This window comes from Amycolatopsis mediterranei, from assembly GCF_026017845.1.
Classification (GTDB): domain Bacteria; phylum Actinomycetota; class Actinomycetes; order Mycobacteriales; family Pseudonocardiaceae; genus Amycolatopsis; species Amycolatopsis mediterranei.
Genome location: NZ_CP100416.1, coordinates 10312367 through 10367399, shown reverse-complemented (window position 1 = coordinate 10367399; position 55033 = coordinate 10312367). Strand labels below are relative to the sequence as shown.

The 55033-nt window shown below is 70.7% G+C and carries 60 protein-coding genes (2 of these 60 cut by a window edge); 34 read left to right on the top strand and 26 right to left on the bottom strand.

From position 1 onward, the window contains the following. Positions 1 to 139 carry the beginning of a (Fe-S)-binding protein gene (locus ISP_RS46975; protein ID WP_013230881.1) on the bottom strand. Its footprint begins 2075 nt before the window's first position, so 139 of the gene's 2214 nt are visible here — the first part of the coding sequence; the start codon lies at positions 137 to 139; the stop codon falls past the left edge of the window. Positions 140 to 295: 156 nt separating this feature from the next. Here ISP_RS46975 and ISP_RS46970 point away from each other — a divergent pair, with 156 nt between their 5' ends. Continuing rightward, positions 296 to 856, top strand: coding sequence for a TetR/AcrR family transcriptional regulator (locus ISP_RS46970; protein WP_034284392.1), 561 nt, complete (start codon positions 296 to 298; stop codon positions 854 to 856). A 21-nt stretch (positions 857 to 877) separates the two neighbouring features. Continuing rightward, complete coding sequence (locus ISP_RS46965) at positions 878 to 1327, top strand: GNAT family N-acetyltransferase (protein WP_013230879.1); 450 nt, start codon at positions 878 to 880, stop codon at positions 1325 to 1327. Here ISP_RS46965 and ISP_RS46960 read toward each other — a convergent pair. From ISP_RS46960 to ISP_RS46950, 3 genes are all read right to left on the bottom strand, one after another. Beyond that, complete coding sequence (locus ISP_RS46960) at positions 1311 to 1469, bottom strand: DUF397 domain-containing protein (RefSeq protein WP_013230878.1); 159 nt, start codon at positions 1467 to 1469, stop codon at positions 1311 to 1313. The two genes, ISP_RS46965 and ISP_RS46960, sit on opposite strands and share 17 nt — an antisense overlap. 1 nt (position 1470) lies before the next feature. Beyond that, positions 1471 to 2310 carry a helix-turn-helix domain-containing protein gene (locus ISP_RS46955; protein ID WP_013230877.1) on the bottom strand — a complete coding sequence of 280 codons (840 nt, stop codon included), beginning with the start codon at positions 2308 to 2310 and terminating at the stop codon, positions 1471 to 1473. 80 nt (positions 2311 to 2390) lie between these two features. Further along, on the bottom strand, positions 2391 to 2924 hold the full coding sequence (locus ISP_RS46950) for a YbhB/YbcL family Raf kinase inhibitor-like protein (RefSeq protein WP_013230876.1): 534 nt from the start codon (positions 2922 to 2924) through the stop codon (positions 2391 to 2393). A 174-nt stretch (positions 2925 to 3098) separates the two neighbouring features. On the opposite strand from ISP_RS46950, the gene ISP_RS46945 reads away from it, so the two are divergent. The 5 genes from ISP_RS46945 to ISP_RS46925 all read left to right on the top strand — a co-directional run bounded on the left by ISP_RS46945 (position 3099) and on the right by ISP_RS46925 (position 8783). Beyond that, positions 3099 to 3869 carry a DUF4097 family beta strand repeat-containing protein gene (locus tag ISP_RS46945; protein WP_013230875.1) on the top strand — a complete coding sequence of 257 codons (771 nt, stop codon included), beginning with the start codon at positions 3099 to 3101 and terminating at the stop codon, positions 3867 to 3869. Positions 3870 to 4561: 692 nt separating this feature from the next. Then, positions 4562 to 6436 (top strand): molecular chaperone DnaK, encoded by a 1875-nt coding sequence (dnaK, locus tag ISP_RS46940; protein WP_013230874.1) that lies wholly within the window; start codon positions 4562 to 4564, stop codon positions 6434 to 6436. Continuing rightward, positions 6433 to 7140 (top strand): nucleotide exchange factor GrpE, encoded by a 708-nt coding sequence (grpE, locus tag ISP_RS46935; RefSeq protein ID WP_013230873.1) that lies wholly within the window; start codon positions 6433 to 6435, stop codon positions 7138 to 7140. The genes dnaK and grpE overlap by 4 nt, the downstream gene beginning before the upstream one ends. Before the next feature lie 36 nt (positions 7141 to 7176). Beyond that, on the top strand, positions 7177 to 8352 hold the full coding sequence (gene dnaJ / locus ISP_RS46930) for a molecular chaperone DnaJ (RefSeq protein WP_013230872.1): 1176 nt from the start codon (positions 7177 to 7179) through the stop codon (positions 8350 to 8352). Between the two features lie 5 nt (positions 8353 to 8357). Further along, the gene (locus tag ISP_RS46925; RefSeq protein WP_014467870.1) at positions 8358 to 8783 is read left to right on the top strand and encodes a heat shock protein transcriptional repressor HspR; all 426 of its coding nucleotides are present in this window, start codon (positions 8358 to 8360) and stop codon (positions 8781 to 8783) included. Between the two features lie 182 nt (positions 8784 to 8965). Here ISP_RS46925 and ISP_RS46920 read toward each other — a convergent pair whose 3' ends face one another. The 5 genes from ISP_RS46920 to ISP_RS46900 form a co-directional block, all read right to left on the bottom strand. Then, the gene (locus tag ISP_RS46920) at positions 8966 to 9490 is read right to left on the bottom strand and encodes a DUF305 domain-containing protein (protein ID WP_230468656.1); all 525 of its coding nucleotides are present in this window, start codon (positions 9488 to 9490) and stop codon (positions 8966 to 8968) included. Beyond that, the gene (locus ISP_RS46915) at positions 9487 to 10236 is read right to left on the bottom strand and encodes a lytic polysaccharide monooxygenase (protein ID WP_013230869.1); all 750 of its coding nucleotides are present in this window, start codon (positions 10234 to 10236) and stop codon (positions 9487 to 9489) included. The genes ISP_RS46920 and ISP_RS46915 overlap by 4 nt, the downstream gene beginning before the upstream one ends. 146 nt (positions 10237 to 10382) lie before the next feature. After that, complete coding sequence (locus tag ISP_RS46910) at positions 10383 to 11099, bottom strand: dienelactone hydrolase family protein (RefSeq protein ID WP_013230868.1); 717 nt, start codon at positions 11097 to 11099, stop codon at positions 10383 to 10385. A 74-nt stretch (positions 11100 to 11173) separates the two neighbouring features. Next, the gene (locus tag ISP_RS46905) at positions 11174 to 12277 is read right to left on the bottom strand and encodes a globin domain-containing protein (protein ID WP_013230867.1); all 1104 of its coding nucleotides are present in this window, start codon (positions 12275 to 12277) and stop codon (positions 11174 to 11176) included. A 356-nt stretch (positions 12278 to 12633) separates the two neighbouring features. Continuing rightward, the gene (locus ISP_RS46900) at positions 12634 to 13809 is read right to left on the bottom strand and encodes a globin domain-containing protein (RefSeq protein ID WP_176742063.1); all 1176 of its coding nucleotides are present in this window, start codon (positions 13807 to 13809) and stop codon (positions 12634 to 12636) included. 322 nt (positions 13810 to 14131) lie between these two features. Here ISP_RS46900 and ISP_RS46895 point away from each other — a divergent pair, with 322 nt between their 5' ends. The 4 genes from ISP_RS46895 to ISP_RS46880 all read left to right on the top strand — a co-directional run bounded on the left by ISP_RS46895 (position 14132) and on the right by ISP_RS46880 (position 19609). Beyond that, positions 14132 to 14617, top strand: coding sequence for a MarR family winged helix-turn-helix transcriptional regulator (locus tag ISP_RS46895; protein WP_013230865.1), 486 nt, complete (start codon positions 14132 to 14134; stop codon positions 14615 to 14617). Between the two features lie 100 nt (positions 14618 to 14717). After that, the gene (locus ISP_RS46890; RefSeq protein ID WP_013230864.1) at positions 14718 to 15905 is read left to right on the top strand and encodes an MDR family MFS transporter; all 1188 of its coding nucleotides are present in this window, start codon (positions 14718 to 14720) and stop codon (positions 15903 to 15905) included. A gap of 98 nt (positions 15906 to 16003) precedes the next feature. Further along, positions 16004 to 18601 (top strand): ATP-dependent chaperone ClpB, encoded by a 2598-nt coding sequence (clpB, locus tag ISP_RS46885; RefSeq protein WP_013230863.1) that lies wholly within the window; start codon positions 16004 to 16006, stop codon positions 18599 to 18601. 162 nt (positions 18602 to 18763) lie between these two features. After that, the gene (locus tag ISP_RS46880; protein ID WP_013230862.1) at positions 18764 to 19609 is read left to right on the top strand and encodes a type III secretion system chaperone family protein; all 846 of its coding nucleotides are present in this window, start codon (positions 18764 to 18766) and stop codon (positions 19607 to 19609) included. On the opposite strand, the gene ISP_RS46875 is transcribed toward ISP_RS46880, so the two are convergent. Then, positions 19606 to 20559, bottom strand: a complete 954-nt coding sequence (locus ISP_RS46875; protein WP_013230861.1) for a hypothetical protein — start codon at positions 20557 to 20559, stop codon at positions 19606 to 19608. The genes ISP_RS46880 and ISP_RS46875 overlap by 4 nt on opposite strands. A 69-nt stretch (positions 20560 to 20628) precedes the next feature. Between ISP_RS46875 and ISP_RS46870 the strand changes: the two genes are divergently transcribed. From ISP_RS46870 to ISP_RS46830, 9 genes are all read left to right on the top strand, one after another. Continuing rightward, positions 20629 to 21396 carry an SDR family NAD(P)-dependent oxidoreductase gene (locus ISP_RS46870; RefSeq protein ID WP_034284395.1) on the top strand — a complete coding sequence of 256 codons (768 nt, stop codon included), beginning with the start codon at positions 20629 to 20631 and terminating at the stop codon, positions 21394 to 21396. A gap of 75 nt (positions 21397 to 21471) precedes the next feature. Continuing rightward, positions 21472 to 22233: an ABC transporter ATP-binding protein gene (locus ISP_RS46865; RefSeq protein ID WP_034284384.1), complete on the top strand. Its 762-nt coding sequence runs from the start codon at positions 21472 to 21474 to the stop codon at positions 22231 to 22233. Continuing rightward, on the top strand, positions 22233 to 24680 hold the full coding sequence (locus ISP_RS46860; RefSeq protein ID WP_013230858.1) for an FtsX-like permease family protein: 2448 nt from the start codon (positions 22233 to 22235) through the stop codon (positions 24678 to 24680). Before ISP_RS46865 ends, ISP_RS46860 begins: the two co-directional genes overlap by 1 nt. Positions 24681 to 24707: 27 nt before the next feature. Further along, positions 24708 to 25271, top strand: coding sequence for an orotate phosphoribosyltransferase (pyrE, locus tag ISP_RS46855; protein WP_013230857.1), 564 nt, complete (start codon positions 24708 to 24710; stop codon positions 25269 to 25271). Positions 25272 to 25376: 105 nt separating this feature from the next. Further along, positions 25377 to 25928: an RNA polymerase sigma factor gene (locus tag ISP_RS46850; protein WP_013230856.1), complete on the top strand. Its 552-nt coding sequence runs from the start codon at positions 25377 to 25379 to the stop codon at positions 25926 to 25928. After that, positions 25919 to 26503, top strand: coding sequence for a hypothetical protein (locus ISP_RS46845; protein ID WP_013230855.1), 585 nt, complete (start codon positions 25919 to 25921; stop codon positions 26501 to 26503). The genes ISP_RS46850 and ISP_RS46845 overlap by 10 nt, the downstream gene beginning before the upstream one ends. Then, positions 26500 to 26871: an Asp23/Gls24 family envelope stress response protein gene (locus tag ISP_RS46840; RefSeq protein WP_013230854.1), complete on the top strand. Its 372-nt coding sequence runs from the start codon at positions 26500 to 26502 to the stop codon at positions 26869 to 26871. Before ISP_RS46845 ends, ISP_RS46840 begins: the two co-directional genes overlap by 4 nt. After that, entirely contained in the window at positions 26868 to 27200 is a 333-nt protein-coding gene (locus tag ISP_RS46835; RefSeq protein WP_013230853.1) for a hypothetical protein, read from the top strand. The genes ISP_RS46840 and ISP_RS46835 overlap by 4 nt, the downstream gene beginning before the upstream one ends. A gap of 313 nt (positions 27201 to 27513) precedes the next feature. Further along, complete coding sequence (locus tag ISP_RS46830) at positions 27514 to 27909, top strand: DUF2784 domain-containing protein (protein ID WP_013230852.1); 396 nt, start codon at positions 27514 to 27516, stop codon at positions 27907 to 27909. 11 nt (positions 27910 to 27920) lie between these two features. On the opposite strand, the gene ISP_RS46825 is transcribed toward ISP_RS46830, so the two are convergent. After that, on the bottom strand, positions 27921 to 28907 hold the full coding sequence (locus ISP_RS46825) for a cellulase family glycosylhydrolase (protein WP_013230851.1): 987 nt from the start codon (positions 28905 to 28907) through the stop codon (positions 27921 to 27923). 158 nt (positions 28908 to 29065) lie between these two features. After that, entirely contained in the window at positions 29066 to 31210 is a 2145-nt protein-coding gene (locus ISP_RS46820; RefSeq protein ID WP_014467867.1) for a molybdopterin-dependent oxidoreductase, read from the bottom strand. 51 nt (positions 31211 to 31261) lie between these two features. On the opposite strand from ISP_RS46820, the gene ISP_RS46815 reads away from it, so the two are divergent. After that, positions 31262 to 32266 carry a glycoside hydrolase family 76 protein gene (locus ISP_RS46815; protein ID WP_013230849.1) on the top strand — a complete coding sequence of 335 codons (1005 nt, stop codon included), beginning with the start codon at positions 31262 to 31264 and terminating at the stop codon, positions 32264 to 32266. Between the two features lies 1 nt (position 32267). On the opposite strand, the gene ISP_RS46810 is transcribed toward ISP_RS46815, so the two are convergent. Both ISP_RS46810 and ISP_RS46805 read right to left on the bottom strand, forming a co-directional pair. Then, positions 32268 to 33134: a LacI family DNA-binding transcriptional regulator gene (locus tag ISP_RS46810; RefSeq protein WP_013230848.1), complete on the bottom strand. Its 867-nt coding sequence runs from the start codon at positions 33132 to 33134 to the stop codon at positions 32268 to 32270. Between the two features lie 69 nt (positions 33135 to 33203). After that, the gene (locus ISP_RS46805; RefSeq protein ID WP_013230847.1) at positions 33204 to 34241 is read right to left on the bottom strand and encodes a LacI family DNA-binding transcriptional regulator; all 1038 of its coding nucleotides are present in this window, start codon (positions 34239 to 34241) and stop codon (positions 33204 to 33206) included. 108 nt (positions 34242 to 34349) lie between these two features. On the opposite strand from ISP_RS46805, the gene ISP_RS46800 reads away from it, so the two are divergent. The 8 genes from ISP_RS46800 to ISP_RS46765 all read left to right on the top strand — a co-directional run bounded on the left by ISP_RS46800 (position 34350) and on the right by ISP_RS46765 (position 41045). Continuing rightward, positions 34350 to 35366 carry a substrate-binding domain-containing protein gene (locus tag ISP_RS46800; RefSeq protein ID WP_013230846.1) on the top strand — a complete coding sequence of 339 codons (1017 nt, stop codon included), beginning with the start codon at positions 34350 to 34352 and terminating at the stop codon, positions 35364 to 35366. Positions 35367 to 35395: 29 nt separating this feature from the next. Continuing rightward, positions 35396 to 36373 carry an ABC transporter permease gene (locus ISP_RS46795; protein ID WP_013230845.1) on the top strand — a complete coding sequence of 326 codons (978 nt, stop codon included), beginning with the start codon at positions 35396 to 35398 and terminating at the stop codon, positions 36371 to 36373. Continuing rightward, positions 36370 to 37179, top strand: a complete 810-nt coding sequence (locus ISP_RS46790) for an ATP-binding cassette domain-containing protein (protein WP_013230844.1) — start codon at positions 36370 to 36372, stop codon at positions 37177 to 37179. Before ISP_RS46795 ends, ISP_RS46790 begins: the two co-directional genes overlap by 4 nt. Positions 37180 to 37181: 2 nt before the next feature. Beyond that, a complete protein-coding gene (locus ISP_RS46785; RefSeq protein ID WP_013230843.1) occupies positions 37182 to 38009 on the top strand; it encodes a PfkB family carbohydrate kinase in 828 nt (275 codons plus the stop codon). Next, entirely contained in the window at positions 38006 to 38641 is a 636-nt protein-coding gene (locus ISP_RS46780; RefSeq protein WP_013230842.1) for a nucleoside/nucleotide kinase family protein, read from the top strand. The genes ISP_RS46785 and ISP_RS46780 overlap by 4 nt, the downstream gene beginning before the upstream one ends. After that, positions 38638 to 39378 (top strand): SDR family oxidoreductase, encoded by a 741-nt coding sequence (locus ISP_RS46775; RefSeq protein WP_013230841.1) that lies wholly within the window; start codon positions 38638 to 38640, stop codon positions 39376 to 39378. Before ISP_RS46780 ends, ISP_RS46775 begins: the two co-directional genes overlap by 4 nt. Positions 39379 to 39449: 71 nt before the next feature. Further along, a complete protein-coding gene (locus ISP_RS46770) occupies positions 39450 to 40451 on the top strand; it encodes an isopenicillin N synthase family dioxygenase (RefSeq protein ID WP_013230840.1) in 1002 nt (333 codons plus the stop codon). A gap of 180 nt (positions 40452 to 40631) precedes the next feature. Further along, complete coding sequence (locus ISP_RS46765) at positions 40632 to 41045, top strand: VOC family protein (protein ID WP_013230839.1); 414 nt, start codon at positions 40632 to 40634, stop codon at positions 41043 to 41045. A gap of 129 nt (positions 41046 to 41174) precedes the next feature. On the opposite strand, the gene ISP_RS46760 is transcribed toward ISP_RS46765, so the two are convergent. The 4 genes from ISP_RS46760 to ISP_RS46745 all read right to left on the bottom strand — a co-directional run bounded on the left by ISP_RS46760 (position 41175) and on the right by ISP_RS46745 (position 45916). After that, complete coding sequence (locus ISP_RS46760; protein WP_013230838.1) at positions 41175 to 41849, bottom strand: DedA family protein; 675 nt, start codon at positions 41847 to 41849, stop codon at positions 41175 to 41177. A gap of 130 nt (positions 41850 to 41979) precedes the next feature. Beyond that, positions 41980 to 42801: a YceI family protein gene (locus tag ISP_RS46755; protein ID WP_013230837.1), complete on the bottom strand. Its 822-nt coding sequence runs from the start codon at positions 42799 to 42801 to the stop codon at positions 41980 to 41982. Further along, complete coding sequence (locus ISP_RS46750) at positions 42798 to 45389, bottom strand: MFS transporter (RefSeq protein ID WP_013230836.1); 2592 nt, start codon at positions 45387 to 45389, stop codon at positions 42798 to 42800. The genes ISP_RS46755 and ISP_RS46750 overlap by 4 nt, the downstream gene beginning before the upstream one ends. Next, complete coding sequence (locus ISP_RS46745; protein ID WP_013230835.1) at positions 45386 to 45916, bottom strand: MarR family winged helix-turn-helix transcriptional regulator; 531 nt, start codon at positions 45914 to 45916, stop codon at positions 45386 to 45388. The genes ISP_RS46750 and ISP_RS46745 overlap by 4 nt, the downstream gene beginning before the upstream one ends. 186 nt (positions 45917 to 46102) lie before the next feature. On the opposite strand from ISP_RS46745, the gene ISP_RS46740 reads away from it, so the two are divergent. The 4 genes from ISP_RS46740 (at position 46103) to ISP_RS46725 (ending at position 48714) form a co-directional block, all read left to right on the top strand. Further along, the gene (locus ISP_RS46740; RefSeq protein WP_013230834.1) at positions 46103 to 46528 is read left to right on the top strand and encodes a PPOX class F420-dependent oxidoreductase; all 426 of its coding nucleotides are present in this window, start codon (positions 46103 to 46105) and stop codon (positions 46526 to 46528) included. 73 nt (positions 46529 to 46601) lie between these two features. Beyond that, on the top strand, positions 46602 to 47993 hold the full coding sequence (locus ISP_RS46735; protein ID WP_014467865.1) for an FAD-binding oxidoreductase: 1392 nt from the start codon (positions 46602 to 46604) through the stop codon (positions 47991 to 47993). Positions 47994 to 48025: 32 nt separating this feature from the next. Further along, on the top strand, positions 48026 to 48298 hold the full coding sequence (locus tag ISP_RS46730; RefSeq protein ID WP_014467864.1) for a type II toxin-antitoxin system Phd/YefM family antitoxin: 273 nt from the start codon (positions 48026 to 48028) through the stop codon (positions 48296 to 48298). Continuing rightward, entirely contained in the window at positions 48298 to 48714 is a 417-nt protein-coding gene (locus ISP_RS46725; protein WP_013230831.1) for a type II toxin-antitoxin system VapC family toxin, read from the top strand. Before ISP_RS46730 ends, ISP_RS46725 begins: the two co-directional genes overlap by 1 nt. On the opposite strand, the gene ISP_RS46720 is transcribed toward ISP_RS46725, so the two are convergent. From ISP_RS46720 to ISP_RS46705, 4 genes are all read right to left on the bottom strand, one after another. Next, the gene (locus tag ISP_RS46720) at positions 48704 to 49405 is read right to left on the bottom strand and encodes a DedA family protein (RefSeq protein ID WP_013230830.1); all 702 of its coding nucleotides are present in this window, start codon (positions 49403 to 49405) and stop codon (positions 48704 to 48706) included. The two genes, ISP_RS46725 and ISP_RS46720, sit on opposite strands and share 11 nt — an antisense overlap. A gap of 44 nt (positions 49406 to 49449) precedes the next feature. Then, positions 49450 to 49899, bottom strand: coding sequence for a hypothetical protein (locus tag ISP_RS46715; RefSeq protein ID WP_013230829.1), 450 nt, complete (start codon positions 49897 to 49899; stop codon positions 49450 to 49452). 23 nt (positions 49900 to 49922) lie between these two features. Further along, on the bottom strand, positions 49923 to 51074 hold the full coding sequence (gene nagA / locus ISP_RS46710; RefSeq protein WP_013230828.1) for an N-acetylglucosamine-6-phosphate deacetylase: 1152 nt from the start codon (positions 51072 to 51074) through the stop codon (positions 49923 to 49925). A 91-nt stretch (positions 51075 to 51165) separates the two neighbouring features. Continuing rightward, complete coding sequence (locus ISP_RS46705; RefSeq protein ID WP_034284396.1) at positions 51166 to 51738, bottom strand: RNA polymerase sigma factor; 573 nt, start codon at positions 51736 to 51738, stop codon at positions 51166 to 51168. A 200-nt stretch (positions 51739 to 51938) separates the two neighbouring features. Between ISP_RS46705 and ISP_RS46700 the strand changes: the two genes are divergently transcribed. Next, on the top strand, positions 51939 to 52217 hold the full coding sequence (locus tag ISP_RS46700; protein WP_013230826.1) for a YciI family protein: 279 nt from the start codon (positions 51939 to 51941) through the stop codon (positions 52215 to 52217). Here the strand turns inward: ISP_RS46700 and ISP_RS46695 are convergent. The 4 genes in view from ISP_RS46695 to ISP_RS46680 are tightly spaced (each overlapping or abutting the next) and all read right to left on the bottom strand, a layout consistent with a single transcriptional unit that may run on beyond the window. Next, positions 52212 to 52508, bottom strand: coding sequence for a 2Fe-2S iron-sulfur cluster-binding protein (locus tag ISP_RS46695; protein WP_013230825.1), 297 nt, complete (start codon positions 52506 to 52508; stop codon positions 52212 to 52214). The genes ISP_RS46700 and ISP_RS46695 overlap by 6 nt on opposite strands. Next, positions 52505 to 53203, bottom strand: coding sequence for a ferredoxin reductase (locus ISP_RS46690; protein WP_013230824.1), 699 nt, complete (start codon positions 53201 to 53203; stop codon positions 52505 to 52507). The genes ISP_RS46695 and ISP_RS46690 overlap by 4 nt, the downstream gene beginning before the upstream one ends. After that, a complete protein-coding gene (locus ISP_RS46685; protein WP_013230823.1) occupies positions 53200 to 53721 on the bottom strand; it encodes a metal-dependent hydrolase in 522 nt (173 codons plus the stop codon). Before ISP_RS46685 ends, ISP_RS46690 begins: the two co-directional genes overlap by 4 nt. Then, positions 53718 to 55033, bottom strand: partial view of a flavin-containing monooxygenase gene (locus ISP_RS46680; protein WP_013230822.1) — the 3' portion only. Its footprint extends 157 nt past the window's final position; only the last 1316 of its 1473 coding nucleotides appear in the window; the start codon falls outside the window, past its right edge; the stop codon is at positions 53718 to 53720. The genes ISP_RS46685 and ISP_RS46680 overlap by 4 nt, the downstream gene beginning before the upstream one ends.

The following is a 55033-nucleotide window of genomic DNA, read 5'->3' as shown; positions in this document are numbered from 1 at the left end:
ACGGCCCGTTGCGCGTCGAGTCGGGCTGGCCGAGGCGGATCACCCGTACGAACCGGGCGATGGTCGCGGCGAACATGCCCCAGGCGACGAGGCCGAGCACGACGGAGATTCCGCCGAGCGTCAGTTGCAGAGCGCCCATCGTTCGGGTGCCTTTCGTCCGGGAAAAACTGTGGTGGTGCCGGGAGACTAACCGTCCTTACTGATGAGTAACCCGTTGAGTGGCCGTAAGTCCCACCGATGTGGTGTACGTCGCTCTTTGTTTCGGGACGATCGTTCAGGTAGTTTTCACCCCATGGTGAAGCTCCAAGTCGACGGCCGTAAGGCGCGCGGCGAGAAGCGGCGCACCGAACTCATCGCGGCCACGCTGCGGATCATCGAGCGCGACGGCGTGGCGGGCGTCACCCACCGGACGGTCGCGGCCGAGGCCGGCGTGCCGACGACGTCCACCACCTACCACTTCTCGTCGCTGGACGACCTCCTGATCGCGACGCTCATCTCGTGCGCCCGCGACATGGCGACCGAGGTCTATTGGATGATCGACCGGGCGCGGTCTCGCGGGTCTCGCGGTGCCGAGGAGGTCGCGGTCCTGCTCGCCGAGGCGCTGGGGCCACGGCGTGGACGCACGATGGCGGAGTACGAGCTGTACCTGCTGGCCGCGCGGAAGCCGGAGCTGCGGCCGGCCGCGCGGCGCTGGCTGGACGTCCTGACGTCGATGGTCCGCCACGACGACGAAGTGGCGTTCCGGGTCTTCCTCGCGGGCATCGACGGGCTGCTCATCCAGGGCCTGATCGACGACGGGCCGCCGTCGGCGGAGGAACTGCGCCCGGTGGTGGACTACCTGCTGAAACCGCGTTGACGGCTGTCCTAGTTTCGGATCATGCGGACCTTCGGTGAATACGAACTCGACGACGACCGCGCGCGGCTGGACCTCGACGTGGTGTGGAAGTTCCTCTCCACCGAGGCGTACTGGGGCCGCTGGCGCACGCGTGAGCAGGTCGAAGCCGCGATCGACGGCTCGTGGCGGGTGGTCGGCGCCTACCGCGGCAGTGGGCAGGTCGGGTTCGCCCGCGCCTTCTCCGACGGCGTCTCGTCCGCTTACCTCGCCGACGTCTTCGTCGTCGACTCCGCGCGCGGCAGCGGTCTCGGCAAGGAGATCGTGCGGGAGATGATCGACAACGGTCCCGGCGCGCAGTTCCGCTGGATGCTCCACACCGCCGACGCGCACGGGCTGTACCGGCAGTTCGGCTTCGCCGAGCACACCCGGGGCCACTACCTCGAGCGCGAAGGACCGAACTCGGCGAACTTCGTCGCTAACGCAGGTCGGTGAGGAGGGCGTCCCACGATCGGGTGGTGATTTCGAGGGTTCCGCCCGGGCGGTCCTTCGTGTCGCGGATCCGCACCACCTGAGCGAGCGCCACTTCGACGCAATCGGCCTCTTGGCCGCTGTAGGTCGACTTCCGCCAGGTCACGTCAGGCCTCCAGTTCGGCGATCACCCCCTCGATGAACGCGCGGGATTCGTCCACGTCCAAGGCGAGGGATGTCACGGTCTTCGCGGCCGACTTGTAGTCCGCCACCTGATCCTCATCGTAGAGGTAGGCGCTCCCGCGATGCTGGTCCAAGAAGACGATGGAGGGCAGGTCCGAGTACTCGAGTACGGCGAAGGAACCGTTGAGGCCAGGGTGGAAATCGCCACCGGACGGCACGACCCGCACCGCAAACCGGCGCGGGAGGCCGGCGAGGTAGCGGAGCTGATCGGTCAGGATCTCCGTCCCACCGACCTGCTGCCGGAGCGCGACTTCGCCGAGCAGGAACGAGCATTCCGGCGCGCGGTGCTCGCGCATGGCCGCCTGCCGGACCATGCGCACCCGCAGCCGCTGCTCGACCAGCTGCGCGGGAGAGCCGCCGTAGGAGAGGATCGCCCGCGCGTAATCCGGCGTCTGCAGCAGGCCGTGCACGAGCATCGGCTGCCAGCTGAAGATCGCCGCCGCGGTGCGCTCATACTCGGCCAGCGTCGTGAGGATCGCGGGCGCGTCCGGCATCTCCTTCTCGGCCCAGTTCGGCTCGCGTGCGGTGCGGGCCAGCTCGAACAGCCGGTCGCGCTCCTCGCCGAGCACCCGCAGCTGCCCGAGCAGGAGCGCGACCTCCTCGATCCGGGGCACCCGCAGGCCGAGCTCCCAGTTGGACAGCTCGGCCGCGTGCACGCCGGTGGCGCGGGCCAGCTCGCGCAGCCCGTACCCGCGCGCCTTCCGCGCTTTCCGCAGTCCGAACCCCAGCGCTCTCGACCGGGGTGTCGCTATCGGTGGTGGCATGACCGCAGTGTGTCAACGGGGTCCGACAAAAACGGGCCCGGCACCGTTGCCGCTCCGCAACAGAGCCGGGCCCGGGAAACTCAGCCCTTGTTCTCGTAGACCGGCGTGATCACCGCGCGGGCCAGCGTGTGCCCGAACATGTTGAAGCCGAGGAACGCGGGCGTGGCGTCCTCCGGGACGTCCAGCTTGTCCAGATCGAGGGCGTGCACCGCGAAGTAGTAGCGGTGCGGGCCGTGCCCGGGCGGGGGCGCCGCGCCGAGGAACTGCTTGACCCCGCCGTCGCCCTTCAGCGTGACCGCGCCTTCCGGCAGGCCCGAGCCGTCTCCCGCGCCGGACGCCAGCTCCGTCACCGAAGCCGGGACGTTGAACACCGCCCAGTGCCAGAACCCGCTGCCGGTCGGGGCGTCCGGGTCGTAGCAGGTGATCGCGAAGCTCTTCGTCTCCGCCGGGAAGCCTTCCCACGCCAGGTGCGGCGAACGGTCCTCGCCGCCGGCGCCGAAGATGCCGGACAAGTGGGGCGTGGCCAGGGTTTCGCCGTCGGCGACGTCGTTGCTGCGGAGGGTGAAGGACGGCACGTCGGGCAGGGATTCGTACGGGCCGGGTGCTTGCGGCATGGATCCTCCTGATCATGGAACTGGAGACTTCGCCAGGTTAGGCCCCGAGTGCCGCTCCTGCGTCTCAGGGCGGGATCTCAGGGTCTTTCGGGGGGTTACCCCCATGTACGGCCCGAGCACCCCGTCCTAACGTTTCTCACGCAGAGGAAACAAACACTGAGGGGACCAACGACCATGGCGCGCCCGCTTCTGGCTCTGGGAGGCATCGTCCTGATCGGCGTCGGCCTGGCGACCGCGTTCGGGTGGGGCTGGGGTTCGGACTTCGGGAACACGGGGACCGTTTCGCAGACCATCCGCAGCGTGAAGCTGGAAGGCGACGCGGGATCGGTGAAGATCCGCACCGGCTCGGGGCCGTCGACGGTGCACGAAGAGGTCAACTACCGCTGGCGGAGCAAGCCGACCGGCCCCTTCTACCGCGTCGACGGCGACCAGCTGGTGCTCGGCGACTGCGGCGCGAACTGCTCGGTGGACTTCGAGGTCGTCGTGCCGCGCGGCGTGCCCGTCACGGGGACCGTCGACTCCGGGGGGCTGGACATCGCCGGGGTGTCGAGTGTGGACGTGAACGCCGATTCCGGCCACGCCCGCGTCGAGGACGTCTCCGGCGCGGTGAAGCTGCGGCTGGACAGCGGCTCGATCGAGCTGCGGAACGTCGGCGAGGTCCAGCTGCGGAGCGACTCCGGCAGCATCACCGGCCGCGACGTGCGCGGCCCCGTCGACGTGACGGCCTCCAGCGGCAGCGTCGACTTCACGCTGGCCCAGGCGAACGACGTGAAGGTGCAGGCCGACAGCGGCAGCATCGAGCTGGCCGTGCCGGGCGGGCCGTACCGCGTCGAGGGCAACAGCGACAGCGGGCACCGCGAGTTCGGCGTCCCGACCGACCGGTCCGCCCAGCACGTGCTGGATCTGACGACCGAAAGCGGCAGCGTCTCGGTCCGCGCGGCCTGACCTTTCTCATATCTCTGGCTTTTCTTACTACGGGGGCATTTTCCGATGGGCAGGATCGAACGACGCGTCCTCGTGGCCGCGCTGCTGGGAGCCATCGCGACGTTCGGCGTCGTGGGCTTCGCGCGCGGGGAATCCGCGGAGACACCGGCGCAGGGGGTGCCGGTCTCCGCGGATTCCCACTATCGAGTGACTTCTTGGGTCGGTACTCCGGCAGAAGTCCTTGTGCAGCAAGGAAAACCGGATTTCTTATTCTCCTCCTGGTCCGGCCGCCGCTCCTGAACTGTCGGGGGTCGCTGTTAGGAAGGAAGCACGCCGAAGGCCGGCGTGCAGGGGAGGGACAGATCATGGACGTGCGCCAGGTGGCCGAGGTGGCGTAGCTGGTGAGCGGGGTCGTCCCCGATCGCGGGGCGGTCTGCCGGTGAGTCCGCTTCGGCCCTGGTCGCGGGCCGGTTCCGGTGAGCCGGACCGACGGGTGAGCGGCGTCACAGCCGATCTCGGCACGATCGGGTGCCGGACCCGGGAACAAGAACCCGGACCGCCTCGTTAGGCTGGGTGCAGAGGTTGAGCGCAGTCGACTCAAGTCCGGGTTGACGGAGTGCGCGAAGGCCGGATAAAACTTGCCAGGGACTCGCTCAAGGCGAGGACGAACGTGCAGGTCACGAACATAGCAGCCGTAAACAGGAGGAAGCACCATGGCGCGAGCGGTCGGCATCGACCTCGGCACGACCAACTCGGTCGTCGCCGTCCTTGAGGGCGGCGAGCCGACGGTCATCGCCAACTCGGAAGGCTCCCGTACCACCCCTTCGATCGTCGCCTTCGCCAAGAACGGCGAAGTGCTGACCGGCCAGCCGGCGAAGAACCAGGCCGTCACGAACGTCGACCGGACGATCCGGTCCGTGAAGCGGCACATCGGCACCGACTGGAAGACCGAGATCGACGGGAAGAACTACACCTCCCAGGAAATCAGCGCGCGCGTGCTGATGAAGCTGAAGCGCGACGCCGAGGCGTACCTGGGCGAGACGATCACCGACGCGGTCATCACCGTCCCGGCGTACTTCGAGGACGCCCAGCGGCAGGCCACGAAGGAAGCCGGCCAGATCGCCGGCCTGAACGTGCTCCGCATCGTCAACGAGCCGACCGCCGCCGCGCTGGCGTACGGCCTGGACAAGGGCGAGAAGGAACAGACCATCCTGGTCTTCGACCTCGGTGGTGGCACCTTCGACGTCTCGCTGCTGGAGATCGGCGAGGGCGTCGTCGAGGTCCGCGCCACCTCCGGTGACAACCACCTCGGTGGTGACGACTGGGACGAGCGCATCGTCAAGTGGCTGGTCGACAAGTTCAAGGCCACGAACGGCATCGACCTGACCAAGGACAAGATGGCGCTGCAGCGCATCCGCGAGGCGGCGGAGAAGGCGAAGATCGAGCTGTCCAGCTCGAACTCGGCCAGCATCAACCTGCCGTACATCACCGTGGACGCGGACAAGAACCCGCTGTTCCTCGACGAGACGCTCTCGCGCGCCGAGTTCCAGAAGATCACCGCGGACCTGCTCGAGCGCACCCGGAACCCGTTCAACAACGTGATCCGCGACGCGGGCATCGCCGTCGGCGACATCGACCACGTCGTGCTCGTCGGTGGTTCCACCCGCATGCCGGCCGTGTCGGACCTGGTCAAGGAGCTGACCGGCGGCCGCGAGCCGAACAAGGGCGTGAACCCGGACGAGGTCGTCGCGGTCGGCGCGGCGCTGCAGGCCGGTGTGCTGAAGGGCGAGGTCAAGGACGTCCTGCTGCTGGACGTCACGCCGCTGTCGCTCGGCATCGAGACCAAGGGTGGCGTCTTCACCAAGCTCATCGAGCGCAACACCACGATCCCGACCAAGCGCTCGGAGATCTTCTCCACCGCGGACGACAACCAGCCGTCGGTGCAGATCCAGGTGTTCCAGGGTGAGCGCGAGATCGCCGCGCACAACAAGAAGCTCGGCATGTTCGAGCTGACCGGTCTCCCGCCGGCCCCGCGTGGCGTGCCGCAGATCGAGGTCACCTTCGACATCGACGCCAACGGCATCGTGCACGTGACCGCGAAGGACCTGGGCACGAACAAGGAACAGTCGATGACGATCACCGGTGGCTCCGCGCTGCCGAAGGACGACATCGAGCGCATGGTCAAGGACGCCGAGGCCCACGCCGAGGAAGACAAGAAGCGCCGCGAGGAAGCGGAGACCCGCAACCAGGCGGAGACGCTGGTCTACCAGACCGAGAAGTTCGTCAAGGACAACGACGACAAGCTGCCCGAGGACCTCAAGGGCAAGGTCAAGTCCGCGATCGACGAGGCCAACGAGTCGCTGAAGGGCACGGACTCGACCAAGATCCGCGAGGCGATCGAGAAGCTGAACACCGCTTCGCAGGAGCTGGGCACCGCCCTGTACGCCAACGCGAACGCCGACGCGGCGGCCGGTGCGGCCGGTGGCGCGGGTGCGGGTGCGGCAGGCGACGCCGGTGCGGCCGGCGGCCAGGCCAAGGCCGATGACGTGGTGGACGCCGAGATCGTCGAAGAGGACGAGAAGAAGTGACCCACAGCTACGACGAATCCGAGAACCAGGGCCGAGGCCCCGAGGAGCCGGTGGTCGTGCGGGACCGGCGTCGGGTGGATCCCCAGACCGGGCAGGTCCGCCCGCCCGGTCCGGCCCACGCCGCGCCGGAGCCGGAGGAAGCGCCCGTGGAGCACGCGGGCCCCTCGCTCGGCGACACGATCATGGACGACGCGGTGTCGGTCGTCTCCGACGTGGAGAAGGAGCTGTCCGAGCGCACCGCCGACCTCCAGCGCCTGCAGGCCGAATACGCCAACTACCGCAAGCGGGTCGAGCGTGACCGCGAGGCGGTCGTGATCGGCGCGAAGGCGACGGTGGTGAACGACCTGCTGCCGCTGCTCGACGACCTCGAGCGGGCCGAGCAGCACGGTGACCTCACCGGCGCGTTCAAGGCCGTCGGCGACAAGCTGATCAGCGGCCTGCAGCGCGCGGGCCTCGAATCGTTCGGTTCCGAGGGCGAGCCCTTCGACCCGAGCGTGCACGAGGCCGTGCAGCACAGCACCTCGCCGGACGTGGCGGGCCCGACGGTCACCGTGGTCATGCGCCGCGGGTACCGCTTCGGGGACCGCGTACTGCGGGCGGCGCTGGTCGGCGTGACCGACCACGAGCCCGGTGCGGCCCCGGGGGACCCGTCCGTGGGTGGCGAGCTGCCACTCGGCGGCGGGGTCGATGAACAGCAGCAGTAAGCACTATCCGGTTCAAGTGGGAGGAGGAGACGCCCGATGAGTGCACGGGAATGGATCGGTAAGGACTTCTACCGTGAACTGGGCGTCTCCTCCGACGCCACCGCGGACGAAATCAAGAAGGCCTACCGGAAGCTGGCCAAGGAGAACCACCCGGACGCGAACGCCGGCAACGCGCAGGCGGAGCAGAAGTTCAAGGCGGTCTCCGAGGCCTACGGCGTGCTCTCCGACGCGAGCAAGCGCAAGGAGTACGACGAGGCGCGGCGCCTGTTCGGCGGCGGGGGTGGCTTCAACTTCCCCGGTGGCGGCGGTGGCGGCAGCTTCGACATGGGCGACATCTTCGGCCAGGCCGGCGCCGGCGCGGGTCAGCAGGGCGGCTTCGGCGGCCTCGGTGACATCCTCGGCGGGATCTTCGGCCGTGGCCGGACCGCGACGGGCGCAACGGCGAACCGGCCGCAGCGCGGCGCCGACGTCGAGACGGACGTCCGGATCGACTTCACCGAGGCGGTCAAGGGCGCGACCCTGCCGCTGCGGCTGTCGAGCCCGGCGACCTGTGCGACGTGCAGCGGCAACGGGGCCCGTCCGGGCACCACGCCGCGGACCTGCCCGACCTGTTCCGGGTCGGGGCTGGTCAGCCGCAGCCAGGGCGCGTTCGCGTTCTCGGAGCCGTGCCGCGACTGCCGTGGCCGCGGGACGATCATCGACGACCCGTGCCCCGAGTGCGGCGGCGAAGGCATCAGCACGCGGACCCGCACGCTGACCGTCCGGATCCCGCCGGGCGTCGACGACGACCAGCGCATCCGGCTGGCCGCCCAGGGCGAGCCGGGCCGGGGCGGTGCGCAGGCGGGCGACCTGTACGTCCGGGTGCACGTGGCTCCGCACCCGCTGTTCGGGCGCAAGGGGCTCGACCTGACGATCACCGTGCCGGTCGACTTCACGGAGCTGACTCTCGGCACCACGATCACGGTGCCGACACTGGAAGCCAAGGTCTCGCTCAAGGTGCCGCCGGGCACCGCGAGCGGACGGGTGCTGCGCGTGCGCGGCAAGGGCATCGCCAAGCGCGACGGTTCGCAAGGTGACCTGCTCGTCACCCTCCAGGCGGCGATTCCCGCCAAACTGGACGACAAGGCGCGCGAGGCACTGCAGGCGTACGCCGAGGCGATGGCCGGGCACGACCCCCGGCCCGAGATCACCGAGCTGCTGCAAGGTAGGTGAGAGTGGTGTTCGGCGGGATTCCCCAGGAAGGCGACGAGGAGACCCCGGTGTTCGTCATCTCGGTGGCGGCCCAGCTCGCCGGGATGCACGCGCAGACGTTGCGCACGTACGACCGGCAGGGCCTGGTGTCACCCGGTCGCACCCCCGGCGGCGGGCGGCGCTACTCGATGCGGGACATCGCGCTGCTGCGCGAAGTCCAGCGCCTGTCGCAGGAGGACGGCGTCAACCTGGCGGGCATCAAGCGCATCATCGAGCTGGAGAACCAGGTCGACGCGCTTCGCGCCCGGATCACCGAGCTGACGGAGGAGCTGACCGCGGCGTACGTGGCGGCGGAACAGGCGACGGCGGCGGCGCACGCGTCCTACCGGCGGGATCTGGTGCCGCTCAACCAGCAGACGGCATTGGTGGTCTGGCGGCCCAAGCGCCGCTGATCCCCGAAGCGACGAAGGCCTCCCCGGGCGACCGGGGAGGCCTTTGCGCACATGGGGGTTGTGGGCAGCTTCCGGCTCATGCGTCTCCGGGACGGGAAACTGTCGGTGCTTGCCGGTAGCGTCGAAAACGGGGGCTGCTCAGGCAGGTTTGCGCGGCTGGAGCGCCCGGCCGCGCCGCAGGATCACGTCTTGACGTTCAGCAACTGCTTCACCTCGGCCGTCCGGGACTCGATCACCCGCCGGGCCAAGTCCCGTGCCTGGGCGTTCACCCCGCCGCCTGGCCCGTTCTCCGTCTGGGCCAGCTCGACCGCTCCCTGCTGCTGTCCGGTCAGGACATCCAGGAACCGGCGGGTGAATTCGGTGTCCGGGGCCGACCGGAGCGCTCCCACCAGGTCCGGCGCCGCCGTCTTCATGCCGCCGTGGCCGGCGTGAGCTTGCGGGGCCACCGTCTCCGGCTGGTTCCAGTCGTGGAGCCAGTGCCGCATGTCGTCGACCTCGGTCTGCTGCGTCACCTCGATCGCCGCCGCCAGCTCCTTCAAACCCGCCGGGACCGGGCGGCCCGAAGCCAGCCGGACGATCTCGATCCCGTGCTGGTTCTGGGGAATCAGCATCTGCAGGAACATCACGTCCGCCGCGTTGTGCTGCGGAGGGGCCGTCGTCGCGCAGCTTGTCAGGAGCAGCGCGACGACGGCCAGGACCACTCTCACAGGCGCTGCCACAGCGCCGGGGTGTTCGGTGGCTCCCAGCCCGCGATCGCCGTGTGCGGCTGGAGGCACCGGTAGCTCGCGCCGCCGTACGTCACGACGTCGCCCGCCTTGTACGCCGTGCCCGCTGCCCAGGTGCCACCCGTGGGCGGAGTGGTGGTCGTCGTGGTGGGCGGCGGGGCCGTCGTGGTCGGGGGCGGCGTGGTCGTCGGCGGCGGAGTGCCGCCGCCACCGACCTGGAGGTCGACGCAGCTGTAGAACGCGTTGGCCGTGTCCGCGATGTTCCAGATGGCCAGCACCTTGATCCGGCCCGAATAGCCGGCCAGGTTCACCGTGTGCGACAACGTCGACGGCGGCTGCTGGTTGTGGCCGTCGAACACCGCGACCCGGGTGCCGCCGACGTAGTACTCGTAGTTCGACGTCGAGTGCCGGGCGGTGAACACCCAGTTGAACGTCACCGTGCTGCCCACCGACTTGGCCGGCCACGGCTTCGACTCGTCGGTCAGCTCGGCGAACTGCGACAACCCGCCGTTGCAGCTGCGCAGCCCCTTCGGGCCTTCGACGCTCTGCGGTTCGTAGACGATCTGGCCGCAGCCGGAGACCTTCCCGGCCGCGCAGTTGGCCTGCCGGCTGGGCGGGTCGGACACGTAACCGTGGGCGCTCGCCGAAGTGGCGGGGAGGACGACGACCAGCACCGGCGCGAGCAGGGCGCCGGCCGCGGCCGCGAAGAGCTTTCTGTTCCAGGTCATTTCGGCTCCTCGAGGGGGAACAGCGTTGTTCCGGAGGGGAGGACGAACGAGCACGTCCGTGGAAGACGTGGTCTAGACCATAAGTCGATTCGGGCACAACGGTCAACGAACTACCGCCGTTCGACGAAACCGCTGCTCCGGTCGGATCAGTGCGAAGGTCGGGACGGCTGCTGCAGGTGTTCGCCGAAGAAAGACGTCACTCGGCTCCACGCGTCTTCGGCCGCTTCGTGGTGGTAGGTGAAGCCGACGACCTTGAGCAGCAGGTTCACCGGGGCCGCGGTGTCGATCTTGTTGGCGAACCCGTGGCTGGCGTCCGGGTACTCCTTGACGTCGTGCGGGATGCCGCGCTCGGTGAGCACCGTCTCGAGCTTCGCCGCGGCGCCGCGCAGCCCGAAGTCCTTCTTGCCGAAGCTGGCGACGACCGGGCAGGCGTCGTCGAGCACCGACAGGTTCTTCGGCAGCTGCCCGTAGTACGGCGCGGACGCTTCGAAGCCGCGTGACGCCGCGACGAGCGCGAAGCCGCCGCCCATGCAGAACCCGGCGATGCCGATGCGGCCCGAGCAGTCCGGCCGCGCGGCCAGGAGCGCGCGGGACGCTTCGATGTCGTCGAACGCCCGGCCGCGGTTGGCGAACATGTCCGAGAACACCCGCCGCACGCAGCGGAACATGCCGCCGCGCGAATACAGGTCCGGGCTGAGCGCGAGATATCCCTCGCGGGCGAAGCGGTCGGTGATGTTCTTCGTGTCCTGGCTCAGTCCGAACGCGTCGTGGATGAGCACCACGCCCGGGTGCGGTCCCGCGCCCGCGGGCTCCGCCAGGTAACCGCCGATGGTGCCGTCCGCAACCGGAATAGTCATCTCCATATCGGCGAAGATAGCGAGCCGCCGTCGCTTCCGCGCCGCATGCTGAGAGTTTCTCAGCGCATTCCGGACAAACTTCAGTCCAGGGTGAACGGGTCGTAGGATATTCGTTCCAGATCGATTCCCCTGGCCAGGAGCTGGGCGACGGTCGCCTGGATCATCGGCGGCGAACCGGAAACGAGAACGTCGTGATTCTCCCACGTGCCGCGCTGGGTGACGGCGTGGGCGAGCGTGCCGCGGTCGCCGCCGGACAGCGCGCCCTGCTCGGTGACCGGGGTGACCGTCAGCCACTTCGACGTCGAGGCCAGCCGGCGCAGCTCCTCGAGCGCGTACAGGTCTTCCGGTCGCCGGCCGCCGAAGAACAGGTGCACGGGCGGGTTCCGCTTCCAGCGCGAAAGGTCGTCGAGGATCGCCAGCAGCGGCGTGATCCCGGTGCCGCCGCCGATCATCAGCAGCCGCCCCTTCGTGGACGTCGGCCGGACGTTCAGCACGCCCATCGCCGGCCCGAGGCGCCACACGTCCCCCGGCCGGGTGTGGTTGACGATGCTCCCGCTGACCCAGCCGCCGGGCACCGCGCGCACGTGGAAGGTGAGCTGCCCGTCGCCGCGGGGCGCGTTCGCCGGCGAGAGGTACCGCCAGAACCGCGGCCGCTGCGGCACTTCCACGCTGACGTACCCGCCCGCGCGGTAGGGCAGCAGCCCTTCGGTGCGCACCTTCACCAGTGCGACGTCGCGGCTGAGCCTCCGGTGCTCGAGCACGGTCGCCGACCACGCCGCCGGGCCCGTCTCCGCCTGGGCGGCCTCGCGCATCGCCTTGGCGATGAGCCCGTAGGCCGAGGTCCACGCGGATTCGACTTCGGCGGTCCACTTCTCCTTGAGGAACCGCTTCAGCGCCGCGATCAGCGCGACGCCCACGGCGTCGTAGTGGCGGGAGACGACGGCGAACTTCCGGTGGTCGCGGCCCAGCTGCCCGAGGAAGGTGACCAGCTCGTCGGGCCGGTCGACCATCTGCACCACGTACACCAGCGCGCGCAGCAACCGGCTCCGCTGCGTCGCCATGGTGACCGGGAAAAGATCACGGCAATCGGGGGCGACCACGAACAACGCGCCGTAGAAGTACTGCGCGAGTTCGTCGGCTTCCGACTCGATCTCCGCAAAACTTTCACGAATCAACCTGGCCATCTCTCGACCTGCCACAGCCGAAACGGGAAGCGTCTCGGGCATGGTGGAGATCTTCACGGATTCAGCATTCATCGGGAACGGTAATCTCCAGTCGTGCAAAGGCTTTTGGCGCCGTGCCTGCGGCGTCGCCGTGCGGTGCCGCCCCCGAGGGTTCCTGACTGTAGGCGAATTCCCGTGCAGATGCGCGTGATTCCGCGCGTTCCCGCTCGAACGGAGCAATTCAGGTACGCCCGGTAAACCCCGTCTGTCGCTGCGTACAAATGATCACGCCGTCGGATTCATCCGTTACCGAGTTACCGATTTCCGATGCATAACGAATTGTTCACCGGACGGCGGATTGCCGGTGGCGGCGGTGGCTAGTCGATCGTGAACGGGTCGTACTGGATCTGGTCCAGCGCGCTGCCCGCGACCAGCATCCGCGACACCGTCGCGCGGATCATCGCCGGCGAGCCGGACACGAGGATGTCGTGGCCGGGCCAGGAGCCGTACCGCGTGACGGCTTCGGCCAGCGTCCCCTGCTCGAACCCGGGGACGTCGCCGCCGCGTTCGACGACCGGCGTGATGGTCAGCCAGGGGTTCGTCGCGGCCAGCGCGCGCAGCTCTTCGAGGTCGTAGAGGTCCTCGCGGGCCGGGCCGCCGTAGAACAGCTGGGTCTTGGGGTTCTCGCCCCACAGCGCGAGGTGGTCGAGGATCGACCGCAGCGGCGCGACGCCCGTGCCGCCGGCGATCATCAGCACGGCCCGCGAAGACTCGCGGTCGACCGTCATCCGGCCCAGCGGCGGGCCGAGCCGCCAGACGTCGCCGGGCTGGGTGTGGCTGACGATCGCGCGGGAGACCCAGCCGCCGTCGATCGCGCGGACGTGGAACTCGATGCCGCCGTCCTCGCGCGGCGCGTTCGCCGGCGAGAGGTAGCGCCACAGCCGTGGCCGCTGCGGCACTTCGACGCTCACGTACTGCCCCGGGTGGTAAGGCACGGGCTGGTCGGGCACCAGCCGCACCAGGGCGAGGTCCCAGGTCAGCCGCCGGTGCTCGACCACGGTGGCCGACCACGACGGCGGGTTCGTGTCGGACGCGGCCGCGTCCTGCATGGCCCGGGCGGCGATGGTGAACGCCTCCGCCCACGCCCGTTCGACCTCGGGCGTCCACGCCGGGCCGAGGTGGTTCTTGAGCGAGGCCAGCAGCGCGGTGCCGACCGCTTCGTAGTGCCGGGGCACCACGCCGAACTTGCGGTGGTCGCGGCCCAGCTGGCGCAGGAACGGCGCGAGGTCGTCGGGCCGGTCGACCATCTGCACGATGTGCACCAGCGCGCGCACCAGCCGGCCGCGCTGGATCTCCATGTTGATCGGGAAGAAGTCGCGCGTGGTCGGGGCGAGGGTGAACAGCATCCCGTAGAAGAACTGCGAGATGTCGGCGATGTACGGCTCGGACCTGGCCCAGCTGTCCCGGATGAGCCGGACCATCGCGGTCACGGCCGCGGGGGCTTCACGCGGGGCCGAGGACCTGGGGAGCGGGCTGACCGAGTCGGCTGTCATGGAATGTTCACGAGTCCGGGACGGTTGAGCGGGGACACCCGATCATGCACCGCCGGCCCGAGCGCGGAGACGGCTGCGGGTGCTCGGATGCCGCCGGTCACGGCCGCCTCCTGGGTCCATCGCCACTGCCTCCACCTCGTCACTCGCCGGGACCGCGCGCGGGTCCGTCCGCAGGGTAGCCGCCGGGCGCCCTTTTGCCCGCATTGTTGCTCCGACCGGGTGTATTCGGCCCGGTCAGGCGTGGGGGACCTCACCGGAGAGATGGTTGTCCCGAGCAAGCGTCCGGCAATATACTTGTATGGCACAACTAAGGGAGGCGCCGATGAGCTTCGACAGCACCGACGACGACGTCCGGGTCGAGCTCATGCGCGAGCTGAAGACCGCTTCCCAGCTCCAGCACGCCTGGATCATGCAAGCCTGGCAGAGCGAGCCCGGCCTGCACCCGGCGGCCGCGATGCTGCTGTCCGACCTGGCGAAGAACGGCGAGACGCGGCCGTCCGAGCTGGCGAAACGCCGGTTCGTCGACCTCTCGGTCGTCAGCAGGCAGATCACCCAGCTGTCCGCGGCGGGGCTGGTCGACCGCCGTCCCGCGCCCGAAGACGGCCGGGCGTCCCTGGTGAGCGTGTCCGAGAAGGGCCGCGCCGAGCTCGCCCGCTGGCGCGCCGGCTACGTCGAGTTCATGGAGAAGGCGCTCGGCGGCTGGGACGACGAGCGCGTCACCGACCTCACCGCCCGGCTGGCGGAGATGAACGCCGACCTCCGCCAGGCCCTCGGCAGCAACGCCTACCTGGCTGACACGAACAAGTGATACCGCGGGGAAGAGGCCCACTGGAAGTGGCTTTTTCCCCTGTCGAAACTGTCCGTTCGGTCCTGACTTGGCGGCGTTCGGCAGGGTTAACGTCGGTGGGGTGACGCGTGACCGGGTCGCACTGCTGTGCGCGCTGGGGATCGACAACTTCGGCTCAGGTCTGTTCCTCCCGTTGGCACTGGTCTACGTGACGCAGGTGGTCGGCGTGCCGCTGGCCGTGGCCGGCACCGCCGTCACCCTGGGTGCCGTGGGCGGGCTCGTCGTGCCGCCGCTCGCCGGCCGGCTCGTCGATCGCGTCGGGCCGCGCGCCGTGGTGATCTGCGCCCAGCTGCTGCAGGCCGCGGGCGTCGGGGCGTACCTGATCGCCGGCAGTGCGGGCCCGGTGGTGGTCGCGGCCGTCCTGCTGTCCGCCGGGCAGCAGCTCTTCTACAGCTCCCTGTTCGTGCTCATCGCCGACGTCGCGGGCGACGGCCCGAAGGACCGGCCGTTCGCCGAAGTGGGGATGGTGCGGGCCGCCTCCTTCGGCCTGGGCGGGCTGGTGGCGGGAGCGATGCTGACGTGGCTCGGTAAGGCCGGTTACCGCATCGCGCTCACCGCGGACGCACTGACGTTCTTCCTGGCCGCGCTGATCCTCGTCTTCTTCGTCCGGCTGGCGCGGCCGCACCGGCCGGTCTGCGAACGGTCGGTCCGCGTGCTGCGTGACCGGCCGTACCTGGCCCTCATCGTCTTCAGCGGCCTCTTCGGGCTCTCGCTGGACTTCTTCCTGATCGGCACGCCGGTGTTCGTCCTCGACCGGCTGCACGGCCCGGTCTGGCTGCCGGGCACGATCCTCGCCCTGCTGACCGTGCTGACCAGCGTCGGCGGCACGCTCGCGCTGCGGCTCACCGCCCGGCTGACGCGGATCGCGGCGATGCGCGCCGGCTCGGCGTTGTTCTCCGCGTGGTGCCTGGTCAGCCTGGGCGTGCTGCTCGTGCCCGACGCCTGGCGGGTGGTGTACCTGCTGGTGTCGACGCTGGTGTTCGCCGCGGGTGACCTCGTCTTCGGGCCGCGATCGGGGGCACTCGCCGAGGCCGCGGCACCTCCGGTCGCCCGCGGACGTTATCTCGCTGCGTACCAGTACGCGTTCACCGTGGCGCAGGTGATCGCGCCCGCCGTGGTGGCCTTGTTCTCGGTCGCCGACTGGTTACCCTGGGTGCTGGTGGGGGCGTGCGCCGGTCTCGCCGTGGCCGGGCTCGGCACCCTCGGCTCCCGGTTGCCGGCCAGCGCCGTCGCACCTGGCCAGAGTTGAGCGGAACAGACTCAAGTTTTCCTGCGTTAGGGATAGAGACGGGTCACGGTCAGGCCTGTCACCACGACTTTCTCGCAGTACCGAGCATGAGGTGAGGGATGGACGCTTTCAACCCGACCACGAAGACCCAGCAGGCGATCTCGTCCGCGGCGCAGGCGGCCACCATGGCCGGCAACCCGCACGTGTCGGCTCCCCATCTGCTGGGCGCCCTGCTGGCGCAGGGTGAGGGGCTGACCGCACCGCTGCTGACCGCGGTCGGGGCCGACCCGGAAGTGGTGCACAAGGAGCTCGAGCCGCTCATCGCGGCGCTGCCGTCCGCGACCGGCGCCACCGTGTCGAGCCCGCAGTTCGACACCCACGCGGTCAAGTCGCTGACGCGCGCCCAGAAGCTCGCCACCGAGCTGGGCGACGAGTACGTCTCGACCGAGCACCTGCTCGTCGGGCTCGCCACCGAGGGCGGCCAGGTCGCCGACCTGCTCAAGCGCCACGGTGCGACGCCGGACGCGTTGCAGGAGGCGTTCGCCAAGGTCCGCGGCTCGGCCCGGATCACCAGCGCGGACCCCGAGAGCACGTTCAAGGCGCTCGAAAAGTACGGCGTCGACCTCACCGCGCGCGCCCGCGCCGGCGAGCTCGACCCGGTCATCGGCCGGGACACCGAGATCCGCCGCGTCGTGCAGGTGCTGTCGCGGCGCACGAAGAACAACCCGGTCCTGATCGGCGAGCCGGGCGTCGGCAAGACGGCCATCGTCGAAGGGCTGGCCCAGCGCATCATCGCCGGGGACGTGCCCGAGTCGCTGCGCGGCAAGCGCGTCGTCGCCCTCGACCTCGGGTCGATGGTGGCCGGCGCGAAGTACCGCGGCGAGTTCGAAGAGCGGCTGAAGGCCGTGCTCAAGGAGATCACCGACTCCGCGGGCGAGGTCGTCACCTTCATCGACGAGCTGCACACCATCGTCGGCGCCGGCGCGACCGGCGAGGGCGGCGCGATGGACGCGGGCAACATGATCAAACCGATGCTCGCCCGCGGTGAGCTGCGGATGGTCGGCGCGACCACGCTCGACGAGTACCGCCAGCACATCGAGAAGGACGCCGCCCTGGAGCGGCGCTTCCAGCAGGTGCTCGTCGGCGAGCCGTCGCCGGAGGACACGATCGCGATCCTGCGCGGGCTGAAGGAGCGCTACGAGGTGCACCACGGTGTCCGGATCACGGATGCCGCGCTGGTCGCCGCCGCGACGCTGTCCGACCGCTACATCACCGCGCGCTTCCTCCCGGACAAGGCGATCGACCTGGTCGACGAGGCCGCGTCGAAGCTGCGCATGGAGATCGACTCGCGGCCGGTGGAGATCGACGAGGTCGAGCGGGCCGTGCGCCGGCTCGAGATCGAGGAGATGGCGCTCGCCAAGGAGAGCGACGCCGCTTCGAAGGAGCGGCTCGCCAACCTGCGTGCCGAGCTGGCCGAGAAGCGCGAGACGCTGACGGCGCTGACCGCGCGCTGGCAGAACGAGAAGGGCTCCATCGAGCGCGTCCGCGAGCTCAAGGAGCAGCTCGAGCAGCTGCGCGGCGAGTCGGAGCGCGCCGAGCGCGACGGCGACCTCGGCAAGGCCGCCGAGCTGCGCTACGGCCGGATCCCCGCGCTGGAGAAGGAGTTCGAAGCGGCCACCGCGGCGAGCGAGGCCAGCCAGCAGAACGTCATGCTCAAGGAGGAGGTCGGCGCGGACGACGTCGCGGACGTGGTCAGCGCGTGGACCGGCATCCCGGCGGGCCGGCTGCTGGAGGGCGAGACCGGCAAGCTGCTCCGGATGGAGGAGGAGCTGACCCGGCGCGTCATCGGGCAGGCCGAAGCCGTGCAGGTGGTGGCGGACGCGGTGCGCCGCGCCCGTGCCGGCGTCGCCGACCCGGACCGGCCGACCGGTTCGTTCCTGTTCCTCGGCCCCACCGGCGTCGGCAAGACCGAGCTGGCCAAGGCGCTGGCCGAGTTCCTGTTCGACGACGAGCGGGCGATCCAGCGGATCGACATGAGCGAGTACGCCGAGAAGCATTCGGTGGCGCGCCTGGTCGGTGCCCCGCCGGGGTACGTCGGCTACGACCAGGGCGGCCAGCTGACCGAGGCCGTGCGGCGCCGCCCGTACTCGGTGGTCCTGCTCGACGAGGTGGAGAAGGCCCACCCGGACGTCTTCGACGTGCTGCTGCAGGTCCTCGACGACGGGCGGCTGACCGACGGCCAGGGCCGGACGGTGGACTTCCGCAACACCATCCTGATCCTCACCTCGAACCTCGGTTCGCAGGCCATCGCCGACCCGTCGCTCGACGAGCGGCAGCGGCGGGACGCGGTGCTCGAGGTGGTGCAGCGGCAGTTCAAGCCGGAGTTCCTGAACCGGCTCGACGACATCGTCGTGTTCCACTCGCTCGGCACCGAGCAGCTGACGTCCATTGTGGACATCCAGATCGCCCGGCTCGCCAAGCGGCTGGCCCAGCGGCGGCTGAACCTGGACGTCACCGACAGCGCCCGCGAGTGGCTCGCGCTCAACGGCTTCGACCCGATCTACGGCGCCCGCCCGCTGCGGCGGCTGGTCCAGTCGGCGATCGGCGACAAGCTGGCGAAGGAGCTGCTGTCGGGCGAGATCCGGGACGGCGACACCGTGCGTGTCGACGGCCCGGAGCTGGAGGCCGGTGACGCGCTGACCGTCACCCGGGTCTGACGGTTCGTGAAGGCCACCTCGCCCGAGGTGGCCTTCACGGCTGTCCACAGTGGTTCATGCCGATTTGTCGACCCGCCAGGGGCGGAAAATGCTCCGAATGGGCCCGGCGACACGGGTACCGGCGATCATCCCTCCGGTGTAACAGGCGATACCCTGGCGGTCGTGGGTATTCCGGCGTGGATCTGGTTCGTCATCGCGGCCGTCGCCCTGGTGGCGGGGCTGGGGCTGCTCGCGGCCGACCGGGCGAAGGAGGGCTCGCGCAACCGCGAGCGAATGCGCTGGGCACAGTTGCGCGGCTGGCAGTTCGTCGAGGAGGACGAGCGGCTGCCGCAGCAGTGGTCCAACGGCGCGATCGGCTACTTCGGCGCGGACGCGGCCGTGAACGTGGTCGCGGGTTCGACCTTCACCTCCGACGGCCGCCGCCCGGTGTTCATCTTCGACATCGAAACCGAAGGCCAGATCCCCGCGGTGGTGGTCGCGGTGCGCTGCAACAAGAAGCACCGCATCCCGATCGAGATGTGGCTGTCCAGCGTCCCGTTCCAGCGCGCGGACATGCCCGAGATGCTCGGCCCGATCGGAGCGCGGTACGCCTTCGCGGACGACGCGGACGGCGCGCGCGTGGTGATCACCCAGGAGCTGGTCGACGCGGCGGACCAGCTGGGCGGCGACGTCGGCGTGGCCTGGCTGGAGAACGAGTGGGTGCTGGCCAGCGTGGCCCCGACGGCGGGCCCGTCCCGCCTCGAGCGCCTGCTGCGCGACCTGGGCGAGATCGCGGACATCGTCGACCCGTTCGACGAGGACTACGACGCGGGCCGGCACCAGGCGAGCGCCCCGGTCCCGTCCGAGGCGACGGCTCCGGCGGCCGCCTCGAGCACCCCAGCGGCCGCTTCGAGCGCTCCGGCGTCGAGCGCTCCGGCCCCGGGCACCCCGGCCCCGGGCACTCCGGCGGCGGGGACGCCGGTCCAGCAGGCGCCCGCGGACGCGGAACCGAAGCCGAGCGAGGGCTAGAAGCCCAGCACCGGCCGGTCGAGCGCGCTGAGCGACGCCGACCGGTCGAGGGTCCCGCGCACCGATGTCGTGCCGCCTTCGGCGTGGATCACGTGGTCCACGCCGAGGTCGCCGCGGATCGAGCCGGCCGGCCCCGCCGCGTCGACGGACTGGCTCGTCTTCGCCAGGCCCCACGCCGGGCCCAGCTGGCCGCCTGCCTCGTGCTTCTGGCCCACGTCCAGGACACCCGCGATCTGGCCGGCCGCGTACTGCTCGGACGTTGCGCCCACCCCGCCCAGCCGGCCCAGGTCGACCGCCTGGCCCGATGACCTCCTGGCCGACAGCGCTCCCTGGAGGTCGCCGGCGAAGGTGCCGTGCAGGCCCGTGTCGAACTGCTCCGCGTTCTGGCTCAGGACGTCGATGCCCTCCGGGAGCCAGATTCCGTGGCTGGTGCCCTCGCCGATGCCGAGGCGGCGCTCGGTCGAGCCCGCCTGGCCCGGTGAGAGCGCCAGGTCTCGCGAAGCACCCTGACCGAGCCGCTGGCTGTTCGCCGTGGTCGCCGAGATCCGGCCCAGCCGCAGGGCGTGCTGGCTGGTGCGGACCAGCGATTCGCTCTCGCGCTCCGAAGAGTCCGTCGTGTTCTGCCAGCCCTCGCGGCGGATGGCCGCCGATTCCGAGAGGTTGTTGATCAGCAGGGCGCCCGCGACTTCCTTGGCGACGAAGTCGTGGCGGGTCGCCGTGATGGCCTCGCGAGCGGACGACGTCTCGTTCTCGGTCGCGGTCGAGATGTCGCGGTCGAGCGTGCCGCCGTGGCGGTGGTCGACCGGGAGGGAGATCCGGTCGAGCGGCAGCGTGACGTCGGTCTGGGTGGCGAGTGCCGTGGCCGGAGCCGCGAAAAGCAGCGCGACAGGCGCCGCGCCCGCGGCGACCTTGGGCAGATAGCCGCTTTTGCGCCTGCTGTGCTTACCCATGCGGCGGACGATACTTCCCCGCCGAATCGAACGCACGTCCACCCGTGACCAGCGAGTATGTTCACCCACATGACCACCACCTCTCTCATAACCGGCGCCACGGCGGGCATCGGCGCGCAGTTCGCGCGCACCCTCGCCGCGGAGAAATACGACTTGGTGCTCGTGGCCCGCGATGCCGCGCGGCTGGAGTCCTACGCCGCTGAGCTGCGGGAAAAGTACGGTGTCGCGGTGGAGGTGCTGCCCGCCGATCTGTCCGAAGCAGACGGCCGGACGGCGGTCGAGGAGCGGCTCGCCGCCGAGCCCGTCGACCTTCTGGTGAACAACGCCGGCTTCGGGCTGAACGGCGACTTCTGGACCATCCCGCCGGACGCGCTGCAGCGCCAGCTCGACGTCAACGTCACCGCCGTCCTGCGGCTCACCCGGGCCGCGCTGCCCGGCATGATCGAGCGCGGGCACGGCGAGATCATCCAGGTCAGCAGCGTTGCGGGCTTCTTCAGCGGCCGCGGTTCGACGTACACGGCCAGCAAGAACTGGGTCACGTCGTTCACCGAAGGCATCGCCGCGTCGCTGCCGAAGGGCGTCCGGATGATGGCCCTGTGCCCCGGCTTCACGGCCACCGAGTTCCACGAACGGGCCGGAATCGGCAAACCGGGCCCGAAAATCGCCTGGCTGGGTGTCGAACAGGTGGTCGGAGAGGCGCTCGCGGACCTGCGCCGCGGCAAGGTGATCTCCGTGCCGAGCCTGCAGTACAAGGCCGTCGTCGCGATCGGCGGCCTGCTGCCGCGCGCGGTGCTGCGCCGGATCAGCGGCGGCTTCGGCGGCAAGGGCCGCACCTGAGTAGGGCTGTCCCCACCTCCGAGACGCGCGTCTGCACCAGGGTGGTGCGGGGGCCGGCTCAATAGCGTTTTCCCCATGACAACTGGGTGGCACGAGGCAGCCGACGCGGTTCGGCTGGAGGCTGTGCGCAAGGAATACGGCGACGGTGTGGTCGCGCTGGACGGGGTCTCGATCGCGTTCCCGCGCGGCGGGTTCACCGCGGTGATGGGCCCGTCGGGCTCGGGCAAGAGCACGTTCCTGCACTGCGCGGCCGGCCTCGACCGGCCCACGTCCGGCCGGGTCGTGCTCGACGGCCAGGACCTCGACGGCAAGAACGAGACCTACCTGACGAAGCTGCGGCGCGACCGCGTCGGCTTCGTCTTCCAGGCGTTCAACCTGCTCCCGGCGCTGACGGTCGAGCAGAACGTCGTGCTGCCGCTGCAGCTGGCCGGCAAGCGCGCGGACAAGCGGCTGGTGGAACGGATCCTCGCGCACGTCGGGCTCGACGGACGCCGCAAGCATCTGCCCGGGCAGCTCTCCGGCGGCCAGCAGCAGCGCGTCGCGATCGCCCGCGCCCTGGTCACGAGCCCCGCGGTGCTCTTCGCCGACGAGCCGACCGGCGCGCTCGACACCCGGACGGCGTCCGAGGTGCTCGGCCTGCTGCGCGACTCCGTCCGGTCGTCGGGCCAGACGGTGATCATGGTGACGCACGACCCGGTCGCCGCGTCCTACGCCGACGACGTCGTGTTCCTGGCCGACGGCCGGATCGCCGGGCGGCTGGCCCGGCCGACCGCCGAAGCCGTCGCCGAGCGGATGACCCACCTGGGGGCCTGGGAGCGGCTGGCGGTGCGGGCCTGATGTTCAAGCTCGCACTGAGGACCCTTCGCCTGCGCAAGGGCGGCTTCCTGGCGACGTTCGTCGCCGTGTTCTTCGGCGCGCTGGTCGTCTCGGCGTGCGGTGGCCTGATGGAGACCGGCATCCGGTCCGAGACGCCGGTGCAGCGGCTGGCCGCGGCGCCGATCGTCGTCGGCGGGCAGCAGACGCTCAAGCTGCCGGAGGAGGACCCGGCGACCCTCGAGCCCGGCGACAAGCACAAGTTCGAGAACGCGACCCTGCCCGAGCGCGTCCGGCTCGACGCAGGCCTGGCCGGCCGCCTGCGCGCGGTCCCCGGCGTCACGAACGTCGTCGGCGAGATCAGTTTCCCGGCGCAGATCGGCGCCGCGAGCGTGCTCGGCCACGCCTGGGATTCCGCCGTGCTGACGCCGTACGCGCTCAGCGGCCAGGCGCCGAAGCCGGGCGAAGTCGTCGTCGACGCCGGGCTCGGGCTCGCCGTCGGGGATACGCTGCCGGTGGCCGCGCACGGCAGCGCCGGCCGGTACCGGATCTCCGGGATCGCCCACGCGCCGCAGGCCATGCAGGACGCGGCGGTCTTCTTCGCCGCTTCGGACGCCGAACGGCTCTCCGGGTACCCGGGCCGCTTCGACACCATCGGCGTCTTCGGTGGCGACGTCGCCGCCGTGACCGCGGCCGTCGGGGACGCCGGTGTGGTGGCGACCGGCGTCGACCGCGGCGCCTTCGAGTTCCCCGAGACGGGCAAGAGCGGCGAGAACCTGATCGTGCTGGCCGCGGTCTCGGGCGGCCTCTCGGCGCTGGTCATGGTGTTCGTCGTGGCGGGCACGCTGACGCTGTCGACGCAGCAGCGCCAGCGCGAACTCGCGCTGCTGCGGGCGGTCGGCACGACCCCGCGCCAGCTGCGCCGGATGGTGCTCGGCGAGGCGCTCGTGGTCGGGCTGCTCGCGGTCGGCCTCGCGGTGGTGCTCGGCCCGGTGCTCGGGGAGTGGCTGTTCGACCAGCTCGCCGGCCACCACGTCGTCCCGGACGTGCTGCGGTACGAGCAGGGCTGGGTCCCGGCGCTGGTCGCCGCGGGCGCGTCGCTGCTGGCGGTCGTGGGTGCGTCCTTCGTGGCGGGACGGCGTGCGTCGCGGATCCGCCCGACCGAGGCGCTCGCCGAAGCCGCCGTGGAGCGGCGCTGGCTGACGCCGATCCGGCTGGTCGTCGCGATCCTGTGCTTCGCGGGCGGGACGGCGCTCGGCATCGTCACGGTCGCGGTGATGACCGGCCCGGTCGCGGCCAGCACGGCCGGCCCGGCGGTGATGCTGTGGGCGTTCGGGCTCGCGGCGATCAGCCCCGGCGTGACGAAACTGATGGCCACGCTGCTGCGCTGGCCGGTGGAGGCGCTCACCGGCGTCAACGGCCGGGTCGCGCTGCGCAACACCCGTGTCGGCGCGGTGCGGGCGGCCGGTGCGGTCACCCCGATCATGCTCGCGGTCGGCATCGCGACCGCCAACATCTACCTGCAGACCACCCAGGAAGCCGTCTCGAACCAGGCCTACACCGAGGACCTGCGCGCGGACGCCGTCGTGGCCGGCCCGAGCGGGCTCGATCCCGCGGTGGCGGGCCGGGTGCGCGCGGTGCCGGGCGTTGCCGGGGCTTCGGAGTACGTCACCAGCACGGTGTTCGTCGAGAAGCCGTTCGACTCGGGCCAGCACGACGACGGCCGGCCCGCGCTGGGCGTCAGCGAGCTGACCGGCAACGTCGTCGAGGTGGCTTCGACGACCGGGCACCACGTCGGCGACACGCTGTCGCTGCGGCTCGGCGACGGCACGCCGGTGGACGTGCGGGTCACCGCCGTCGTCGACCAGCGCCCCGGGTTCGAACGGCTCGTCCTGCCCGCGGAACTGCTGGCCCCGCACACGACGCTCGGGCTCGCCCCGCAGCTGCTGGTCCGCGCCGCTCCCGGCGTCGACCCGGCGACCCTGACTGCCCGCCTTCGCGAGGCGACCGCCGGGCTGCCGGTGTCGGTGGGCGATCGCGGCGCGCTGATCGCGGCGCACGCCAAGGGCAACGAGGTCGGCGCCTGGGTCAACTACCTGCTCGTCGGGATGATCCTCGCGTACACGGTGATCTCCGTGGTGAACACGCTGGTGACGGCCACCGCGCGGCGGCGCCGGGAGTTCGGGGTGCAGCGGCTGAGCGGCTTCACCCGCGGCCAGGTGCTGCGCATGGCCGGCGTCGAAGGCGGCCTGATCGCGACCATCGCGGTGCTGCTCGGCACCCTCGTCGCGGCGGGCGCGATCGTGCCCTTCTGCCTGGTGGTGACCGGGTCGCTGCTGCCGTCGGGTCCGGTGACGATCTACCTGGCCGTGCTCGCGATCGCGGTGGTGCTCTCGCTCGCGGCGATCCTGGTCCCGGCCTGGGCGGCGACGCGCGGGCGTGCGGTCGACGCCACATCCGTCGGTGAGTGAACCCGGCTGTGTGTAAGACTCACGGCCGTGGCGAACCCCGGGTTGGATCAAGCGGCGAAACTCGAACTGGCCAGGCTGGTCACCGATCTTTCCGTGGTGCACGGAAAAGTGACCCTGGCGTCCGGCAAGGAAGCCGATTACTACATCGACCTCCGGCGGGCGACGCTGCACCACGCGGCCGCGCCGCTGATCGGCAAGCTCCTGCGTCAGCTCACGGCCGACTGGGACTACGTGGCGGCCGGCGGCCTGACGCTCGGCGCCGACCCGGTCGCGCTGGCGATGCTGCACTCGGCGGCGTCCGACGGGGTCGTGCTGGACGCGTTCGTCGTCCGCAAGGCGGTCAAGGAACACGGCATGCAGCGGCGCATCGAGGGCATGGAGGTCCGCGGGCAGCGCGTGCTGGCGGTCGAGGACACGTCCACGACGGGCGGCAGCGTGCTGACGGCGGTCGAGGCCCTGCGCGAAGCGGGCGCGAACGTCGTCGGCGTCGTGACGGTCGTCGACCGCGACACCGGCGCGCGCGAGGCCATCGAGAAGGAAGGCCTGGAGTACCGGTACGTCCTCGGCAAGGACGACCTCGGCCTGGACTGAGCGTCACCGGGGCGGATCGGTGGATTCGCCCCGGTGACCACCGTCACCCAGAATCAAGGCGTGACGTTTTCCGCCCGCCGGTGTCCTCCCCGCGAGGAGGGTGCCGTGACGACGACTACGCCGCTCGACGACGTGACGCTCGTCGGCCGGGCGCGGGACGGTGACGTCCGGGCCTACGAACAGCTCGTGCTGCGCTACCAGGGTCCGATGTTCCGGCTCGCCGTCAAGATGCTCGCCCACCGCGGTGACGCCGAGGACGTCGTGCAGGAGGTGTTCCTCAACGCCTGGCGCAAGCTCGGCCAGCTCGGCGAGGACGCCGCGTTCGTCGGCTGGCTCTACCGGGCCACCACGAACCGCTGTCTCAACGTGATCCGCGCGCGGCGCCCCCGGGCCGACGTCGACCTCGACACCGCCGAGTCGCCGCGGGCCGACCTCCAGCCGGAGCGGGCCGCCCAGGTCAGCGGCCAGCTCGCGGCGTTGACCGCGGCGCTGGATCTGCTGACGCCCGAGCAGCGAGCGTGCTGGCTGCTGCGGGAAGTGCACGGCCGGTCCTACGACGAGATCGGCGAAATCGTCGGCGTGAACGCGACCGCGGTCCGCGGCCGGATCGCGCGCGCCCGGGCCCAGCTGGCGGAGGTGATGAAGCCGTGGCGATGACGGACTACGAGCTGCCCTGCGCGCGCGACGTCGAGCAGGTGTGGGAGCGGCTCGACGCGGTCGGCGCCGGGCTGGCCGACGAGCACGAGCTGACCTGCCCGCACTGCCGGGCCGCGCGCGAGAGCCTGCTGGCCCTGCGCGAGGCCACTTCCGAGCTGGCGGCCGCGGAGGACGCGCCGTCGCCGGACCTGTTCGGGCGGATCATGTCGGCGGTGCGCGCCGAGGTGCGGCGCGGCTCGATGGTGCGCCTGCCGACCCCGGAACCCGGGTTCGTCGAGGTCAGCGAGCAGGCGGTGGCGTCGGTGCTGCGGTACGCGGCGGACACCGTCGGCGGCGTCCGGGCGCGCCGGTGCCGCGTGCGGCCCGTCCCCGGCGGCGTCGAGGTGGAACTCACCCTCGCGGTGAGCCTGCGGAACGCCACCGGTGGGGCGGCGCTGGCAGCGGTGCGGGAGCGGGTGACCGCGGCGGCCGCGGCCCGCGTGGGCCTGACGCTGGCGAAGCTCGACCTGCTCGTGGCCGACCTTTTTGAGGAAGACGCTGTCGAGGAAGACGCGGTCGGGGAGCCAGGGCAATGAGCACCGAGAGCGCCCACTACGTCATCGCCGATCCGGTGATCGCCGGCGTGGCGGCGTGGGCGGCGATCACCACGCCGGGGGTGGTGCGCCTCGAACCGGGGCTGCGCGGCCTGGTGACGGCGTGGACGCGCGCGGCTCGTCAGCGCTGGAAGGGCCTCGACCCGGCGCCCGCGGACGGCGTCCGGGTCCGCACCACCGACGGCCGGGTCACGATCCAGATCGACCTCGTCACGGCGGCGGCCGATCAGGCGGCGGCGGTGGGCCGGGCGGTGCAGCGCGCGGTGACGCGGTTCGTGGCCGAGCAGACCGGCCTGGTCGTCGCCGAGGTGACAGTGTCCATTCTGGACATCGAACCGGAAGCCCGGTGACCACCGGCGATGCCGTCGAGCGGATCGTCGGCGCGCTCGCGGAGGTGGACGGCTTGCACCCGGCGACCCCGGCGTTGCCGGTGGGCCGGGAGGGGACGGCGGTGGACCTGAGCCCGGGAGTGGTCCAGGTCCGGCTGATCGCGACCCGGCTGCCGATCCCGCCGCTGCTGGACCGGGCGGCGCAAGCCGTGCGCTCGGTACTGGCGGGCACGGCGTGGGAGAACGCGCGGCTGCGCCTGGTGGTCACCGACCTCGACGGTGCGGCGTTCGCGAGACTCCCGTCACAGCAAGGGCTTGCTCCCGGAGTGCCGCACGATCGCCTTCGGTGAAATCCGGCTGCCGGGGCCGCGGGCCGGGCGTACCTTCGGAGCATGGACGAGGAGCCGCCGGAACCGCAGCGCCCAGCCGACCCGAACCGGAAGAAACCGGACGGCGCGCCGGACCAGTACCCGCGCGAGGAGCCGACGCAGTACCCGGCGAAGCGGCCGCCGGAATTTCCACCGGGTGTAACCCCTCCGTCACCGCGCAGGTGAACGAGTTGCTCCGCTGGGTTAAACATCACCCGGCTGGGCATTCTTCAGGACGGACGACCTTGATCGGCGGAGTAAAGTCGCTGGTAGGGGGATCGGTGGAGGGGGTGCGATGGCGAAGTTCCTGGCCGACGTGACCGTCGCGGTGCACATTTTGGCGCTGCTGCTCATCGGTTTCGGCGGATTCGTGGCGTGGCGCTGGCCGAAACTGATCTTCGTCCACGTGCTCGGGCTGGCCTGGGGCATCCTGGTCAACGTGGCGCCCGTGCCGTGCCCGTTCACCGCGCTGGAGAACTACTTCCGGCACCAGCAGGGCCTCGGCGACCTGCCCGGCGGGTTCAACGCCTACTACCTGTACGGCACGGTGTTCCCGCAGTCGTGGCTGCCGGCGATCGGCATCGGCGCGATCGCGGTGGTGGCCTACTCCTACGTGGGCGTCTACCACCGCTGGCGCCACCGCCACGACGACGCCGGGGAAACTCACGTGCGTCCCGTCCACCTCGGCTAGGTCCGTGGTGCCTACAGGCCCCACCCCCAGCGCAGCTGCGCAACGCCCGTCGCGTTGTTGGTCTCCAGGCCGCTGCCGCTCTGCCGCGTGATCGAGTACGTGTCCCCGGACCGCAGGCCGGGCCAGTAGACGACGCCCATCTGCCGGGACCGCGCCAGGTCCGTGGTGGCGGCGAAGTACGCGGTGAAGTTGTTGCCGTCCTGGTGGCCGGCGGAGTAGTCCAGGCCCGTGGTCATCGGGGCGCCGGCCTCGTCGATGATCGTGCGGGACGAGTACGAGCCGAGCCGGTTGCTGAGGTTCGCGGTCCACGCCGACCGGGTCGTGTCCGAGGCCCAGAAGCCGTAGAAGTGCAGCGACAGCAGCGTGCCGTCCAACGCGCTCGCCGCGCCGACGCCCGTCACGTTGTCGTTGTAGCCGGTGCCGCTGATCAGCACCCGGCCGCGCGGGATGTTCGCATGCCGGGACAGCCACGTCGAGCAGAGCGACACCCAGGCGCTCAGGCTGTAGCCGAACGGCTCGTTCATCGGCTCGAAGTACACGTTGCCGTTGCCGCCGTAGTCCGCGGTGACCTTGTCCCACATGGTGTTCCACGCGTTCGTGTCGTCGACGAAGCCGTCCTTGTTCGCTTCCCAGTAGCCGAAGACGACCTTCATGCCGTGGGCGAGGGCCGAGTCCGCGGCGCCCTTGTACCGCCCCCACCAGTCCGAACTGACGCTCTGCGGGTTGATCGGCAGCCGCACGGTGTTCGCGCCCAGCTTCTGCTGGAAGCCGGTGATGATGCCGTCCGCCTTGCTGCGGACGCTCGCGTAGCTGTCCCCGGCGGTGAGGCCGGTCGGGATCACCCAGCCGTCGACGTAGTTGTCCCGGGCGTCCGCCCAGTTGACGCCGCGGAACGCGTTGGTGGCGGCGGTGGCGCTCTGCGGGACGGCGAGCAGGGGGACGGTGAGTGCCGCGGCCAGCGCGGCGCGTAGCCAGATACGGGTGCCAAAGCGCTTCATACGAACTCCGATGTCCGAGGGGCGCGCAGGAGAAGATCGATGTTTACGTCAACATCCGAGCCGAGGATGCGGCAGCGCCCACGCCGGTGTCAAGCGTTCCTTCGGGGGCCCGGGTGGCGAAGCCCCCGGCTCGGGGCGGAGCCCCGGACAACACAGCGTCAGACGGGGGTGACCTCGACCGGAATTCCGTTCAACACCGACGTTCCGGACGGAACGTCCAGCAGGGTCTCGTCGGCGACCAGGTTCGAGTTGACGCCGGGGTTCGCGCGCGCCACCCGCGTCCGCGAGCCGTCGACGTCGTGGCCCCAGCCGTGCGGGATGCTGACGACGCCGGGCCGGATCTCGTCGGTCACCTCGACCGGGACCTGCAGTTTTCCGGCGCGGGACGTGACCGACGCGAGGCCGCCGTCGGTGAGGCCCAGGCGCGTCGCGTCGGCGGGGTGGACCTGGATGGTGCACCGGTTGCCGCCGCGGACCAGCGGGGCCAGGTTGTGCATCCACGAGTTGTTCGAGCTGAGGTGCCGCCGCCCGATCAGCACCAGGCCGGCTTCCGCGGTTTTCGCGAGTTCGTCCCGCAATCGCGGAACGTCGGCGACGACCGGCTCGGGCGCGAGTTCGATCCGGCCGGACGCCGTGCACAGGATCTCGGGGATCCGCGGCTGAAGCGGCCCGAAGTCCATCCCGTGCGGCGCGGCTTCGAGGTCGGCCAGGGTGACGTCGTAGGGGCCGGCGCGCAGCAGCAGGTCGACCAGGCGCGCGGGCCCGGTGCGCTCCCCGGCGACGGCGACGTCGAGCCCGTTGCGGCGGGCGGTTTCGGCGGCGACGAAGTCGTCGAGCGCCGCGACGTCGGCCTCGGGGCCCTGACCGGCGACGATGCCGGTGAGCCGCAGCATCGTCTCCCACTCCTGCGGGAGCGCCGACGGCAGCGTCGCGGGCGTCCAGTTGGCGACGTTGCGGATGGACAGCTGGTAGAAGGCCAGGTCGAAGTGCGGGCGTTCGAGCGGTGACGGACCGGGCAGGATGACGTCGGCCTGCCGCGACGTCTCGTTGAGGTAGACGTCGACGGAGATCATGAAGTCGAGGTTTTCGAGGGCCGCGGCCAGCCGCCCGGCGTTCGGCGTGCTGAGGCAGGGGTTGCCGCTGACCGTGATCAGCGCGCGGACCTGGCCCTCGCCCGGGGTCTCGATCTCGTCGGCGAGCGTCGCGACCGGCAGTTCGCCGACGACCTCCGGGAGGCCGCGCACGCGGCTGTGCCAGCGCCCGACGGCGAACGGCCGCCGGTTCCCGGTCGGCTGGCACGCGGCCAGCGGGAACATCGCGCCGCCCGGGGCGTCGAGGTGGCCGGTGAGCACGTTGAGGACGTCGACCAGCCAGCTCGCGAGGGTGCCGAACGCCTGCGTCGTGGTGCCGATCCGGCCGTAGACCACGGCGTTCCCGGCCTCCGCCAGCTCTCGCGCGAGCCGGCGGATCTCGGCCGCGTCGATGCCGGTGCGCGGGGCGACGGCCTCCGGCGTGAACGGCTGAGCCAGTTCCCGGACGTCGTCGAGGCCGTTGAGGTGTTCGGCGAGCCGTCCTGGTGCGACGAGGTTTTCCGCGAACAGGACGTTGACCAGCGCGAACAGCAGCAGCGCGTCGGTGCCGGGGCGGATGGCGTGGTGTTCGTCGGCGAACTGGGCGGTGCGCGTGCGGCGCGGGTCGACGACGACGATCTTGCCGCCGCGCTCGCGGATGGCGCGCAGCCGCGTGCGAATGTCCGGCGCGGTCATCAGGCTGCCGTTGGAGACGAGCGGGTTGGCGCCGAGGATCAGCAGGTGCCGCGTCCGGTCGAGATCGGGCACCGGAATGGCGAGGGGGTCGCCGAACATCGTGCCGGCGGAGTAGTGCTTCGGCAGCTGGTCGACCGACGTCGCGCTGTAGAAGTTCTTGGTGCCCAAGGCTTTGTAGAGCACTCGGCCGTAGAGCGTCAGCGCGATGTTGTGCACGCCGGGGTTGCCCGCGTACACCGCGACGGCGTCCCGGCCGTGCTGCTCGATGATCGGCGGGAGCCGGCGGGCGATCTCGTCGTAGGCCTCCTGCCAGCTGACCTCGACGAACTCGCCGTCGCGCTTGAGCAGCGGGGCGGTCAGCCGGTCGGGGTCGTGGTGCAGCGCGCCGAGCGACGCACCCTTGGGGCAGATGTATCCGCGCGAGAAGACGTCTTCGTCGTCCCCTTGGACGCGCGTGACCTGCTGGTTCGCGTCGAGCGTCACCTCCAGGCCGCAGGTGGCTTCGCACAGCGGGCAGGTGAGGTGGGCGGTCGTCATGACCACCGAACATACCGAGCGGTATGTCGATGGGCAAGGCACGATTGCGTCATGGACGTCTCGGCCGCGGAACACGCGGTGACTTCGCGGCACCTGCGCCGGGTGTGGGCGCTGCCCGGCACGGTCCTGGGCCGCAGCCGCTGGCCGGCTTCCGTTGACCAGCGGCTGCACTGGCACTGGAACTACTGGTGGCAGGCGCACCTGCTGGACACGCTGGTCGACGCCCAGCTGCGCGCACCTTCTTCCGCGCGGCTCGCCGTGATCCGCGCGTTCGTGCGTTCGGTGCGGCTGCGCAACTTCGGCAAGTGGACGAACGACTACTACGACGACATCGCGTGGCTCGGCCTGGCGCTGCAACGGGTTTCGTCACTGGGCATCGACGTCGGCCCGGCCGTGGCGGCGATCGACGGGCAACTGCTGTCGGGCTGGACGTCGGCGGCGGGCGGCGGCATCTGGTGGCGCCGCGGCGACGACTTCAAGAACGCCCCCGCCAACGGCCCGGCGGCGATCTTCCACGCCCGGACGGGAAACCTCGCCCGCGCCCGCGCGATGACGGACTGGCTTTCGTCCACTTTGGTCGATCCGGAGCCGGGGCTGGTCTGGGACGGGATCCGCGCGGGCACGGGCGAGCTGGTGAAGCACATTTACACGTACTGCCAAGGGGTCTACCTCGGTGCGTGCCTGGAGTTGTCCGAAGTGGACAATGCGGCGCGAACCGTTCGCGCGGTGGCGGAGCACCTCGCGCCGGGCGGAGTGATCCGCGGCCAAGGCGGCGGCGACGGCGGGTTGTTCGCGGCGATCCTGGTCCGGTACCTGGCCTTGGCGGCTCGTTCCTTGCCCGGCCCGGAAGCTTCGGTGGCCCGGTCACTGGTGCGGACGTCGGCGGAGGCCTGCTGGGCGGGGGCCGCGGAAACGCCGGAGGGCCCGCTGTTCAGCGCGTACTGGGACCGCCCGGCGCCGTGGCCGTTGCCGGAGGACGCCCCGGAGCGGGACATGTCGGTCCAGGTGGGCGGCTGGATGCTCCTGGAGGCGGCGGCGACGCTCGATCCGGAGTAGGTCAGCAGCCGCAGGAGGCGCCGTGGAGGAATTTCGGGGTCAGCCAGACCGATTCGGGTGGCCGGTCCGGGTCGGCCATGCGGGACATCAGCAGCTGCACCGCCCGGCGGCCCAGGTCCGCGACCGGCTGGACCAGTGTGGTCACCGCCGGGGTGACGCGGCGGGCCCAGTCCATGTCGCCGTAACCCACCACCGCCAGCTCCGAGCCGATGCGGATCCCGCGGCGGTGGGCCTCGTACTGGACGCCCACCAGCATCGCCTCGTCCGCCACCACCAGGGCCGTCGGTGACGGCCAGCCGTCGAGGAGCTTGGCCGTCGCGCGGGTGGCGCCGCCCGAGGTCGACAGCCCGCACTCCACCAGCTCGCGGTTGAAGCGCAGGCCCGCCTGCTCCAGCCCCAGCCGGTAGCCGCGGACGCGCTCGCGGCTGACCTCCTGGCTCTCGTCACCCGAGATCAAGCCGATCTTCCGGTGGCGGCGTTCGGTCAGGTGACGGACCAGCGACGCCACCGCGTGCACGTTCTCCGTGCCCACCTGGTCGACGTCGTTGCGGGCGGCCACCCGATCCACCAGGACCGTCGGCACGCCCATCCGCACCAGGCCGTTGATCACCGCTTCGTCGCCGGCCGAGGGGACCAGCAGCACGCCGTCCACGAGGTCCGCGCGCAGCGCGCGCACGACCGCGGCTTCTTCGCCCAGGGTGTCCTCGGTGTCCGCCAGTACGACGTCACAGCCCGCCTGCGCCGCGGCCGCCCGGATGGCGCGCAGCAGCTCGCCGGTGTACGGGTGCGCGTGCACACCCATCGCGACGCCGATCCGGTAGGTGACCGGGGGGTCCCACAACCGGAGGTCCGGCGAAAGTGCGGTCATAAGCCCTCGCAGACGCTCAGCGGAAAGGTATCCGGTGAACGGCGGCGCGGGGATATCAGGAACCCAGATTCACTGAAGTGAGTGAACCGGTGGGCAGCCGCACGACTCACGATGACGCAGAGTGGGTGCCAGCCGGACCGTCTCGGCCTTGCGCGCCGGGTCGTTGATCCGGGCCAGCAGCAGCCGCACCGCCTGCCGGCCGATCTCCTCGATCGGCTGCGCCATCGTCGTCAGCGGCGGGTCGACCAGGTCCGCCCACTCGACGTCGTCGTAGACCACCACCGGCAGGTCGCGCCCGATCCGCAGCCCACGCCGCCGGGCCTCGTGCAGCACCCCGACCATCATGCTGTCGTTCCCGACCACCAGCGCCGTCGGCGGCTCGGGCAGCGCCAGCAACGTGCTCAGCGCCAGCGCGCCACCCTCGCGCGAGGAGTTTCCGCAGGCCACGAGGTCGGACGACCAGGTGAGCCCGGACCGGCCGAGCCCCAGCCGGTAGCCGAGCACCCGCTCCTCGCTCGTCGACAGCCCGGGCACGCCGCTGATCATCCCGATCCGCCGGTGCCCGAGCGTGGCCAGGTGTGCGGTCAGCGCCGACGTCGCCTGGATGTTCTCCGAACCCACCTGGTCGACGTCGGTGCGGGTGGCCAGCCGGTCGATGAGCACGGTGGGCACGTCCAGGGACACCAGCTCGCCGATCACCGGCCCGTCGCCGGGTGCCGGGGTGATGAGCAGGCCGTCGACGCGACGGGAGCGCAGCGCCCGCACGGTGTCACGTTCCGTGTCCGCCGCGTCATGGGTGTCGGCCAGCAGGACGGTGTACCCGTGCGCCGACGCCTCCCGCTCGATCGCCTGCATCAGCGTGGCGAAGTACGGGTTGGCCACCAGGGAGATCGCCATCCCGATCGACCGCGTGCCGCCGGTGACCAGCGAGCGCGCGATGGCGTCGCCGGTGTAGCCGGTCGTCTCGATCGCCCGCAGCACCGCCGCCTTGGTGTCCTCGGCGACCGCCCGCGTCCCGTTCACCACGTGCGAAACGGTCGTGATCGACACGCCCGCGAGCTCGGCGATGTCCCGCTGGGTCGGCCGCGAAGACTTCGACTGGGGCATGCCCATCCTTTCCGGCAAGCGTTTGCGCAAACGCTTGCGCGCAGGGAGCAGTCTGTCTACCTTCCCGACCATCGGCAAGCCTCGACACGAACAAAGGCTGGGAATCCCATGAGACAGCGAAGTCTCGCCGCGCTCACGCTGGCCGCCGTCCTCGCCGCGACGACCGGGTGCACGGTCGAGCGCCACTGGGGTGGCAACACCAACACGGGCGGGAGCGGCAAGGCGAAGGTCGGCCTGGTCACCAAGACCGACACCAACCCCTACTTCGTGGAACTCCGCAACTCCGCCAGAGCGGCCGCGCAGGCCAACGGCGCCGACTTCAGCGCGCTCGCCGGCCAGTTCGACGGCGACAACGACGGCCAGGTCCGCGCCATCGAGAACCTCCGCCAGCAGGGCGCGAACACCATCCTGATCACGCCCAGCTCGTCCACCGGCGTGCTCAAGGCGATCAAGGACGCCCGCGACGCCGGGGTCCTGGTCATCGCCCTCGACACCGCCACCGAACCGCCGGACGCCGTCGACGCCACCTTCGCCACCGACAACTTCGCGGCAGGCGAGCAGCAGGGCGCCTACGTCAAGGCCGCGCTCAAGGGCGTCCCGGCCAAGCTGCTGATGGTCGACGGCACCGCCGGCAGCTCGGTCGACACCCAGCGGCACACCGGCTTCCTCAAGGGCATCGGGCTGACCGACGGCTCGCCGGAGATCAAGGGCCACACCGCGGCCAACGGCGACCAGAGCCTCGCCCAGCAGGGCATGGAGAACCTGCTGCAGCGCAGCACCGACATCAACGCCGTCTACTCGATGAACGAGCCGATGGGCCGCGGCGCGTACGCGGCGCTCAAGGCGCGTGGGCTCACCGGGCAGATCGTGATGGGCTCCATCGACGGCGGCTGCGAAGGCGTCCAGAACGTCAAGGACGGCCAGATCGCCGCCACCGTCATGCAGTTCCCGAAGAAGATGGCCGAGCAGGGTGTGCTCGCCGCCGTCGCGTACGCCAGGACCGGGAAGAAGCCGTCCGGTTTCGTGAACACCGGGTCCGCCGTGATCACCGACAAGCCCCTGCCCGGCATCGAGAGCCACGACTCGGCCTGGGGCCTGCAGAACTGCTGGGGAGGCACGAAGTGACATCGGCAAACGCGACAACAGCGACCGCAGTGTCTCCAAAGGACCGTGAGTCCCTCGGCGACTTCCTGCTCCGCGCGCCCGCGGTCGGCCCGGCGCTCGCGCTGGTCGTCGCGATCGTGGTCTTCTCGCTGGCCACGGACACGTTCTTCGACCTCGACAACCTGTCCACGGTGGTCCAGCAGTCGCTCGTCGTCGGAACACTCGCGCTGGGCCAGACGCTCGTCATCCTCATCGCGGGCATCGACCTGTCCAACGCGGCCTCGATGGTCGTCGCGACGCTGATCATGGCGAAGCTCGCCGCGGCCGGCACGAACGGCTTCGTCGCGCTGCTGGCCGGGGTGGTGCTGACGATCATCGTCGGCATCTTCATCGGCGGCCTCGCGACGCGGATCAAGCTGCCGGCCTTCATCATCACGCTCGGCACGTTCACCATGCTGACCGCGGTGTCGAAGCTGATCGCCGGCGGCCAGGCCGTGCCGGTGACCGACGGGGTGCTGCAGTGGCTCGGCACCAAGCGCTACCTCTTCGGCGGCATCCCGATCACCTACGGCATGACGCTGGCGCTGCTGATGTACCTCGGCGTCTGGTACGCGCTCACGAAAACGGCTTGGGGCAAGCACGTCTACGCGGTCGGCAACGCGCCGGAGTCCGCGCGGCTGTCCGGCATCAAGGTCAACCGCACGGTGCTTTCGGTGTACATCGTAGCTGGGCTGACCTTCGGCATCGCCGCCTGGCAGGCGCTCGGCCGGACGCCGAACGCCGACCCGAACCAGTTCCAGCTCGGCAACCTCGACTCGATCACCGCCGTCGTCCTCGGCGGCACGAGCCTCTTCGGCGGCCGCGGCTCGGTGCTCGGCACGCTGATGGGCGCGCTGGTCGTGGCGGTGCTGCGGTCCGGGCTGACGCAGATGAACGTGGACGGCAACTACCAGGACCTCGCCACCGGCGCCCTGCTCATCGCCGCCGTCGTGGTGGACCGCATCGCGAGGAGGCAGCAGCAGTCATGACCGAACCCATCCTGCAAGCCCGTGGGCTGGTCAAGCGCTACGGCCGGGTGACCGCCATCGACGGGGCCGACTTCGACCTGCTGCCCGGCGAGGTGCTCGCCGTCGTCGGCGACAACGGCGCCGGGAAGTCCTCGCTCATCAAGACCCTGTCCGGGGCGGTGATCCCCGACGAGGGCGAGATCAAAGTGGACGGCAAGACCGTCCACTTCAAGTCCCCTTTGGACGCTCGGCACTACGGGATCGAGACGGTGTACCAGGACCTCGCCGTCGCGCCCGCGCTCGACATCGCGTCGAACATGTTCCTGGGCCGGGAAAAGCGGCTCAAGGGCCCGCTCGGGCTGTTCCGCAAGCTCGACACCGCGACCATGCGGTCGGAGGCGCAGCGGATCCTCGACGAGCTGGGCATCAACATCAAGTCGATCAGCCAGCCCGTCGAGACGCTCTCCGGTGGCCAGCGCCAGGGCGTCGCCGTGGCCCGCGCGGCCGCGTTCGGCACCAAGGCCGTGATCATGGACGAGCCCACCGCCGCCCTCGGCGTCGCCGAGTCCGGCAAGGTGCTCGACCTGATCGGCCGGATTCGCGACCGTGGCCTGCCGGTGGTGCTGATCAGCCACAACATGCCGCACGTGTTCGACATCGCCGACCGCATCCACGTGCACCGCCTCGGCAAGCGCGTCGCGGTCGTCTCGCCGAAGACGCACTCGATGAACCAGGTCGTCGGCCTGCTCACGGGTGCCTTGCGGCTCAACGAAAACGGCGAAGTGGAAGAGGCCGCCGCGGCGACGCACGTGGCCGGCTTGAAGTGAGAGTGCTGCTGGCGGGTTTGTGCACGGTGGACCTGGTCCAGCGGGTCGAGGAACTTCCGGCGCCGGGCGAGAAGGTGCAGTCGCTGCAGGTGGACGTCGCCGCGGGTGGGCCCGCGACGAACGCCGCGGTGACGGCGGCCGCGCTCGGCGCCGAAGCGACCCTGCTGACCGTCCTCGGTGCACACCCGCTGGCGGCGCTCGCCCGCGCCGACCTGGAAACCCACGGCGTCCGGGTCGTCGACCTCGACCCCGGCCGGACCGAGCCGCCGCCGGTCAGCGCGGTGGCGGTCCGCGACCGCGACGGCGAGCGCACGGTCGTCTCGCGCAACGCTGCGGGCTCCGAAGCGACTTGGGACGGCACGGTCGACGCGGACGTGGTGCTCGTCGACGGCCACCACCCCGGCCTCGCGCTGTCCGTCGCCCGGGCGGCCGGGGACGTCCCGGTCGTGCTCGACACCGGCAGCTGGAAACCCGTCCTCGACGAGCTCCTCCCGCTGGTGGACGTGGCCGCGTGCTCGGCGCACTTCACCGCGCCGGAGCCCGGCCTGCACGAACGCGGCGTCCCGACCGTCATCACCACCGCGGGGCCGCACCCGGTGCGCTGGTCCACAGCGGACGGCGGCTCGGGTGAGGTGCCTGTCGCGGAAGTCGAAGCGCGGGACACACTAGGGGCGGGCGACGTCTGGCACGGCGCGCTCGCCGTGGCCGTGACCCGCGAACGGACGGTGACGGACCGGATCCGCTTCGCCAACGAGGTGGCCGCCGAACGGGTGCGGCATGTGGGACCGCGGTCGTGGACGACCGCGATCGCAGGAAGGAACAGGACATGACGGCGTTCGACGACCTGCTGGCCAGGGCCGAGGGGCTGACCGTGCGCGGGCAGCGCAACGTGCTCGGCATCATCGGCTCGCCCGCGTCCGGCAAGACCACGCTCGCCTGGGCGCTGGCCAACGCGCTCGGTTCTCGCGCGGCGGTGGTCGGCATGGACGGCTTCCACCTCGCGCAGGTCGAGCTGCGCCGGCTCGGCCGCACCGAGCGCAAGGGCGCCCCGGACACGTTCGACGCCGCGGGCTACTACCACCTGATCCGCCGCCTGGCCGAAGGCCGCGAAACGGTGTATGCGCCGGAGTTCCGCCGCGAGATCGAGGAACCCATCGCCGGGGCCGTCGCGGTGCCGCCGGAGGTCCAGCTCGTCATCACCGAGGGCAACTACCTGCTGCTGCCGGACGACCCGTGGAGCGCGATCCGGCCGCTGCTCACCGAGGCCTGGTTCCTCGCGCCGGACGAGCCCGAGCGCATCGAACGGCTCGTGTCGCGCCACCGCCGCTACGGCCGTTCGCTGGTCGAGGCCCGGCAGCGCGCGCTCGGTTCCGACCAGCGCAACGCCGACCTCATCTCGCAGACGCGCGACCGCGCCGACCTGGTGCTGGAGAACCTGCCGCTGGCGAACTTCGCGATTTGACCCTCGTCGTCACCGGCGGCAGCCGCGGGATCGGCGCGGCGATCTGCGTGCTGGCCGCCGCGCGGGGCGACGACGTCGTCGTGAACTACTCCGGTGACCCCGCGCCCGCCGAGGCCGTCGCCGAGCAGGTGCGTGCCGCGGGACGGCAGGCGCTGGCGTTCCGCGCGGACGTCTCCGCCGAGGACGACGTCCGCGCGCTGTTCGCCGCGGCGGCGGAGCTGGGCCCGGTGACCGGCCTGGTCAACAACGCGGCGATCACCGGCAACACCCCGGGCCGGCTCGAGGACTACGAGGTCGGCGTCGTCCGGCGCACCCTCGACGTCAACGTGACCGGGGTGTTCCTGTGCTGCCGGGAGGCGGTCCGCCGGATGTCGACCCGCCACGGCGGCGACGGCGGCGCGATCGTCAACATCTCCTCGACGGCGGCACGCACCGGCTCGGCCGGCGAGTGGGTGCACTACGCGGCGTCGAAGGCGGCGGTGGACACGCTGACGTTCGGGCTCGCACAGGAAGTCGCGGCGGACGGGATCCGGGTCAACGCGGTCCGGCCGGGCATGATCGACACCGGCCTGCACGCGGCCGCGGGCCTGCCGGACCGGATGGCGAAGTACGCGCCGCAGATTCCGCTGGGCCGGCCCGGTCAGCCTGCGGAAATCGCCGAAGCGGTGTGGTTCCTGCTGTCGGAGGCGTCTTCGTTCACGACAGGTGCGGTTTTGGAGGTCGGCGGCGGCCGTTGATCCTTGTGAACCGGCATTTCCCGGCTTTCGTGTGGTGAGCGTTCCCGGAACCGCGCGAAAGGTGAACAACAATGCGAACGTTCGAGCTGCCCGTTTCGGTGGGTGGGACGACAATCGATCGGATATTGGGCAAACAGCTGGTCCGGACCTGGGAGGACGACGGGATCTTCCAGGTCGCCGCCACTGCCGAGCAGGCCCGCATCACCGGTGAAGCACTCGCCGAAAGCCGGCGGTTCTTCGCCGGCTCCCTGCCGGAAAAAGCGAAACTCGTCAGCGATCTGACCTACAGCGGCTACATCGCTTCCGGCGAAGAAGTGACCGCGGGCGAAGCCGACTATTCCGAGATCTTCACGGTGTGCCCGGACATCCCGCTCACCGACACCCGCGTCACCGAGGGCTGGCCGTGCCACGGACCGGTCCCGTGGCCGGACGACGGCTACCGGACGGCGATGGAGGCCCATCTCCGGGAAGTCGGCGAAATCGGCGAGAAACTCCTGAAACTCGTCGCCCTCGGGCTGGGCGTGGAGATCGACCGGCTGACGCGGCTCACCCGGGACGGCTGGCACCACATGCGCGTGCTGCGGTTCCCGGCCCGGTCCGCGACCACCGAACGCGGGATCGGCGCGCACACCGACTACGGCCTGCTCGTGATCGCCGCGCAGGACGACGTCGGCGGCCTCTTCATCCGGCCGCCGGTGCCCGGTGAACCGCGGCTCCGCAACTGGCTGCCGGAAGAAAGCACGGCCGGGATGTACCAGGACGAACCGCCCTGGCACTTCGTCGAACCCGAACCGGCGGTGTTCACCGTGTTTCCCGGCGACATCCTCCAGTTCCTGACCGGCGGCCGGCTCCTGTCGACGCCGCACAAGGTCCGGCTCGGGGACCGGGAGCGGTACACGCTGGCGTACTTCCACGAGCCGGCGTTCGGCGTCACCGTCCGCCCGCTGGCCGGTGGGGACGAAAGCATCCACTACGGCACGCACTTCACGAACATGTTCACCCGGTGCTACCCGGACCGGGTGACGACCAAGCGCATCCACGAGGAGGGCCGGATGCGGCTGCTCAGCCAGTGAGTGTCACCGGCGGTCACCATCCGTAAGACGGGTGTGACCGCCGGTACGTCCCGTCCGCCTGCTGGGACGGCCGGAGACGGCGAGATCACGATTGGCCGGGGAATTGGTCACCTCGGTTTCGGTGGTCGAACGCTGTGCAACTCTGGGGAGCCGCCACCGGAAAGGACGGCTTCGGAAGCCATGGCCAAACTCATGTCCGTGCACCATCTCGCGCTCACCGTGACCGACGTGGACCGCAGCGTGCCGTGGTACGTGCGTGTCCTCGACCTCGAGGAGGTCACCCGGCGCGAAGAGCCGGACACGGGACTGCGCAAGGTCGTGCTGCGGTCCGCCGGTGACGAGTTCTCCGTGGTCCTCGTCCAGCACGCGGACACCGGGCGCCGCGGGTTCGACGAACGCCGGACCGGCCTGGACCACGTCGCCTTCCGGGTGCACTCGGCCGCCGAGCTGGCCGAATGGGAGAGCCGGCTGCAGGAGTTCGGCGTCTCGTACACGCCGGTCGCGCCGTCGCGGACCTTCGAAGGCTCGCGCGTGATCGTGTTCCGCGATCCCGACGGCATCCAGCTCGAAATCTGGACCGACCCGCAGCTCTGAGGACTGTGACATTCCGGGGCTTCGCCCCGGGCCGGGGGCTCCGCCACCCGGACCCCCGCCAGACTGCTGTGACATCCGGGGCTTCGCCTCGGGCCGGGGGCTCCGCCACCCGGACCCCCGCCAGACTGCTCAGGCGCGGGCGTTGCTGTCGTCCGGCGCGTCCACCGGGCGGCGCATCTCCTGGCGGTAGCGCAGCACGCCGTACCCGGTGCCGAACACGAAGAACGCGATGCTGAGCCACAGCGCCGCCGTCTTCAGCCACGGCAGCACGTTCAGCAGGCCGGCGCCGTAGTAGCCGAGCAGCACCAGCGTCGGCACCCAGAGCAGCCCGCCGAGCGTCGTCGCCACCAGGAACCGGCGCTGGTCCATCCTTGCGGCGCCCGCGATCAGCGGGGCCAGCGTGCGGATCCACGGGATCCAGCGGGCCGCCACGATCGCGAAGAAGCCCCGGCGGTCCAGGAACCGTTGCGCGCGCTCGAGGTTGTGGCGGTTCAGCACCTTGCCGTCGCGGCGGGCGATCAGCTTCGTCCCGCTCTTGCGGCCGATGAAGTAGCCGATCTGGTTGCCGAGGACGGCGACGATCAGCGCGGCGCCCGACAGGAACCACGCGTTGGCGTCCGAACCGTGCTGCGCGAGCACCACACCCGCCCCGAACAGGAGCGAATCGCCGGGCAGGAACAGCCCGACGATCAGCGCGCACTCGACCAGCACGAAGCTCAGCACGATCACCCAGACGAGCAGCGGTCCGGCGGTGTCCAGCCAGCTCACGCCGACGCCCGCGGCCTCGATGCTCACGACGTTCACACCGCGAGCCTACGTGGCCCGGGTGAACGGGCCACGGCGAACGGGCAAATCGAGCTCGCCCGAAGATTCAGCTCTCACCAACGGTGAAGGCCCCCTCATCAGCGGTGAGAGGGCCTCCGACCGTCGAGACTCAGAACTGCGGCAGCGACTCGCCTTGCACCGCTTCGATGTCCAGCTCGATCTTCACCGTCGTACCGACCACCGCGACGCCGGCGCGGGCCAGCGCGCCGTAGTTGATCGCGAAGTCGTTGCGGTGCAGCGTCGTCTCGGCGTGGAACGCGGCGCGCACGCCACCCCACGGGTCCGGGCCCCAGCCGCCGTAGGTGAGCGCCAGCTCGATCTGCCGGTGTTCGCCGTGCAGCGTGAGGTCTCCCAGCAGCGTCCACGAGTCCACCCCGAGCTGCCGCATTCCCGTGCTGGTGAAGGTGATCACCGGGTGCACGTCGACGTCGAGGAAGTCCGGCGAGCGCAGGTGGTCGTCGCGCATCTTGATGCCGGTTTCGATGCTCGCCGCCTTGATTTCGGCGTGCACCGACGACCGCTCGGCCGGGCGGCCGATCTCGATCCGGCCCGAGACGTCCGGGAACCGCGCCTTGATGCTCGCGATGCCCAGGTGCCGCGCGGTCGCCATGACCGACGAGTGGATCGGGTCGATCACCCACGGCCCGGCGGGCGGCAGCTCGATCGCCTCGGCGACCGGAGCCAGCACGACGTCGCCGAGCGAGCCGCTGCCGTCCGAGGCGATCTGGGCCGTCCGCGCGACCGGGGTGTACCCGGCCGCGGTGACGACAGCGGTGTAGACACCCGGCGCGAGCGCGTCGGTGACGACTTCCCCGCGGACGTCCGCCGGCTGGCGGGCGACCTGCCGCCCGGCCGGGTCGGTGACGGTGAGCACCGCGTGCTCCACCGCCCAGCCCTCGGCCGTGCGGAGGGTCGCGCGCAGACCGGTCATGACCGGTCGACCAGCTCGTCGAGGGCCTGGTCGTAGCTCAGCCGGACGTCGTGGGCCGCCTCGCCGCCGGTCAGCTCCACCTGGCTGGTCGCCGGCGGGTAGCCGCTCGCGACCACGGTGTACGCGCCCGCGGGCAGGTCGCTGACCAGGTACCGGCCTTCGCCGTCGGTCCGCGCGACCGCGGCCACGTTGCCTTCGGCGTCGAGCACGGTGATCCGCGCGTCCGGGACCACCCGGTCGCCCTCGGTCCGCGCGGTGCCGGCGAGCAGCACCGAGCTGGCGAGCTCGACGTCGTGCCGCAGGACGCCGCTGTCGGGCACGGTCAGCGTCACCGCGAAGGGCCGGTAGCCCGCGCCGCTGGCGACCAGGGTGTACGCCCCGGCGCCGACCCCGACGAAGGCGTAGGTGCCGTCGGTGGTCGTGATGAACGCGCCGTTCACCTCGCCGCGGCCGTCGGTCAGCGTCACCGTCACGTTCGGCAGCGGCTGGCCGGTCGCGGCCGCCCGCACGGTGCCGGTCAGCTCGCCGGACCCGGTGAGCGTCACGTCGACCGTCGCCGGCCCGTTGCTGATCACGACGCTGGAGGCCTGCGGCTGGTGGCCGTGGGCCGACACGATGAGGACGTACGCGCCCGGGCCCTGGCTGGGCACCGAGTAGCTGCCGTCCGCGGCACCGGTGGCCCGCGCGACCTGGCGGCCGCGCTGGTCGATCAGGGTCAGCGCGGCACCCGGCACGTGGCTGCCGTCCTGGCGCCGGACGTGGCCGGTCACCGGCAGGCCGCCGGCGCCGACGGGGACGTCGATCTCGGCGTCCGCGAGGGAGTTCGTGATCGGCAGCGCACCCGACACGGCCTGGTAGTCACCGTGCCCGTTGGTGCTCAGCGCGTGCTTGCCACCGCTGCCGACGAGCGCCGGCTCGCGGTCGGCCGGGCGGACCGGCTCGACGATCTCGGTGGGCTCGTCGGCGTGGTCGTCCGCCTCGAGCAGCGCCTCGCCGCCCTCCATGGCCGCCGCGGCCGGGGCCGCGTTGGTCAGCGGGATCTCCTTCATGAACAGGAGGACCACCGTGGCCAGCAGGGCGACCGCACCGGCGATGTAGAACACCGTGGTGATCGAGTCGGTGAAGCCGATCAGGATCGGCGTCTTGATCGCCTCCGGCAGGGACTGGATCACGCTGGTGTTCTCGGACAGGTTGCCGACGCTCGCGCCGGCGCCGGGCGGCAGCTGCCCGCCGAACGCCTTGGTGATGTTGGGCCGCAGGGTGTTGAACAGGACGGTCAGGAAGATCGCGACACCGGCGGTACCACCGATCTGGCGGAAGAACGTCGCCGCCGCGGTCGAGACACCCATGTCACTGCGCGGGCCCGCGTTCTGCACCGCGATGATCAGCGTCTGCATGCACTGGCCGAGGCCGAGGCCGATGATGGCGGCCGCGACCAGCGGGTGCCACAGTGGCGAGTCGTAGTCGACCTGCGCGAAGAAGAACGCACCGGCGGCGATCATGAGGGTGCCCACGATCGGGAAGACCTTGTAGCGACCGGTCTTGCCGGTGATCCGCCCGGAGACGATCGAGCTGGTCATGATGCCCGCCATCAGCGGCAGCATCAGCAGCCCGGACTCGGTCGGCGTCTTGCCCTGCACGACCTGCAGGAACTGCGGGATCATGGTGATCGCACCGAACATCGCGACACCGACGATGACACCGCCGATGATCGCCACGGTGAACGTCGAGTTCTTGAACAGCCGCAGCGGGATCAGCGCGGCGTCCTGCATCCACCGTTCGACCGCGATGAACGCGATCACGCCGACGCCGCCGACGACGTAGCAGAGGATCGACTTGCCGTCGCCCCAGCCCCACTTCTGGCCCTGCTCGGCGACGATCAGGAACGGCACGACCGCGACGACCAGAGCGAGGGCGCCCCACCAGTCGATCTTGTGCTTCTGCGGGATGTGCGGCACGTTCAGCACCCGGGCGACGACGAACAGCGCGAGGATGCCGATCGGGACGTTGATCAGGAAGACCCAGCGCCAGCCGTGGATGTCGTAGCCGAAGATGCTGCCGGCGTGCTCGATGCCGGCGAAGAAGCCGCCCAGCACCGGGCCCAGCACGGTGGACAGGCCGAACACAGCGAGGATGTAGCCCTGGTACTTGGCCCGTTCCCGTGGCGGCACGATGTCGCCGAGGATGGTCATGGCCAGCGACATCAGGCCGCCGGCGCCGAGGCCCTGCACCGCGCGGAACGCGGCCAGCTGGTACATCGACTGCGCGAAGGCCGAGGCCAGCGAACCGGCGACGAAGATCGTGATCGCGGCCAGGTAGAACGGCTTGCGGCCGTAGATGTCCGACAGCTTGCCGTAGATCGGCGTGACGATCGTCGAGGTGATCAGGTACGCCGTGGTCGCCCAGGCCTGCAGGTCGAAGCCGTGCAAGTCGTTGGCGATCTTGACGATCGACGTGCCGACGATCGTCTGGTCGAGCGCGGCGAGGAACATGCCGCACATCAGGCCGCTCAGGATCGTGACGATCTGGCGGTGGCTCAGCCGTGGTGGTTCCTTCGCCACGATCGGTTGTTCGACGGTGGTGCTCATGCGTTGGCCCCCTTGGCCGGTGCACCGGCGGACGCGTGCGCGTCGGCCAGCTGTGGAGAGTGGTTCTCGATACCTGTGTTGAGCCGGCTGAAGAGGCGGTTCAGGGTCTGGATGTCCCCGTCGGTCCAGTCCCCGAGCACCTCGGCCAGCCACTGGTTGCGCTGCTTGCGGTTCTGTTCGAACACCCGCATGCCCTCGGTCGTCGGCGCGAGCAGGCAGGCGCGCCCGTCTTCCGGGTCGGCCTGGCGCTCGACCAGGCCGTGCTGCACGAGCGAGCTCGACTGCCTGCTGATCGTGGAGATCTCGGAGTGGAGCGACTCGGCCAGCTTGCTGGTGCGCTGCGGGCCCTCGTGGATGAGGGTGAAGAGGATCGCGTACGCCGCCCGCTCGATGCCGTCCGGACCCAGCTTGGAGACCTGCGACTTCGCCTTGTTGATCAGCCGGACCAGGCGCACGAGTTCGTGCCCGAGCTGGTCGGCGAGGTCCAGTTCGGCCTTCGGCCGGGTGGCGGAGTTGTTCGGTGCCATGGTGATCCTTCAAGGCTTTGGTTGGCGACTGCAACTAGTTGCCTCAGGCAAGGATGTGCCTTCATGAGCGGTTATGCAAGCGGGGTACCTCGTGATGTGGCAGAACACACTTTAGTTGTCGTATGCAAGCACATTTCTCCGGGGTTGCCGTCGGAACAACGGCGCCCGCGGCGGGTTGAGAAGGGTATGACCGACGACACAGCGCTGAAGGACTTCCTCGCCGCCCGCCGCCACGGCGTCCTCGCCACGATCCGCCGCGACGGCCGGCCGCAGCTGTCCACGATCACCTACCGATACGACCCGGAACCGGCGACGCTGATCGCGTCGATCACCGAGACCCGGGCCAAGACGAAGAACATGCGCCGGGACCCGCGGGTGACGTTCCACGTGGGCAGCGAGGACGGCTGGAGCTACGTCGTCGCCGAGGGGCGAGCTTCGCTCACGGCGCCGGCGGCCGCGCCGGACGACGACACGGTGGAGGCGCTGGTCGACTACTACCGGTGCGCGGCGGGCGAGCACCCGGACTGGGCCGAGTACCGCGCGGCCATGGTCACCGACCAGCGGGTGCTGCTGACCGTCCACGTCGAGAAGCTGCTGGGGCTGGTCCGCTGACCCACTGCTCCGATTCGGCTGGTTTCGAAAGAAGATTTCCGCAGTGCGGACTGTCCGGGCTTACGATGAGGCCATGAGCAACGAAGCTTTGGTCACCCGGCTCCGGGACCTGCTCGGCAAGGGCGCCGTGCTCACCGACTCCGACGTCACCGCCTCCTACGCGCGCGACATGATGCCGCTGGCGCCCTCGGGCACACCGCTCGCCGTCGTCCTGCCCGCGAACGCCGCGGAGGTGCAGGCCGTCGTCAAGGCCTGCACCGAGGCCAAGGTGCCGATCGTGCCGCGCGGGGCGGGCAGCGGCCTGTCCGGTGCGGCGAACGCGATCGACGGCTGCGTCACGCTGTCGCTGACCAAGCTGAACGAGATCGTCGAGATCGACGCGGGCAACCGGCTGGCGGTCGTGCAGCCGGGCGTGGTCAACCTGGACTTCCGCAACGCGGTGGAGAAGCACGGGCTGTTCTACCCGCCGGATCCGTCCAGCTACGACTGGTGCACGATCGGCGGCAACCTGTCGACCAACGCCGGCGGTCTCTGCTGCGTGAAGTACGGCGTGACGACGGACTCGGTGCTCGGCCTGGAGGTCGTCCTGGCCGACGGATCGCTGCTGAAGACCGGCCGCCGCACGGTGAAGGGCGTCGCGGGCTACGACCTGGCGCGGCTGTTCGTGGGCAGCGAGGGCACGCTCGGCGTGATCACGCAGGCCACGGTCCAGCTCAAGCCGCTGCCCCAGGCCCCGGCGACGCTGGTCGCGGGCTTCGGCACCACCGAAGCCGCGGGGGAGGCCGTCGCCAGGGTGGTGCGCGAAGGTCTCGTGCCGTCGTTGCTGGAGATCATGGACGCGTCCTCGATCAAGGCGTCGGAGGCGTACCTGAAGACGGACCTGGGCGCGGGGTCGGACTGCCAGGCGCTGTTGATCGGCCAGTCGGACGCCGGCGGCGAGGTGGCCCGCCGCGAGCTGGCGGCGCTGGAGCAGATCTGCCTGGACTGCGGCGCGGACCTGGCGTACACGACCGAGGACCTGGAAGAGGGCCGGATGCTCCTGCACGCCCGCCGCGTGGTGCTCACGGCGCTGGAGACGTACGGGCTGTGGCTGACCGACGACGTCTGCGTGCCGCGGACGCGGATCGCCGAGCTGATCCGCGGGTGCGAGAAGATCAGTTCCGAGGTGGGCCTGCGCATCGCCGTGGTCGGCCACGCCGGCGACGGCAACATGCACCCGACGATCGTGTACCAGCCGGACGACCCGGACGAGTTCGAGCGGGCCCAGCGCGCGTTCGACGAGATCCTCGAGGTGGGGCTGTCCCTGGGCGGCACGGTGACCGGGGAGCACGGGGTGGGGAAGATCAAGCGCGAGTGGCTGGCGCGGGAGATCGGACCGGTGGGGCTGCGGGTGCACCAGCAGATCAAGCGGGCGCTGGACCCGGAGAACCTGTTCAACCCGGGCTCGATGTTCTCGATGACGTAGCGGTACTACGCCCATGTACTACACTGGTTCCCGTGAATCAGGTAGGTGTGCGTGAGCTGAACCAGGACACCGCCGGGGTGCTCGCCAGGGTGAAGGCCGGCGAGGACGTCGAGATCACCGAACGCGGCACGGTGATCGCCCGTATCGTCCCGGCGCAGCCCAGTCCGGTCTCGGCTTTGATCGCTTCGGGAAAGCTGCACCCCGCCTCGGTGAACGGGCCGATGCCGCGCCCGCACGGACCCGTCCGGACCGACCTCGAGGCCGGGGAACTGGTTCGCGAACTGCGCGACGACGAACGGTACTGATGATCTACCTGGACACGGCCGCCCTGGTGAAGCTGATCCGGCACGAGGCCGAAAGTGCGGCGCTCGTCGACTGGTTGGACGAACGGCAGGGCACCGTGCTCGTCACGTCGACGCTGGCCGAGGTCGAAGTTTCGCGGGCTCTCCTGCGGAGCGACCCAGGATTGCTCACCGACGTTCCCGCGGTGATGGCCCGGGTCGCCAAGTACGAAATCGACGACGTGGTGCGCCGGACCGCCGCCGCTTACCCCTCGCCGGACCTTCGCTCGCTGGACGCCATCCACCTCGCCACCGCACATGCCGTGTTCGGCAGGCAGCTGACGTCCTTCGTCACCTACGACAAACGCCTCCTGGCCGTGGCCGAAGCGCTGGGGCTGCCGACCGACAGCCCGGGTGCGGCCGGGCCGGCTACTCCTTGATGCGCGGGATCCGCTGCGTGACCTCGGGATCCGCCTCCGCGACCGCCTTCTTCTCGCGGCGCGACTTCAGGTACTCCAGCGCGATCGGCACCACCGACACGAGCACGATCAGCACGAAGATCGCGTCGACGTTGTCCCGGATGAACCCGATGTTGCCCAGCAACGATCCGAGGATCGTGATGCCCGCGGCCCACAGGATGCCGCCGAGGACCGTGTACGTGAAGTAGCGCTTCGGGTCCATGCGGCCGATGCCCGCGATCCACGTGATGAACGTGCGGACGAACGGGACGAACCGGGCCAGCACGACCGCCTTCGGGCCGTGCTTGTCGAGGAACTCGTGCGTCTTGTCCACGTACTCGCGCTTGAAGAACTTCGAATCCGGGCGGTTGAACAGCTTCGGGCCGGCGAAGTAGCCGAGGTAGTAGCCGGCCACGTTGCCGAGCAGGGCCGCCGCCGTCACCAGGACGCAGACCAGCCACAACGGGGCGTTCAGCGTTCCGTTCGCGATGAACAGGCCCGCCGTGAACAGCAGCGAATCGCCCGGCAGGACCGGGAAGATGCTGCTCTCGATGAAGATGATCAGGCACAGCACCGCGATGACCGGTGTCGTCAGACCGCTCAGCAGGTGCTGCGGGTCCAGCCATGACGGCAGCAGCGACATCGTGTTGACCGTGCTCTGGGCGAGAATCACCTGGAAAACGGTACAGGGTCACCCTGAGTCGTGACTGAGACCCGTCAGACCAGCGTGAGCAGGCCGACCACGGACCCCGCGGCGAGTCCCAGCAGCACCGCCAGCAACAAGATCCAGTACGCGGGCAGCTGCGCCGACGTCCGCGCCGGTTCCGGCTCCGGCGGACGCGGGGTGAACGTCGTCGGTGCCTCCGCCTCCAGGGCCGCGCGCTCGCGCTCCAGCGAGTCCGCGCTCGCCCCGGAGAGCAGCCCGTACGCCGAGGGCAGCTCGTTGATCGCGCTGGTCGGGACCGCGTCGGTGGCCGGCTCGGCCCCGCGAGCCCCAGCCGGCAAGGCAGCCGACGAACCCGAAGACGTCGAAGAAGCCGGAGCGGCGGGTGACGACGAAGACGTGTCGGACGCCTTGGGTGGCGGCGGCGACACCTGCGGTGCGAAGACGGCTTGCGCGCGAAGGGCGTCCGCCAGCAGCTGCTCGGGGTCCTTCGGCTCGCTCATCTCCGCCCGTCCGCTCGCAACACCTACGTACTCAAGGTAGCCGTACCCACCTCGGCGACCCATTCTCCCCGGCGCAACACCTTCGCCGGCCGCAGGTCCTGGTCGAGGACCACGATGTCGGCCTGGTAACCGGAGCACAGCATCCCGGTCCGGTCCGCGATGCCGAGCAGCTCCGCGGGCCGCTGCGACGTCGCGTGCACCGCGTCGAGGATGCCGAGTTTCGCACCCCGGACCAGATTGCGGAAGGCGGTGTCCATCGTCAGGGTGCTGCCGGCCAGCGAACCGTTGTCGGCGAGGGTGGCGACGCCGTCGTGGACGTCGACCTCGAGGCGGCCCAGCGTGTAGCGGCCGTCCGCGGCGTCGGTGGCCGACATCGCGTCCGTGATCAGGACCGTCCGATTGCGGCCCGCGTGCTTCGCCGCGAGGCGGACCACCGTCGGGTGCAGGTGGACCAGGTCGCAGATCAGCTCGATCGTGATGCGCTCGTCGTCCAGCAGCGCGCCGATCGGGCCGGGCTCGCGGTGGTGCAGCGGCCGCATGCCGTTGAACAGGTGGGTCGCCACCGTCGCGCCCGCGTCGATCGCCGGGAGCAGCTGCTCCTCGACGCCGTCGGTGTGCCCGATGGCGGCGATCACGCCGGACTCGGCCAGCTGGCGGACGGCCTTCACGCCGCCGTGCAGCTCGGGGGCGATGGTGACCATCCGGATCGCGCCCTGGCCCGCGCGCAGGAGCTTCTCCACCGTGCCGGTGTCCGGTTCGAGCAGCGTCTCCGGGTCGTGCGCGCCGCACCGGGCCTTCGAGATGAACGGCCCCTCCAGGTGAATGCCCGCGACCTCGCCGTCCTGGACGAGCTCACGCAGCGCCGCGACCTGTTCACGCAGGATGTCCACCGGGTCCGAGACCAGGCTGGCGAGCATGGTCGTGGTGCCGTGACGGCGGTGCGCTCGCACCGCCGTCAGAAGTTCCCCGGGATCGAGGGAGGTGAACGAGCCACCTCCCCCGCCGTGGCAGTGGGTGTCGACGAACCCGGGCACGACCAGTGCCCCACCGACGTCGACGTGCTCGCCCGACGGCGGGGTCCCGGAACCCACGCCGGCGATCCGCCCGTCGGACACGGCCACCCAGCCGTCGTCGAGTAAACGGTCCGGGGCGGCGACCCGGCCGCCCATGATCACGAAATCTCCGGCGCCTCTCACGCACCCCAGCATATATTGGTCTGGACCAAGCATGGTGATACGACTCAGTGATCGGAATGGTCCACCCGGGTCACTGTGGGGCTTGCATGGCCTTCTGGAGTGCCTCGAGCGCCCGGCTGGCGGTCGATTTAACGGTACCCTTGGAGATACCTGCGGCCTCAGAGATCTCGGCCTCGCTCAGCCCGCCGTAGTACCGCAGCACCAGCACTTCGCGCTGGCGGGGCGGCAGCTTCGACAGCGCGCTGACCACGGCCTGGTGCTCGCTGGAGAGCATCGCGAGGCTCTCCGCGGAGCGCGCGTTCACCGCGTGCGGCGGCACGTACTCACGCGCCGTCTTGCGGCGGCGCAGCACGCTGCGCGACCCGTTGACCACCGCGGTGCGCAGGTAGCCGACCGCGGCCGCGGCGTCCCGGAGCCTGCTCCAGTTGCGGTGCAGGCCGGTGAAGGCCTCCTGGACCACGTCTTCCGCCGTCGCGGGCTCGTCCACCAGCAGAATCGCCAGCCGGACCAGCCGCATGCGGTGCTGGCGGTAGAGGTCTTCGAGGGTCAGCGGTGTCGGCGCCTGCGCCGGGGCCGGACCGTCCATGACCCGCAGGTGGCCGAGGGTCGCCTCGACGCTGCGTTCCGCATTGCCCTCGAGCATGAACCCCTGCCTGTTCTCGACCCCGGTTTGCACGGTGTGCCGCGTCAGCAGGTTCACGGTATTCACAGCGCTCACACAGGTACTGACGCACGCCCAGCCTATCGGGTTCAGATGCCGGTGCCACAGATCGGATGCTGGTACAGAACCGTGACACGGGTAGCGTCGGCAGGGTCCCGCCCGCGCCGACCCCGGAGATCCACATGGCCTGGTTCCTCGTCGAAATCACCTACGTCCAGGAGAAGCTGCAGGACGTCCGGCCGCGCCACCGCGAGTTCCTGGCCAAGCTGGCCGGAGAGGGCCGCGTCGCGGTCGCCGGGCCGCTCGCCGACGGCACCGCCGGCATCACGCTGTACCAGGCCGACGACGAGGCGCACCTGAAGGAGACGCTCGATCAGGACCCGTACTTCCTGGAGGGGGTCATCGCGCAGCGGTCGGTCCGCGAGTTCAAGCCGGTGATCGGCGCCTGGCTGCCGTCATAGGTCGAGCACGGTGGTGCCGCGGTCGACGCAGAGCCGCATGGCTCCGCCACCGGCCGTCGGCACCGCGCAGGTCCCGCAGAAACCCTGGCGGCACGAGTACGGCGTGCCGGGCCGGGCCGCCAGGAGGACGTCGAGCGCCGTCCGGTCGCCCGGCACCTTGAGGACCCGGCCTGACCTGCGCAAAGTCAGCTGGAACGGCGCTCCGGCGACCATCGGCGGCGGCGCGAACCGTTCGAAGTGGACGGCCTTGGCCGTGGTCAGCGCCAGGTCGGCGCGGACACCGGTGATCATCGCCACCGGGCCGCAGCAGTAGACCGACGCGCCGTCCGGGAGACCGTCGAGGAGCTCGGCGCCCGACGCCGGGATGCCGTACTCGGTGTCGGGCGGATCCACACGCGCTCGTCGTCGGGCAGCTCGCCGAGGAACGGCATCGACGCGCGGCTGCGGCCGGTGTAGACCAGCCGCCAGTCCGCGCCCGTGGCCACGCAGTGGCGGACCATCGGCAGGATCGGGGTGATCCCGATGCCGCCGGCGACGAAGAGGAACGGCCCGGCGCCGACGAGCGGGAACGCGGTCCGCGGGCCCCGGGCGGTGACGCGGGTGCCGGCGGCGAGCGCGTGGATTTCGCCCGACGCGGCGCCGATCCGCCGGACGGCGATCCGGTAGCACGCGCGGTCGGCGGGGTCGCCGCAAAGCGAGTACTGCCTGGTCAGGCCGGACGACAGCACCAGGTCGAGGTGCGCACCCGGTCGCCAGGCCGGCAGCGGGGTGCCGTTGGCGAGCCGCAGGCTCACGACGCCGTCGGCCTCGGGCCGGATTGTTTCGACGACCAGCGAAAGGTTCCGGTCCACTGTGCGCACGGGCGGCCGCCGCTTCCCGCTGAATTGCGACAAACGCCGGTAAACAGCCACCACGCCGACCAAAGTGGACATCAGGTGGTCGGTGCGCGCGCTGCCGTCGAGCCGGGTGGGCCGGCCGAGGGTCACCCCGCCGCCCGGGCCGCGGGCGAACTCGCCAGATAGGCCACCGCCTGCTCGGTGTCCCCGGTCTCGGACGGGTGGTAGCCGCGGCGGAAGTACGGCCGGATCTCGCGCAGCAGTTGACGCCCGGTCGGCAGCAGCCCCCGCTTCGCCGCCCGGCGGTATCCGCGCAGCGACGCCCGGCCGGGCGCGGTCGGGTCGGTGCGCATCAGGTATCGCGTACCGCGGGCGAAGACCCAGGCCAGCACCGGTATCACCGCCGCCATGCTGCGGACCCGCCGCCCGTACCGCCCGTCGAGGTGGGCGAACAGGTCGAACGCCACCGACCGGTGCTCGACCTCTTCGGCGCCGTGCCAGCGCAGCAGGTCCAGCATCACCGGATCGGCGCCCGCGTGCTCCAGGGGCGCGTCGAGCACCCACTGGCCGAGGAACGCGGTGTAGTGCTCGATCGCGGCGATGATCCCCAGCCACCCGAACTTCACGTTCCGGGCGCGCAGGACGAGCTGCTCGTCCCCGGACGTCACGACGCCCGGCCGGACAGTTCGTAGTCGGCCGGGTCGACCTTGCGCGTCTCCAGCCAGTAGCGCCAGGTGAAGCCCGGCCAGATCGTCCGGTTCACGCCCTGGGCGTCGAGGTACCAGCTCTTGCAGCCGCCCTGCGTCCAGACGCCCTTGACCAGCTTGTCCTGGATCTCCCGCTGGAACTCGTCCTGCACGCCCGGCCGGACGTCGAGCGCGGCGGCCCCGCGCGAATCGGCGAGCTTGATGGCGTCGACGACGTACCGCGCCTGCGACTCGATCATGAACACCACGGAGCTGTGGCCCAGCGCGGTGTTCGGGCCGAGCAGGAAGAACAGGTTCGGGTAGCCGGACACGGTGATGCCCTTGTGCGTGCGCATGCCCTCGCTCGCCCACTCCTTGGCGAGGTTGCGGCCGTCGACGCCGGTGATGTCGAGGTACTCCAGCGCGTCGGTCACCTTGAAGCCGGTGCCGTAGATGATCGCGTCGACCTCGTGCTCGACGCCGGCGGAGTCGACGATCGAGTGCGCCTTGACCTCCTTGATCCCGGACGTGTTCACCTCGACGTTCGGCCGGGCCAGCGCCGGGTAGTAGTCGTTGGAGATCAGGACGCGCTTGCAGCCCATCGTGTAGTCCGGCGTGACCTTCTTGCGCAGCGCGCGGTCCTTGATGCCCTTCGCGATGTTCCGCTTCGCGATCAGCTCGCCGGCCTTCATGATCGCCGGGTGGCCGTTGAAGCCGATCGCCCGCGCTTCGAGCAGCCAGTACAGCGCGTTGCGGTAGGCCCGCTGGGTGCCCGGGACGCGCTTGAACAGCGTCTGCGCCCACGACGGCATGGCGTGGTCGGGCTTGGGCATGATCCACGGCGGCGTCCGCTGGAACAGCGTCAGCTCGGCGACGTCGGGTGCGATCTTCGGGACGAACTGGACGGCGCTGGCGCCGGTGCCCACGACAGCAACATTCTTGCCGCGCAGGTCGTACTCGTGGTTCCAGCGCGCGGAGTGCCAGGTCTGCCCCTTGAAGCCGGCGATCCCGGGCAGCTCCGGGATCTGCGGGATGTGCAGGCCGCCGACGCCGGAGACGAGGAACTGCGCGACGAACTCGCGGCCGTCCCTGGTGGTCGCCGTCCAGCGGCGCTCGCGCTCGTCCCAGTGGGCGCCGGTCAGCTCCACGCCGAAGCGGATCTTCTCGCGCAGCCGGTACTTGTCCGCGACACGCTTGAGGTAGCCGAAGATCTCCGGCTGCGGCGAGAACGACCGTGACCAGCCCGGGTTCTGCTCGTACGAGAACGAGTACATGTGCGACTGCACGTCACACG

What these genes read in the sequence shown, in the direction of transcription:
- ISP_RS46965 (WP_013230879.1), top strand. Translation starts at nt 878, where the DNA reads ATGCGGACCTTCGGTGAATACGAACTCGACGACGACCGCGCGCGGCTG.
- ISP_RS46955 (WP_013230877.1), bottom strand. Translation starts at nt 2,310, where the DNA reads ATGCCACCACCGATAGCGACACCCCGGTCGAGAGCGCTGGGGTTCGGA.
- ISP_RS46950 (WP_013230876.1), bottom strand. Translation starts at nt 2,924, where the DNA reads ATGCCGCAAGCACCCGGCCCGTACGAATCCCTGCCCGACGTGCCGTCC.
- ISP_RS46945 (WP_013230875.1), top strand. Translation starts at nt 3,099, where the DNA reads ATGGCGCGCCCGCTTCTGGCTCTGGGAGGCATCGTCCTGATCGGCGTC.
- dnaK (WP_013230874.1), top strand. Translation starts at nt 4,562, where the DNA reads ATGGCGCGAGCGGTCGGCATCGACCTCGGCACGACCAACTCGGTCGTC.
- dnaJ (WP_013230872.1), top strand. Translation starts at nt 7,177, where the DNA reads ATGAGTGCACGGGAATGGATCGGTAAGGACTTCTACCGTGAACTGGGC.
- ISP_RS46915 (WP_013230869.1), bottom strand. Translation starts at nt 10,236, where the DNA reads ATGACCTGGAACAGAAAGCTCTTCGCGGCCGCGGCCGGCGCCCTGCTC.
- ISP_RS46910 (WP_013230868.1), bottom strand. Translation starts at nt 11,099, where the DNA reads ATGGAGATGACTATTCCGGTTGCGGACGGCACCATCGGCGGTTACCTG.
- ISP_RS46905 (WP_013230867.1), bottom strand. Translation starts at nt 12,277, where the DNA reads ATGGCCAGGTTGATTCGTGAAAGTTTTGCGGAGATCGAGTCGGAAGCC.
- ISP_RS46900 (WP_176742063.1), bottom strand. Translation starts at nt 13,809, where the DNA reads ATGACAGCCGACTCGGTCAGCCCGCTCCCCAGGTCCTCGGCCCCGCGT.
- ISP_RS46895 (WP_013230865.1), top strand. Translation starts at nt 14,132, where the DNA reads ATGAGCTTCGACAGCACCGACGACGACGTCCGGGTCGAGCTCATGCGC.
- clpB (WP_013230863.1), top strand. Translation starts at nt 16,004, where the DNA reads ATGGACGCTTTCAACCCGACCACGAAGACCCAGCAGGCGATCTCGTCC.
- ISP_RS46875 (WP_013230861.1), bottom strand. Translation starts at nt 20,559, where the DNA reads ATGGGTAAGCACAGCAGGCGCAAAAGCGGCTATCTGCCCAAGGTCGCC.
- ISP_RS46870 (WP_034284395.1), top strand. Translation starts at nt 20,629, where the DNA reads ATGACCACCACCTCTCTCATAACCGGCGCCACGGCGGGCATCGGCGCG.
- ISP_RS46865 (WP_034284384.1), top strand. Translation starts at nt 21,472, where the DNA reads ATGACAACTGGGTGGCACGAGGCAGCCGACGCGGTTCGGCTGGAGGCT.
- ISP_RS46860 (WP_013230858.1), top strand. Translation starts at nt 22,233, where the DNA reads ATGTTCAAGCTCGCACTGAGGACCCTTCGCCTGCGCAAGGGCGGCTTC.
- ISP_RS46840 (WP_013230854.1), top strand. Translation starts at nt 26,500, where the DNA reads ATGAGCACCGAGAGCGCCCACTACGTCATCGCCGATCCGGTGATCGCC.
- ISP_RS46830 (WP_013230852.1), top strand. Translation starts at nt 27,514, where the DNA reads ATGGCGAAGTTCCTGGCCGACGTGACCGTCGCGGTGCACATTTTGGCG.
- ISP_RS46825 (WP_013230851.1), bottom strand. Translation starts at nt 28,907, where the DNA reads ATGAAGCGCTTTGGCACCCGTATCTGGCTACGCGCCGCGCTGGCCGCG.
- ISP_RS46820 (WP_014467867.1), bottom strand. Translation starts at nt 31,210, where the DNA reads ATGACGACCGCCCACCTCACCTGCCCGCTGTGCGAAGCCACCTGCGGC.
- ISP_RS46815 (WP_013230849.1), top strand. Translation starts at nt 31,262, where the DNA reads ATGGACGTCTCGGCCGCGGAACACGCGGTGACTTCGCGGCACCTGCGC.
- ISP_RS46810 (WP_013230848.1), bottom strand. Translation starts at nt 33,134, where the DNA reads ATGACCGCACTTTCGCCGGACCTCCGGTTGTGGGACCCCCCGGTCACC.
- ISP_RS46805 (WP_013230847.1), bottom strand. Translation starts at nt 34,241, where the DNA reads ATGCCCCAGTCGAAGTCTTCGCGGCCGACCCAGCGGGACATCGCCGAG.
- ISP_RS46800 (WP_013230846.1), top strand. Translation starts at nt 34,350, where the DNA reads ATGAGACAGCGAAGTCTCGCCGCGCTCACGCTGGCCGCCGTCCTCGCC.
- ISP_RS46790 (WP_013230844.1), top strand. Translation starts at nt 36,370, where the DNA reads ATGACCGAACCCATCCTGCAAGCCCGTGGGCTGGTCAAGCGCTACGGC.
- ISP_RS46780 (WP_013230842.1), top strand. Translation starts at nt 38,006, where the DNA reads ATGACGGCGTTCGACGACCTGCTGGCCAGGGCCGAGGGGCTGACCGTG.
- ISP_RS46770 (WP_013230840.1), top strand. Translation starts at nt 39,450, where the DNA reads ATGCGAACGTTCGAGCTGCCCGTTTCGGTGGGTGGGACGACAATCGAT.
- ISP_RS46765 (WP_013230839.1), top strand. Translation starts at nt 40,632, where the DNA reads ATGGCCAAACTCATGTCCGTGCACCATCTCGCGCTCACCGTGACCGAC.
- ISP_RS46755 (WP_013230837.1), bottom strand. Translation starts at nt 42,801, where the DNA reads ATGACCGGTCTGCGCGCGACCCTCCGCACGGCCGAGGGCTGGGCGGTG.
- ISP_RS46750 (WP_013230836.1), bottom strand. Translation starts at nt 45,389, where the DNA reads ATGAGCACCACCGTCGAACAACCGATCGTGGCGAAGGAACCACCACGG.
- ISP_RS46745 (WP_013230835.1), bottom strand. Translation starts at nt 45,916, where the DNA reads ATGGCACCGAACAACTCCGCCACCCGGCCGAAGGCCGAACTGGACCTC.
- ISP_RS46740 (WP_013230834.1), top strand. Translation starts at nt 46,103, where the DNA reads ATGACCGACGACACAGCGCTGAAGGACTTCCTCGCCGCCCGCCGCCAC.
- ISP_RS46735 (WP_014467865.1), top strand. Translation starts at nt 46,602, where the DNA reads ATGAGCAACGAAGCTTTGGTCACCCGGCTCCGGGACCTGCTCGGCAAG.
- ISP_RS46725 (WP_013230831.1), top strand. Translation starts at nt 48,298, where the DNA reads ATGATCTACCTGGACACGGCCGCCCTGGTGAAGCTGATCCGGCACGAG.
- ISP_RS46715 (WP_013230829.1), bottom strand. Translation starts at nt 49,899, where the DNA reads ATGAGCGAGCCGAAGGACCCCGAGCAGCTGCTGGCGGACGCCCTTCGC.
- ISP_RS46705 (WP_034284396.1), bottom strand. Translation starts at nt 51,738, where the DNA reads ATGCTCGAGGGCAATGCGGAACGCAGCGTCGAGGCGACCCTCGGCCAC.
- ISP_RS46700 (WP_013230826.1), top strand. Translation starts at nt 51,939, where the DNA reads ATGGCCTGGTTCCTCGTCGAAATCACCTACGTCCAGGAGAAGCTGCAG.
- ISP_RS46695 (WP_013230825.1), bottom strand. Translation starts at nt 52,508, where the DNA reads ATGATCACCGGTGTCCGCGCCGACCTGGCGCTGACCACGGCCAAGGCC.